Annotated in this window: 50 protein-coding genes and 3 pseudogenes (1 of these 53 running past the window's edge); 18 read left to right on the top strand and 35 right to left on the bottom strand. The window is 72.6% G+C overall.

Annotated elements, in window-relative coordinates:
• Positions 1-94: 94 nt before the first annotated feature.
• Both cpt and AB0927_RS24120 read right to left on the bottom strand, forming a co-directional pair.
• Positions 95-628: a chloramphenicol phosphotransferase CPT gene (gene cpt / locus AB0927_RS24115; protein ID WP_366669777.1), complete on the bottom strand. Its 534-nt coding sequence runs from the start codon at positions 626-628 to the stop codon at positions 95-97.
• 70 nt (positions 629-698) lie between these two features.
• Positions 699-796 (bottom strand): annotated as a pseudogene (locus AB0927_RS24120).
• A gap of 147 nt (positions 797-943) precedes the next feature.
• Between AB0927_RS24120 and AB0927_RS24125 the strand changes: the two are divergent.
• Both AB0927_RS24125 and AB0927_RS24130 read left to right on the top strand, forming a co-directional pair.
• A complete protein-coding gene (locus AB0927_RS24125) occupies positions 944-1,732 on the top strand; it encodes a hypothetical protein (RefSeq protein WP_366669778.1) in 789 nt (262 codons plus the stop codon).
• A 63-nt stretch (positions 1,733-1,795) separates the two neighbouring features.
• Entirely contained in the window at positions 1,796-2,695 is a 900-nt protein-coding gene (locus AB0927_RS24130; protein WP_366669779.1) for a fructosamine kinase family protein, read from the top strand.
• Here AB0927_RS24130 and AB0927_RS24135 read toward each other — a convergent pair.
• The 5 genes from AB0927_RS24135 to AB0927_RS24155 all read right to left on the bottom strand — a co-directional run bounded on the left by AB0927_RS24135 (position 2,688) and on the right by AB0927_RS24155 (position 7,361).
• Complete coding sequence (locus AB0927_RS24135; RefSeq protein WP_366669780.1) at positions 2,688-4,103, bottom strand: FAD-dependent oxidoreductase; 1,416 nt, start codon at positions 4,101-4,103, stop codon at positions 2,688-2,690. The genes AB0927_RS24130 and AB0927_RS24135 overlap by 8 nt on opposite strands.
• The gene (locus tag AB0927_RS24140; RefSeq protein WP_366669781.1) at positions 4,100-5,284 is read right to left on the bottom strand and encodes an MAB_1171c family putative transporter; all 1,185 of its coding nucleotides are present in this window, start codon (positions 5,282-5,284) and stop codon (positions 4,100-4,102) included. The genes AB0927_RS24135 and AB0927_RS24140 overlap by 4 nt, the downstream gene beginning before the upstream one ends.
• A 53-nt stretch (positions 5,285-5,337) precedes the next feature.
• Entirely contained in the window at positions 5,338-5,961 is a 624-nt protein-coding gene (locus AB0927_RS24145; RefSeq protein WP_366669782.1) for a toxin-antitoxin system, toxin component, read from the bottom strand.
• Positions 5,958-6,572: a hypothetical protein gene (locus AB0927_RS24150; RefSeq protein WP_366669783.1), complete on the bottom strand. Its 615-nt coding sequence runs from the start codon at positions 6,570-6,572 to the stop codon at positions 5,958-5,960. Before AB0927_RS24150 ends, AB0927_RS24145 begins: the two co-directional genes overlap by 4 nt.
• Before the next feature lie 174 nt (positions 6,573-6,746).
• The gene (locus AB0927_RS24155; protein WP_366669784.1) at positions 6,747-7,361 is read right to left on the bottom strand and encodes a TetR/AcrR family transcriptional regulator C-terminal ligand-binding domain-containing protein; all 615 of its coding nucleotides are present in this window, start codon (positions 7,359-7,361) and stop codon (positions 6,747-6,749) included.
• 123 nt (positions 7,362-7,484) lie between these two features.
• Here AB0927_RS24155 and AB0927_RS24160 point away from each other — a divergent pair, with 123 nt between their 5' ends.
• From AB0927_RS24160 to AB0927_RS24170, 3 genes are all read left to right on the top strand, one after another.
• The gene (locus AB0927_RS24160) at positions 7,485-8,219 is read left to right on the top strand and encodes an SDR family oxidoreductase (protein WP_366669785.1); all 735 of its coding nucleotides are present in this window, start codon (positions 7,485-7,487) and stop codon (positions 8,217-8,219) included.
• 134 nt (positions 8,220-8,353) lie between these two features.
• On the top strand, positions 8,354-8,704 hold the full coding sequence (locus AB0927_RS24165; RefSeq protein ID WP_366669786.1) for a GNAT family N-acetyltransferase: 351 nt from the start codon (positions 8,354-8,356) through the stop codon (positions 8,702-8,704).
• Between the two features lie 102 nt (positions 8,705-8,806).
• Positions 8,807-9,277, top strand: coding sequence for a GNAT family N-acetyltransferase (locus tag AB0927_RS24170; RefSeq protein ID WP_366669787.1), 471 nt, complete (start codon positions 8,807-8,809; stop codon positions 9,275-9,277).
• Positions 9,278-9,339: 62 nt separating this feature from the next.
• Here AB0927_RS24170 and AB0927_RS24175 read toward each other — a convergent pair whose 3' ends face one another.
• From AB0927_RS24175 to AB0927_RS24215, 9 genes and pseudogenes are all read right to left on the bottom strand, one after another.
• Positions 9,340-9,906, bottom strand: coding sequence for a DivIVA domain-containing protein (locus AB0927_RS24175; protein ID WP_366669788.1), 567 nt, complete (start codon positions 9,904-9,906; stop codon positions 9,340-9,342).
• A 10-nt stretch (positions 9,907-9,916) separates the two neighbouring features.
• A complete protein-coding gene (locus AB0927_RS24180; RefSeq protein ID WP_366669789.1) occupies positions 9,917-11,023 on the bottom strand; it encodes a globin domain-containing protein in 1,107 nt (368 codons plus the stop codon).
• Between the two features lie 91 nt (positions 11,024-11,114).
• Positions 11,115-11,357, bottom strand: coding sequence for a hypothetical protein (locus AB0927_RS24185; RefSeq protein ID WP_366669790.1), 243 nt, complete (start codon positions 11,355-11,357; stop codon positions 11,115-11,117).
• A gap of 349 nt (positions 11,358-11,706) precedes the next feature.
• Entirely contained in the window at positions 11,707-14,049 is a 2,343-nt protein-coding gene (locus tag AB0927_RS24190; protein WP_366669791.1) for a protein kinase, read from the bottom strand.
• A 129-nt stretch (positions 14,050-14,178) separates the two neighbouring features.
• On the bottom strand, positions 14,179-15,219 hold the full coding sequence (locus AB0927_RS24195; RefSeq protein WP_366669792.1) for a substrate-binding domain-containing protein: 1,041 nt from the start codon (positions 15,217-15,219) through the stop codon (positions 14,179-14,181).
• A 214-nt stretch (positions 15,220-15,433) separates the two neighbouring features.
• Positions 15,434-15,531, bottom strand: a pseudogene (locus tag AB0927_RS24200).
• Positions 15,532-15,630: 99 nt separating this feature from the next.
• Complete coding sequence (locus AB0927_RS24205) at positions 15,631-17,040, bottom strand: oxygenase MpaB family protein (protein WP_366669881.1); 1,410 nt, start codon at positions 17,038-17,040, stop codon at positions 15,631-15,633.
• Between the two features lie 92 nt (positions 17,041-17,132).
• A complete protein-coding gene (gene uppS / locus AB0927_RS24210) occupies positions 17,133-17,903 on the bottom strand; it encodes a polyprenyl diphosphate synthase (protein WP_366669793.1) in 771 nt (256 codons plus the stop codon).
• Between the two features lie 390 nt (positions 17,904-18,293).
• Positions 18,294-19,148, bottom strand: a complete 855-nt coding sequence (locus AB0927_RS24215; RefSeq protein WP_366669794.1) for an NAD(P)-binding domain-containing protein — start codon at positions 19,146-19,148, stop codon at positions 18,294-18,296.
• A gap of 164 nt (positions 19,149-19,312) precedes the next feature.
• Between AB0927_RS24215 and AB0927_RS24220 the strand changes: the two genes are divergently transcribed.
• Both AB0927_RS24220 and AB0927_RS24225 read left to right on the top strand, forming a co-directional pair.
• Positions 19,313-20,050: an NUDIX domain-containing protein gene (locus tag AB0927_RS24220; protein ID WP_366669795.1), complete on the top strand. Its 738-nt coding sequence runs from the start codon at positions 19,313-19,315 to the stop codon at positions 20,048-20,050.
• A 77-nt stretch (positions 20,051-20,127) separates the two neighbouring features.
• A pseudogene (locus AB0927_RS24225) lies at positions 20,128-20,852 on the top strand (alpha/beta hydrolase).
• Positions 20,853-21,026: 174 nt separating this feature from the next.
• Here the strand turns inward: AB0927_RS24225 and AB0927_RS24230 are convergent.
• Positions 21,027-21,548, bottom strand: a complete 522-nt coding sequence (locus tag AB0927_RS24230; protein ID WP_366669796.1) for a hypothetical protein — start codon at positions 21,546-21,548, stop codon at positions 21,027-21,029.
• A gap of 257 nt (positions 21,549-21,805) precedes the next feature.
• Here AB0927_RS24230 and AB0927_RS24235 point away from each other — a divergent pair, with 257 nt between their 5' ends.
• From AB0927_RS24235 to AB0927_RS24250, 4 genes are all read left to right on the top strand, one after another.
• Positions 21,806-22,684 carry a hypothetical protein gene (locus tag AB0927_RS24235; protein WP_366669797.1) on the top strand — a complete coding sequence of 293 codons (879 nt, stop codon included), beginning with the start codon at positions 21,806-21,808 and terminating at the stop codon, positions 22,682-22,684.
• A complete protein-coding gene (locus tag AB0927_RS24240) occupies positions 22,677-27,044 on the top strand; it encodes a caspase family protein (RefSeq protein ID WP_366669798.1) in 4,368 nt (1,455 codons plus the stop codon). Before AB0927_RS24235 ends, AB0927_RS24240 begins: the two co-directional genes overlap by 8 nt.
• A gap of 59 nt (positions 27,045-27,103) precedes the next feature.
• A complete protein-coding gene (locus tag AB0927_RS24245; protein ID WP_366669799.1) occupies positions 27,104-27,973 on the top strand; it encodes an SMI1/KNR4 family protein in 870 nt (289 codons plus the stop codon).
• A 122-nt stretch (positions 27,974-28,095) separates the two neighbouring features.
• Complete coding sequence (locus AB0927_RS24250) at positions 28,096-28,827, top strand: hypothetical protein (RefSeq protein WP_366669800.1); 732 nt, start codon at positions 28,096-28,098, stop codon at positions 28,825-28,827.
• Between the two features lie 75 nt (positions 28,828-28,902).
• On the opposite strand, the gene AB0927_RS24255 is transcribed toward AB0927_RS24250, so the two are convergent.
• From AB0927_RS24255 to AB0927_RS24290, 8 genes are all read right to left on the bottom strand, one after another.
• Positions 28,903-29,256: a hypothetical protein gene (locus AB0927_RS24255; protein WP_366669801.1), complete on the bottom strand. Its 354-nt coding sequence runs from the start codon at positions 29,254-29,256 to the stop codon at positions 28,903-28,905.
• Between the two features lie 125 nt (positions 29,257-29,381).
• The gene (locus AB0927_RS24260) at positions 29,382-29,738 is read right to left on the bottom strand and encodes a cupin domain-containing protein (RefSeq protein WP_366669802.1); all 357 of its coding nucleotides are present in this window, start codon (positions 29,736-29,738) and stop codon (positions 29,382-29,384) included.
• A 45-nt stretch (positions 29,739-29,783) separates the two neighbouring features.
• Positions 29,784-30,527 carry a respiratory nitrate reductase subunit gamma gene (gene narI / locus AB0927_RS24265; protein ID WP_366669803.1) on the bottom strand — a complete coding sequence of 248 codons (744 nt, stop codon included), beginning with the start codon at positions 30,525-30,527 and terminating at the stop codon, positions 29,784-29,786.
• A complete protein-coding gene (gene narJ / locus AB0927_RS24270; protein WP_366669804.1) occupies positions 30,524-31,186 on the bottom strand; it encodes a nitrate reductase molybdenum cofactor assembly chaperone in 663 nt (220 codons plus the stop codon). Before narJ ends, narI begins: the two co-directional genes overlap by 4 nt.
• Positions 31,183-32,838 (bottom strand): nitrate reductase subunit beta, encoded by a 1,656-nt coding sequence (narH, locus tag AB0927_RS24275; RefSeq protein WP_366669805.1) that lies wholly within the window; start codon positions 32,836-32,838, stop codon positions 31,183-31,185. Before narH ends, narJ begins: the two co-directional genes overlap by 4 nt.
• Complete coding sequence (locus AB0927_RS24280) at positions 32,838-36,485, bottom strand: nitrate reductase subunit alpha (RefSeq protein ID WP_366669882.1); 3,648 nt, start codon at positions 36,483-36,485, stop codon at positions 32,838-32,840. The genes narH and AB0927_RS24280 overlap by 1 nt, the downstream gene beginning before the upstream one ends.
• Before the next feature lie 273 nt (positions 36,486-36,758).
• A complete protein-coding gene (locus AB0927_RS24285) occupies positions 36,759-37,214 on the bottom strand; it encodes a hypothetical protein (RefSeq protein ID WP_366669806.1) in 456 nt (151 codons plus the stop codon).
• Positions 37,215-37,270: 56 nt separating this feature from the next.
• Positions 37,271-38,158 (bottom strand): hypothetical protein, encoded by an 888-nt coding sequence (locus AB0927_RS24290; protein WP_366669807.1) that lies wholly within the window; start codon positions 38,156-38,158, stop codon positions 37,271-37,273.
• A 42-nt stretch (positions 38,159-38,200) separates the two neighbouring features.
• Here AB0927_RS24290 and AB0927_RS24295 point away from each other — a divergent pair, with 42 nt between their 5' ends.
• On the top strand, positions 38,201-38,353 hold the full coding sequence (locus AB0927_RS24295) for a hypothetical protein (RefSeq protein WP_366669808.1): 153 nt from the start codon (positions 38,201-38,203) through the stop codon (positions 38,351-38,353).
• Between the two features lie 88 nt (positions 38,354-38,441).
• On the opposite strand, the gene pcaD is transcribed toward AB0927_RS24295, so the two are convergent.
• The 6 genes from pcaD to AB0927_RS24325 are packed head-to-tail and all read right to left on the bottom strand — an operon-like array spanning position 38,442 to position 44,056.
• On the bottom strand, positions 38,442-39,620 hold the full coding sequence (gene pcaD / locus AB0927_RS24300; protein WP_366669809.1) for a 3-oxoadipate enol-lactonase: 1,179 nt from the start codon (positions 39,618-39,620) through the stop codon (positions 38,442-38,444).
• Positions 39,617-41,233, bottom strand: coding sequence for a lyase family protein (locus AB0927_RS24305; protein WP_366669810.1), 1,617 nt, complete (start codon positions 41,231-41,233; stop codon positions 39,617-39,619). Before AB0927_RS24305 ends, pcaD begins: the two co-directional genes overlap by 4 nt.
• Positions 41,220-41,819: a protocatechuate 3,4-dioxygenase subunit alpha gene (pcaG, locus tag AB0927_RS24310; protein WP_366669811.1), complete on the bottom strand. Its 600-nt coding sequence runs from the start codon at positions 41,817-41,819 to the stop codon at positions 41,220-41,222. The genes AB0927_RS24305 and pcaG overlap by 14 nt, the downstream gene beginning before the upstream one ends.
• Entirely contained in the window at positions 41,816-42,592 is a 777-nt protein-coding gene (gene pcaH, locus AB0927_RS24315) for a protocatechuate 3,4-dioxygenase subunit beta (RefSeq protein ID WP_366669812.1), read from the bottom strand. The genes pcaG and pcaH overlap by 4 nt, the downstream gene beginning before the upstream one ends.
• Positions 42,585-43,298: a CoA transferase subunit B gene (locus AB0927_RS24320; protein WP_366669813.1), complete on the bottom strand. Its 714-nt coding sequence runs from the start codon at positions 43,296-43,298 to the stop codon at positions 42,585-42,587. The genes pcaH and AB0927_RS24320 overlap by 8 nt, the downstream gene beginning before the upstream one ends.
• Positions 43,298-44,056, bottom strand: a complete 759-nt coding sequence (locus AB0927_RS24325; protein ID WP_366669814.1) for a CoA transferase subunit A — start codon at positions 44,054-44,056, stop codon at positions 43,298-43,300. Before AB0927_RS24325 ends, AB0927_RS24320 begins: the two co-directional genes overlap by 1 nt.
• A 292-nt stretch (positions 44,057-44,348) precedes the next feature.
• On the opposite strand from AB0927_RS24325, the gene AB0927_RS24330 reads away from it, so the two are divergent.
• Positions 44,349-44,828 (top strand): MarR family transcriptional regulator, encoded by a 480-nt coding sequence (locus AB0927_RS24330; protein WP_366669815.1) that lies wholly within the window; start codon positions 44,349-44,351, stop codon positions 44,826-44,828.
• 74 nt (positions 44,829-44,902) lie between these two features.
• Here AB0927_RS24330 and AB0927_RS24335 read toward each other — a convergent pair whose 3' ends face one another.
• A complete protein-coding gene (locus tag AB0927_RS24335; protein ID WP_366669816.1) occupies positions 44,903-45,745 on the bottom strand; it encodes an MBL fold metallo-hydrolase in 843 nt (280 codons plus the stop codon).
• Positions 45,746-45,940: 195 nt separating this feature from the next.
• Between AB0927_RS24335 and AB0927_RS24340 the strand changes: the two genes are divergently transcribed.
• From AB0927_RS24340 to AB0927_RS24350, 3 genes are read left to right on the top strand one after another with little or no spacing between them, the layout of a single operon-like run.
• Positions 45,941-46,927: a hypothetical protein gene (locus AB0927_RS24340; RefSeq protein ID WP_366669817.1), complete on the top strand. Its 987-nt coding sequence runs from the start codon at positions 45,941-45,943 to the stop codon at positions 46,925-46,927.
• Positions 46,928-46,973: 46 nt separating this feature from the next.
• On the top strand, positions 46,974-48,821 hold the full coding sequence (locus tag AB0927_RS24345; RefSeq protein ID WP_366669818.1) for an HSP90 family protein: 1,848 nt from the start codon (positions 46,974-46,976) through the stop codon (positions 48,819-48,821).
• A gap of 2 nt (positions 48,822-48,823) precedes the next feature.
• Positions 48,824-51,754 carry a hypothetical protein gene (locus tag AB0927_RS24350; RefSeq protein ID WP_366669819.1) on the top strand — a complete coding sequence of 977 codons (2,931 nt, stop codon included), beginning with the start codon at positions 48,824-48,826 and terminating at the stop codon, positions 51,752-51,754.
• Between the two features lie 71 nt (positions 51,755-51,825).
• Here the strand turns inward: AB0927_RS24350 and AB0927_RS24355 are convergent, their stop codons facing one another.
• Positions 51,826-54,282, bottom strand: coding sequence for an FtsX-like permease family protein (locus tag AB0927_RS24355; protein ID WP_366669820.1), 2,457 nt, complete (start codon positions 54,280-54,282; stop codon positions 51,826-51,828).
• Complete coding sequence (locus AB0927_RS24360) at positions 54,276-55,013, bottom strand: ABC transporter ATP-binding protein (protein ID WP_366669821.1); 738 nt, start codon at positions 55,011-55,013, stop codon at positions 54,276-54,278. Before AB0927_RS24360 ends, AB0927_RS24355 begins: the two co-directional genes overlap by 7 nt.
• Positions 55,014-55,209: 196 nt before the next feature.
• Here AB0927_RS24360 and AB0927_RS24365 point away from each other — a divergent pair, with 196 nt between their 5' ends.
• Positions 55,210-56,481: a sensor domain-containing protein gene (locus AB0927_RS24365; protein ID WP_366669883.1), complete on the top strand. Its 1,272-nt coding sequence runs from the start codon at positions 55,210-55,212 to the stop codon at positions 56,479-56,481.
• The gene (locus tag AB0927_RS24370; RefSeq protein ID WP_366669822.1) at positions 56,481-57,113 is read left to right on the top strand and encodes a response regulator transcription factor; all 633 of its coding nucleotides are present in this window, start codon (positions 56,481-56,483) and stop codon (positions 57,111-57,113) included. Before AB0927_RS24365 ends, AB0927_RS24370 begins: the two co-directional genes overlap by 1 nt.
• Before the next feature lie 34 nt (positions 57,114-57,147).
• Here the strand turns inward: AB0927_RS24370 and AB0927_RS24375 are convergent, their stop codons facing one another.
• Positions 57,148-57,377, bottom strand: the 3' portion of a protein-coding gene (locus AB0927_RS24375) for a VOC family protein (RefSeq protein WP_366669823.1). It continues 205 nt past the right edge of the window; the window shows 230 of its 435 coding nt (coding positions 206-435); its start codon lies off the right edge, out of view; the stop codon is at positions 57,148-57,150.

Consider the following 57,377-nt stretch of genomic DNA (forward strand, 5'->3'; position numbering starts at 1 on the left):
CCTCCTCCGCCTTGCGTCTCGACGCACCAGACCCCGCTCACCTGGGTCAAAACCGTGCCGTGACTTCCCTCCACCAAGATCCGCCGGACACCCCCTAGTCGACCCGTGCGGCGATGGCCCGGGCGCACTCCATCGCCTCTGTGTGCGTGGTGTCGACCTCCAGGTCGTAGGTCACGCCGTGGTGGACCGCGTCCGCTTGCGAGGCGGCCATGCCCCTGGTGCGGTCGCCCCGCGCCAGTTCGCGGCCCGCGGCCACCGTGGCCTCGCACCTGACACCGACCCACAGCACGCGCAGCCCCTCCAGGGCTTTTCGCCATCGCTGCTGTGAGTACGGCCCGCCGAGGAAGACCTCGTCGACGACGATCCGCGCGCCCGCGCGGGCCATCGCGGCGATTCCCTCGATCCATGCCGCTTCCAGCGCCCGGAATTCCGGCCCGACGCTGACCTTTCCGTCCGCGGCGAAGCCGATCCCGCCGTCCGACGCCCGCATGGACGCCGGCATCGCCTCCACCAGCGTGTCCGTCCCGAGCGCCAGCCACGGATCCGGCAGGACCGCCTGCAGACACCGGATGATCCCGGACTTGCCCGAGCTGGAACCGCCGTTGACCACGATCACCTGAGTCATCACCGCGCCACAGTAGAGGCGTCCGGGCCGCGTCGGAAACGGGTTTCCGTCTGGCTCCCGGGCGTGCCGGGCATGGCGGAGAGGGCAGGATTCGAACCTGCGTGGGCCGTCAAGGCCCGACCATGAGGCGTGGCTCGGTGGTCCCCGATAAGCCGCTCCGGGCACCTCTCCTCGCTCCCGGCCCGGGCGGTGCCCCGAGCCGTTCACAGGAAAGAGCGTGACACCGTCCCATGACGGGCGACTGACGCGCCACTGACGGGGGCGACTCGGGTGACGTCACGTAAAGGGCAGCCGAGCCCGGCGGTAAGCTGCCCCCTCATGGCTCTCCCCTCCCACGACGCCCTCGTGACACCCGACCCGGCGCCGGGGCCCACGGAGGCGGACGACGACGCGTTGATCGAGAGACTGCGGGCCCGCGCCTGGCACCCGGGACGTCGTTTCGACAGCGCGACGGTCCCGGCCGCGTGGATGGCCGAGCGGTACGGACCGGAGCACCCGGCGAAGATCCGTGCCGGCATCGTCGGGCACGGCAGTGACGGGACGATCACGCTCAAGTCGCACACGGAGGAAGTGGCCGCCTACTACGCGGACGCTCCACGGGGACCGCTGTTCCCTGCCGCCACCCCGGCCGAGGTCGAGAGCGCGGAGCGCGTCATCGGGCGCCCCCTGCCCGAGCTGCTCCGGCGTCTGTACACCGAGGTCGCCGACGGCGGCTTCGGCCCCGACGGCGGGCTCGCCTCCCTGGTCGACGGCAGACGCGCGCCGGGCGACCTGATGGACTGGCCGGCCGCGGTGAGCGTCCACCGGCGCAACCGCGCGGCGGGGCTCCCGGCGTCGTGGTTCTACCTCACCTCCGGCGGCTGCACGATGGAATGGCACGTCTCGTTGATCGCGGTCGACAACCCCGTGCTCCTCTACGACGCCGACGGCTGGGAGCCCGGACGGGGCGAGGACGCGCACGACGGCCTTCGCCATGCCACCGGGTCACTGCGGCGGTGGCTGTGGACCTGGGCTGACGGCGGCCACGTATGGGACGAACACCTCGGCCTGCTCGGGCATACTGGCGCTCGCCGCCGTGGTCCGGATCCGGGACGGCGCGCCCGATGAGCGGGGGTGCCGTGGACTCGGCCCTGACGGCCTGATGCGTGACCCGGAGAGAGGAGCACACTCGTGACGGACGCGACGCCCTTCCTGCTCGAACGCCTGCACGCGGCCGGCCTGACCGACGTCCTCGCGGTCGAGCCGGCCGTCGGAGGCCTCGCCGCGACCGCGGGGATCGGGCGCCGTGGTGACGGCTCGTCGGTTTTCGCCAAGGCCTTCGGCGAGCCGCCGTCGGACGATGCCTTCGCCGCCGAGGCCGAGGGACTCACCGTACTGCGCGAGGCGGGCGGCGTCGCCACGCCCGAGATACTGCTCGCGGACCGCGACCTGCTCGTGCTGTCCGCGCTGCGGCCCCGGCCGGACACCGGGGCCTTCTGGGAGCGGCTCGCGCACGGGCTCGCCCACCTGCACACCACCACCCGGCACCCCCGGTTCGGCTGGCACCGGGACAACTGGCTGGGCCGTCGCAGGCAGGTCAACACCTGGAACGACGACGGGTTCGAGTTCTTCGCCCAGCACCGTCTGCTGCGCTGGCTCGGTGAGCCGCGCGTCCAGGAGGCGCTCGACGCCGCGGACCGGGCGGCGCTGGAGCGGCTGTGCGAGAGGCTGCCCGAACTGCTGCCGGCCAGGCCCGCGTGCCTGACGCACGGCGACCTGTGGGCGATGAACATCATGGCCACCCCCGACGGGCGGCCCGCGCTGATCGACCCGGCGGTGTCGTACACCTGGGCCGAGGTCGACCTGGCCCACCTGTGGACGACGGCGCCGCCACCCGAGGCGCACGTGTTCTTCGAGCTGTACGCCGAACTGACCGGCCTCGACCGCGACTGGCGCGCACGCATGCCGATCCTCCAACTGCGCCAACACCTGGCAGTGATCGCCCAGTTCGACCCCGACTGGGGCGCCGCCGACCACGTGCGCGCCACGCTCGCCCCGTTCCGGCGGCGGCCGTCGGCTCGGCTCAGCTGAGTGCCCGCGCACGCAGGCCGTCGAGCAGACCGGCCTCCTCCGCCGTGAACTGGGGTCCCTCCAACTGCGGCCGAAGCGGCCCCAGCAGAGCGGAGAGCAGCACACCGGGCCGTACCAGAGACGTCGGGGGAGCCTGCAACGTCAGGACGTCGGTCAAAGCCGTGGCCGTGCGGAAGGAACCCGTCGCGGTGCGGGAGAGCCGGCTGACGTAGCGCTGAAGCAGCCGGTCGGCGAGGCGCGGGCTCCTGCCGGTGGTCGTGGAGAAGTGGATGTCCTGCCCGACGGTCAGCGCCCACGCCGCGTCGACCGGCCGCGCGATCGCACGCTGGGCGCGCCGCGACAACCCCGGGACCAGGCCGCCGCGGGCCAGCTCGCGCAGGGCCAGGGCGCCTTGCGCGGTCACCGAAAGCCCTTGGCCGTACACGGGGTTGAAGGCCGCGACGGAGTCGCCCAGCGCCACCAGCCCCTCGGGCCAGGCCCTGAGCCGCTCGTAGTAGAAGCGGCGGTTCGCCGTGCTGTGCGTGATGCTGACGTCGGTGACCGGCTCGGCGAGTTCGAGGAGGTCGGCGATGATCGGATGCCGCAGGGTGCGCGCGAAGGGCTCGAAGGCGTCCGCGTCCCGGGTGGGCTGCCCGCCGGGGCCACCCATCAGGCTGACGTGCCAGCGACCGCCTTCGACCGGCAGGATGCCGCCGGCGGTGGCCGGCCGGGGCAGGCGCGGGTCGGCGTGCACACTGACCACGGGCCAGTCGCGGGTGGGGACGGGAGCGCGGTACATGCGGCTCGCGTAGACCAGGCCGGAGTCGACGCGGTCCTCGGCGAGACCGCTGACACCCAGTTCGGCGAGCCACTGAGGGGTACGGGAAGCCCGGCCGGAGGCGTCGATCACCAGATCGGCGCGCAGCTCGGTGTCGCCCCGGTCCGGAGTGCGGACGCGCACTCCGGTGACCTGGCGCCCGTCGCCGAGCAGCCCGACCGCTCTGGTCCGCGTATGCACGCGGACATGAGGTGCTCTGAGGACGCGTTCCCGGATGACGTGGTCCGTCAGGTCCCGGCTCGCGGTCATGAGGCGGTGGGTGGCGCGCTGCCAGCGCCGGTACCAGCCCTCGGGCGAGTAGATGACCATGTTGGTGGTCACCGGTATGCGGTGCGCCCCCGCCGCCGCCAACTCGTCGACCACACCGGGCAGAAGCTCCTCCAGCGCGTCCACGCCACCGGACTGGAGGAGATGGATGTGCACGGCCTGCGGGACACCGACGCGCGGCCCGGGTCCTTCGGGAAGCCCGTGGGCCTCGATGATCTCCACCGATCCGACCCGGTCCTGGACGGCCGCCGCGGCGAGCATGCCGGCCGTACTGCCCCCGACGACGACGGCGCGGGTGGGGCTCTGCCAGGAGGCTTCACTCATGGTCGGCTGCTTTCTGCGGGGAAACGGTGTGCACGGAGATCCTGGACCACGGGCGAGGCGAGCGCGAGGGACAGCGGGACCAGGTCCTTGGACCGCCAGGCCGAGGTGCCGGCGCCGCCCGGCACCTGGTCGGGGTCGGCGTGCTGCCGTTCCAGCGCGATGACGATCATGGCCGCGTCGGCGCTCGCCGAGGCCGACGTCTCGTCCGGGCAACGGCTCAGCGCCGTCCGATAGGCCGCGTCACGGACGGCCGGATCACAGTAGGGAGCCAGCGCGAGGATGGCGTCGTACAGCGCCGTCTTCCGGCTCATCAGGAGCATGTGCCAGGAAGTGCGCCACCACGGCAGCGCGGAACGGATCGCGCCGGGAGTGGGCACGTCCCGCAACAGCCGCCACAGCGGGTGGAGTTGGCGTAGCTGTCGTACGGCCTGGGCGGTCCGCGCCGCTCGGGGGCCCACCAGCGGCAGCGCGTATCCGACGGCACCGATGACGGCGGACAGGGCGGCGAAGCGGGGGGAGACCTGGACGATGAGGAAGTCCAGGTCGTGGCCGGTCCAGCGGGCGCCCACCCCGACCAGGCGGGCGATGTCGTAGCCCACATGGAGTAGGTAGGCGGCCACGAGCAGGTACAGGCCCGCGCGAAGCGAACCGTGGACCTCTCTGGACCAGCGCCGGCACAGGGTGACGTTGGCGATGGCCGCCACGCCGTGGGCCAGGAGGTACGTGACGATCATTTCCCGGATGAAGGGCGTGTTGGCGTAGTACGAGTCGAACAGCGTGACCTGCTCCACCGCGGGGTGCCCGGCCAGGAAGAGGACCACGACGGTGAGTACGGCCAGGCTGTACGCCGCCACACACCAGCGTGCGGCGCGCCGGGTCCGCTCGGCGGGCGCGGGGCGCCAGTGGATGATCAGCAGGAGGCTCGCCCCGGAGTACGCGGTGAGCGCCGCGTAGACGACCAGGGCCGCGCAGTTCGTGACGCCGGTGGCCCGGTTGAGCGCGACGATGGACCGCGGGGCGGCGAGCAGCATGACGCAACCGCCCGCGAAAAGCTGCGTGAAGGCCGACCACAGCAGCGGGTCGCGCCGTCGGCGGGCGAGCGGGGGCAGCTTCAGCGCGCAGACCAGCAACAGCGCGGCACCGCCGGCGTAGTAGACGGGATTGCCGGGTCCTGATGCCACTGTGCTGCTTCTCTCCCGCTCGCGCGCCGCGCACGCGTTGCGCGACGTACGGATCAGAGCTGACGGAACCGGTGGGCCATGGAGGCCCCGATCCGCCCGCTGACATGGTGGGGATCGACGGGGGACTCCTCCAGCCGCAGCGCCGCCTGGAGATCGGTGGCGAGCCGCAGTCCGAAGTGCTCGGCCTCGATCTCCTCGTCCACCTTGCGGCTGTCCGAGCGCGCGGCGTAGTGCAGAGCCGCGTCGGTGCGGTCGGTGAACGGCGGGTCGGTGAACGGCGGTTCCGCCTCGTCGGCCGTGGACACGGCGGCCACGAAGTCCGCGAGGCTCTCCGGCCGCTCGCCGCCCGACGCGCGGGCGGCATGTTCGCGCGCGTAGCCACCGCCACCACACTGACCGTGGAACATGTGCCATGCCTCGTGACCGATGATCACGAGCTGGTGCTCGGGGTCGGTGTTCTTCTCGTAGACGATCAGGTCGTGGCTCGCGCGGTCCACCCACAGCCCGCTGGCGGTCACCGGCGGGAAGGCCGCCTCGCGCAACCGCACCGGCCGGCCTCGTACCGTGGTCAGGGCCCGGCCGAGGAGCGGGATCACGTCCTCGTCCCCCGTCGGTGTCGGCAGGCTTCCGATGAGCAGGGCGCTCAGCCGGCGCATCGCTCTCGCTCCCGCGCTCACCGGTCTTCCTCTTGGTCGTCGAGCTCCAGCAGGGCCTTCAGGGTCGCGTTGAGCACGTTCCAGCGCTCCTCCGGCAGGTTTCGCGCCTGCCGCAGTGCGAAGCCGCGAACGTCGTCACGGCCCGGCGAATCCGACTGCGCGGCCGCCCGCCCCTCGGGCGAGGACCGATCCGCGAGCATGGAGAGCAGCTCTCGGTTGAGGGCCTCCGCGGCCGCCGCGGTGAAGAACGCCTCGCCCCCTTCGACCCCGAAGAAGTCGACCAGTCCGTGCAGCAGTTCCACACTGGGCACCTTGTCGCCCGCGCAGACCTGCCGGGCCCAGAACGCGGAGACCCCCAACTGCCGGGAGACGGAGCCCGCGAGGTCCGACATACGCTGGCCGGTACGGGCCAGCCGATCGTCCGCGAGCGCCTTGATCCGTGACCGGACCCGTTCGTTGACCGTCTCCGCGGGCGGCTGCCCGCCTCGCAGCAGGGTGCGTACGACGCTCTCGGGCAACGCGGTCCTGGCCGCCAGCCTCCTGGCGCTGAGGAACTCCGAGCGGTCGAGGCCCTCCTGCTGGATCAGCGCGTCAAGACGCCGGAGGGACTCGGGCAGCGGCGTTGACTCCACCGATGTGCTCCCAGAGGTAGGTCGCGGGACTGCTGCGGTGCACATGGCACCCTACGCGCAACCGGCGTGACTTCAATGATCGTTTATTGGCCAGAGGAGCGTCCGGTCTCGGCCGGTCGGCCGGCCGTTTCGTACGACGCGGGGGCAACCGCACTACAGAGCACGGGAGTTGGCTCAGCCGGCGACGCCGTGCAGGAGGTTGTCGACCAGCTGGGTCGCGAAGTCCTCGGTGAGGGGCTCGTTGGGGAGCAGCAGGCGGTGGTAGCAGGCGCCCCAGAGCTGGTCGACCAGCACCTGGGGGTCGATGCCTGCGCGCAGTTGGCCGCGCTCCTGGGCGCGCCGCATGGCGTCCACGGCGAGGCCGCGCCGGGGCCCGGAGTAGCGCTCCAGGAGGGCGGCGGACAGATCGGGGTCGGTCTGGGCCTGGCCGACGAGTTCGGCGATGACCCGCCCGGCCGGGGTCCCGGTGAGCAGCCGGACGAACGCGCGCACCTGGGTCGTCAGGTCGGCCGCGATGTCGCCGGTGTCGGGGAAGGCGAGGGTGGACTCGACGGCGTGGAAATAGCCGTCGAGCGCGAGCGTGCCGCGCGAGGGCCACCACTTGTAGAGGGTCGTCTTGCTCACCCCGGCCTCCTGCGCGACCCCTTCGATGGTGAACCCCGCCATGCCGTCCCTGAGAAGCAGCGCCCCCGCGGCGGCGAGCGCCTCGGCACGTACCTCGTCCGCGGGCCGCCGTCCTCGCCCGCGCCGCGTCGGCGTGCCCGGCGTCCGTTCCGCCTCTTCTCGCATCGTGATGTCTCCCGCAGCCGTTGTGGAACACTCACTGTGACATATGGACGCCGCGTCCACAATCTGCTTATATGAACGCGTCGTTCATTACAGCGTCCCTCTTCCTCACGAGGTGAGATCCCGATGTCCCAGGTCACACGTGTCGCGCTGGTCACCGGAGCGTCCGGCGGAATCGGCCGCGCGGTCGCCGAGCGGCTGGCCGCGGCCGGTATGGCGGTCGGCGTCCACTACGCGGGCAATGCGGCCGCCGCGCAGGAGGTCGTCGAGGCCATCGAGCGCGGCGGCGGGCGGGCCGTCGCCGTGCGGGGCGATGTTGCCGACGAAGGCGCCATGAGCGAGGCGTTCGACACCGTCGAGACGGAGTTCGGCGGGCTCGACGTCGTCGTCCACACCGCCGGGGTGATGACCCTCGGACCGGTGGCCGAGTTCGACCTCGACGCCCTGGACCGCATGCACCGCACCAACATCCGCGGCACCTTCGTCGTCGCCCAGCAGGCCGCGCGCCGGGTCCGGGCCGGCGGGGCCATCGTCACCTTCTCGACCTCGATCACCCGGCTCGCCGCCCCCGGCTACGCCGCCTACGCCGCGAGCAAGGGGGCCGTCGAGGCGATGACACTCGTGCTGGCCCGCGAGCTGCGCGGGCGCGACGTCACCGTCAACGCGGTCGCGCCCGGCCCCACGGCCACCCCGCTCTTCCTCGACGGCAAGGACGAGGCGACGGTGGAACGGCTGGCGGCGCAGGCTCCCCTGGAACGCCTTGGCACGCCCGCCGACATCGCCGACACCGTCGCCTTCCTGGCCGGGCCGGGCCGCTGGATCAACGGCCAGGTGCTCTTCGCCAACGGCGGTATCGCCTGACGCCCGCACACCCGGCCGAGCCGCACACGCGGCGTGCCGCTACCCCGTCGCGGCCGGCCGGGACCCGCACCCCACCGAAGCAAGTACCAGCCGTGAGCACGCGGGACCGCTCGACCTGGACCCCAACTGGCTTTGTGGCGCTTCCTCTTCGAGGAGCCGCCGACGCCCCCTCCGCCGGCCGCGGACATCGCGGCGCCGCCGACGGAACCCGGCGGCTGCTGGGCGGCAGTCCCAGGACCGCCGAACTCAAGCGGATGTACGTGCGCCCCGCTGGGCGGGGGACGGGGCTGGGCCGTGGTCTGCTGCTCGCCGTCGAGGAGGCCGCCAGGAGGCTCGGCGCGGTACGGATCGTGTGCGAGAGCAACACCCAACTCACCGTGGCGAGGGCCTTGTACACACGGAACGGATATGAGGAGACCCAGCCGTACGAAGGTCACGGCAGAGCGGATCACTGGTACGCCAAGGCGCTTGCACAGCGAGACTGACCGCAACGGCCCGGGGGGACCCGGCTCGAAGACCGCGAGTGGCTGGGAAGGACGCGGGAAAACAGTTCGTCTCATCCCGCCGCGGAAGCGAGACTCGCTTTCATGACAATGGATCTCGTCGTGCGTCCGGCACGGCCCGCCGATGCACGGGAACTGGCCGTGCTGCGCTGGATGTTCAAGCGGGAGGACCACGAAGCGCCACCGGCCAGTGCCCGCCCCCTGGAAGAGGCCGAGCGGTGGATCCGTGACCGGATCGGCGCGGGCCAGTGGCTGGGGTGGGTGGTGGAGAGCGAAGGCGAGATCCGCGGGCACGTCTTCCTCTGCCTGGTGGAGAGGGTGCCGGAGCCCTACGACGACAATGTCCCGATCGGCTACGTGACGAACTTCTTCGTCATGCCGTCACATCGGAACAAGGGGGCCGGCGCGGCGCTCCTCGACGCGCTGAAGCAGCACGCCGACCGTGCGGGCCTCGGCACCCTGATCGTCTGGCCGTCGGAGCGCAGCACCCCCCTCTACCGGCGCTCCGGTTTCCAGCCCTCGGAGGAACTGCTGGAACTGCCGCTCGGCACCTGACCGGATCCGCCTGCGGGCCCGGACGGAACGAAACGAGCCCGCACTGTGATCTCCACCCCGCGTCAGGCCTCGTGCGATACAGGGGGCGCGGCCGGGGAGGGGGCGACGGTGCGCTTGGTGTCGTACTGGTCCGCGGTGACGGTCAGCGACTGCGCGATCTGGCGCAGGTAGGTGATGAGCCGCTCGGTCTCTTCCTGGTCGCTCTCGGTCGCCTGGGTGGCCTGCTCCCACCGCTGTTGCAGGATCGCCTCGGCCTGCGCCCTGGCGGCCCGCACCATGTTGCGGGCCTGGTCACGGGCCGCCGAGACGGTCTGCTCGGCCGACTGCTGCGCGCGGGCCTGCTGCAGCACCGCGTCCACCGTCGGCACCCCCGTGGGGCCGCTGCCGTCGCCGATGTTGTTCGCCCGGATCCAGTCCCGGTGACGCTGCATGTCCCCCCGGAGCCGGTCGTTCTCCTCCATGAGCGCGGTCATCGCCTGGGAGCAGCGCCGCAGGGCGTCGTGCACGGCGTCTTCGCTGTAACCGCGACGGGTCAGGGGGGCGCGGGGGAAGGTCATCGACCGCAGCGCCTCGGGCGTCACCCCGGGCTCCCGCGCCGCCTGTGGCTGGTGGGCTCCTGTCTCGTTCACGTGTCTCCGATCACCGAGTGTCTTCGTAGTGCAGCAGGTCGTGGGGGATGCCCGCGTTCGCCAGATCGCGCACCGTCGCGGAGACCATGGACGACGAGCCGCAGACGTAGAAGGAGCGTCCACTCAACGGGACGGAGCGCAGGACGGGGCCGGCCATACTCCGGTTGTCGAAGGTGCCGGCATCGGCACCGACCAGCGGCGTGACGCGAAGCCACGGATGGGCGTGGGCCAGTTGCCTGAGCGCGGGCAGGTCGTACAGGCCGTTGTTGTCGCGCGCCCCGACGAACAGGTCGACCCGGCGGTGCGGGCCGTGCTGGGCGATCTCCTCGACCAGCGCGCGCAGCGGGGCCAGGCCGGTGCCCCCGGCGATCAGCACGAGATCCCTGCCCTGGGACGCCCGGAGGGTGAGCCCGTCACCGACCGGGGCGCCGAGGCGCAGTACGTCACCCTGGCGCAGCCCGTACACCAGGGCCGGGCTGACCAGGCCGCCGTCGACCGCGCGTACATGGAACTCGAGGGTCCCGTCGGGGCGCTGGGCGTTGGCCGGGGTGTAGGGCCGCCAGGTGCTCGGCAGCGTGGGGACTTCCACCATCATGGACTGCCCGGCCTGGTAGGCCATCGGCTGGTCCAGACGCAGCGTCAGCACCGCCAGGTCGAAGCCGCGAGCCTCGTGCCGTACCACCTGGGCGTTCCACCAGGACGGATTCGTCATGCTGTCGGCTTCGGCGGCCTGGATCATGGTGCGGGCCACCAGGGTGTACGCATCGGTCCAGCCGCGCTGGAGTTCCGGGGTCCACGCGTCGCCCAGGAAGTAGGCCAGCGTGGCCAGCAGCGCCTGTCCCACCGCCTCGTAGTGCTGGGTGACGACCTGGAATCTGCGGTGGTCCCGGCCCAGTTGCTGGAGGAACGGAATGAGCCGGTCCGGGTCGTCCGCCTCCGCGACGATCCGGCCCAGGGCGGCGACGAGCCGGTCGCGCTGCGCCCCCATGGCCACCGGGAACATCGGCCGGACCTCCGGCGCGATGAGGAACAGGTAGGAGTAGAAGTACCGTGGCACCTCGTCCCCCGACTTGCCGACGAGAGCGAAGGAATCTCTCAGCGCCTGGGAATCGCTCACGTCCGCCCTCCGGTGACTGGCATTTGGGGTTGACCTCCAAAGATGGGGAGCCGTTCGGCGCCTCGTCGCGGCGGGCCGAACGGTGACGGGGTCAGCTCGGGGCTGCCTCGGCGGCCGCGATCACCGTGCCGCTGATCACGTCCTGGACCGCCGTCCACGACTCCCCGGCGGCCAGTGTCCACGCGTCGCCCGCGAAGTGAGCCAGAGCCGCGAACAGCGGGCGCACGCCGGGGCGGTGGGCGGACAGGTGGTCGTGGAAGTACTCGGTCACCTGCGAGCCGTGCGGCCGAACAGCCGCGAAGCTGCTCCGGATCGGCGAGAGGTCAGCGGTCATGGCGGCCGACTGTAGCCAGCGGCACTCTATTCGAACAAGTTGGGTCCGAGATGAAACCGATCTGTGTGGACGCCGTCGACTTGCCTGGACAATCCCTCTGCGCAGGCTATGACCGCGGCCGAAATCCCGGAGGATCCGTATACGTATCGATCCGCTCCCCGATGGCGTCGGGCGGTCTCGAACTCGTGGGCCACTCTGCCGATTTCGGGCCTCGGCTGAGGCAAGGTAGGGGCCATCATGAGTGCTGTACGGGCCTATGGCAGCGGAGTTCGCGGTCGCGAATGGACTCGATCGCGACCCGGCGACCGGGGCCTCCCCGGCCAGGGGTGACCCGGACGCCCCTCGGCCCTTACCGTCGCTCCGCCACGAGCGCCCGCGCCCGCTCCGACAGTTCCGGTTGCCCGAGCCTGCCCTCACCGGCTCCCGGAACCAGTGCCTCGGCCACGGCTGCGGCGGTCGGGCGCTGGTCAGGATCGAGGTGAAGGCAGGACCGGACCACTGCCTCAAGGTCTCCCGGCAGCCCGGTGAGATCGGGCGTGCCGGCCCGGATGGCGGCGACCACGGACGACGTGTCCAGGCCCCAGGGGCTGCGCCCCAGAGCGAGGAGAGCGAGGACGGTTCCCAGGGAGAACACATCGCTTGCGGGCGCGAACGTGGGCTGCTCGCGCAGTTGTTCAGGAGAGGCGTACGCGTAGGTGCCGGCGAAGCCGCGTCGTGGTTCGGTGAGCTGTTCGATCTGGGCGATGCCGAGGTCGATGACACGCGGGCCGTCCTCGGTCAGCAGCACGTTGGCCGGCTTGAGATCGAGGTGCACGATGCCCTCCGCGTGGATGGCGCTCAGGGCCAGGGCGATGCCCGCCCCCAGGGTGCGCACCAGGCCCGCTTCCAACGGCCCGCAGCGGAGCACGAGTTCCTGCAGCGAGGGGGCTGCCACATACGGCACCGCCATCCACGGCGTCGGCCCGTCGGTGTCCGCGGCGATCAACGGCACGGTGAACCGCCCTCCGACCCGCTGGGCAGCCCGCACCTCGTGGGCGAAGCCCAGCTTGATCGAGGGAGCGGCCGCGAGGTGGGCGTGCAGCGTCTTGACCGCGACCATCAGTCCGTCGGGGTCCTGGCACAGATAGACACGGCCGAAGCCGCCCTCGCCGACGCACTCCAGCACCTCGTACGGGCCGAAGTCCGGCGCCTCGTCCGTCCCGGCAGGAGGCCGCGCCCGCTCGATCTCCCGCCAGGTCCCGATCGCCGCGGCCCGCGGGTGCAGCGGGACCCGGCCGTCCTCGGCCTCGCCGGGCACCGGTTTCCGCGTGTCCCGTCCGTCCGTCCCGGGCTGCTCGTCCGGCACCACGACGACGTGCGCCGCCGTCGGCTCGTCGCCGTCGAAAACGTATGCCATGACCTGTACGTTCTCCTCGCCGAGGCGGGACACATAGACGCCCGGGAGCCCCAACCGCCCACACACCAGGGCCTCTTCGGAAGTCGGGCGCAGGTCGTCGCGGGCGAAGCAGAGGGCCGTCGCGTCGTACCCCTGCCGGGAAAGGTCCCGCAGTACGGCCGTCCACTGCGCGATGGTCCAGCCGCGCCATGTCACGTCGTCCGCCCCGTCGTTCACGAACGTGAGGCAGGACGACTGGGACGCGCCGGCCTCGCGAGCCAGCACCGCGCAGGCCGTCTCCGCCGCGGCCTGCACGGCCTCGCCCAGCAGCGTCGCGGTCCGCTGCGCGACGCGGAGCACCGTGCGCCGGGCCATCCGGGCCAGCTCGTCGCGCTGACCGACGAGGGTGTCGTACTCCGGTGAACCCGGCCCCTGCCCCTGAAGCTCCATGCAGGCGAGAATTTTGCCGAAACATTCGGTGGCCGTGACCCAGTCCTTCGCCGTCACCGCCGAATTCGCCTGTGCCACGTACGCGGAGAGGGTGTCGGGACTGGCCGCCCCGTAGAGCTGTTCGCATCGCGCGGCTATCTGCTCGTACATCCGTCCCGCGCGCTGGAGGTCTCCCGCCGCCTCGACCGCGGCGGCGGTCGCGCGCAGGTCCCGCAGCCCGTCGTGGCCGCCCTCGTTGCCGAACGGCAGAGTGCCGGCGACCTCGGCGTAACGCTGGCGCGCGATGTTGACGAGCTGATGGCCGGGGCCGAACTCCTGCTGGGCGGTCTGCAGCATCTGGGCGAACGCCCGCAGCGCGGCCGCGTTGTCGCCGCACTTCTGCTGCCAGTAGCCCACGTCGCACAGCAGCATGAGCGCCGTCTCGGTGCGGTTCTCCTGCTCGGCGGTCCGGCGCATGGCCTCGTAGCGGCGTACGGCCTCCTCGGGCCGGCCCGACCGGCCGTGCCAGTGGGCCAGTTGGTGCCGTGCCAGTTCGGTGTCCGGATGACGCGGCCCCTGGCTCCGCTCCCGGTCGGCCGCCAACCGGGTGAACAGGCTTACCGCGGCCTCCGGTTGGCCCGACTCGCCGACCCAGTGGGCGAGTTGGTGCCGCAGCGCCAGCGTGTTGGTGTCCTGCGGCCCCAGGTCGCGTTCCGCCCGCGCGGCCAGTTCCGCGTAGCGTGCCGCCGCCCCCTGCGCATCGCCCTGACGACCGGTCAGCTCGGCCCTGCCACTGCCCTCCCGCAGCGCCGCGACCGACTTCTCACGGGGGCCGGCGGCATCCGATGTCCCCTCTTGCCGTCTGCGTAACCACCTCAACCGGGCCACCCCCATCGCCGTAGCCGGACGCCTGCCGAGGGGTCAGTATGCTCCACCCAATCGTTTGCGCCAATCGTTTGGGCAACAGTGCGTACGAGCTGCGCCGCAAGGTCCTGACGGTGGATCAGGGAGCGGAGTTCACCGCGCGTCCGGCCCGATCGGCCTGCCCGTGGAGGCCCGCACCACGAGTTCGGGCGCGAGCACCTCCGAGGCGACCGGTTCGCCCGCGATGCGGCGGAGCAGCAGCCGTACGGCGCGTCTGCCCTGCTCGGCCATGGGGGAGTGGACGCTGGTGAGCGGGACGGGCAGTTCGGCGGCGAGCGGGGTGTCGTTGAACCCGGCCAGCGCGAGGTGTTCGCCCAGGAGCAGCCCCAGGTCGCGGGCGGCGCCCATGGTGCCGATCGCCGCGAGGTCGTTGACGGCGAAGAGCGCGGTCGGCCGGTCGGGTTCCGCGAGCAGCTCGCGAGCGGCCCGGTGCCCGCCCGCCGTGTCGAAGCGGCAGTGCCGCACCCGGTGGGGGGACACGGGCAGCCCGGCCTCGCGGTAGCGGTCGGTGAAGCCGGAGGTGCGATCGGTGCCGGTACTGGCGAACGGCTCACCGGCGATGACCGCCACCCGGCGGTGCCCCAGGGCGAGGAAGTGCTCGGCCACGAGGCGCCCGCCCAGGTAGTCGTCGCAGGTGACCGCCGGGTGACCGGTGTCGGTGCGCCGGTTGACGAGCACGAACGGCGTTCCGTTTAGGGCGGGTTCGGCCAGCGCGGCCCCGTCCAGGTGCGCGTCGCCGATGATGAGGCCGTCCACCCGGCGGCCCAGGACCATGCCGATCCGCTCGCGCTGGGTGGCGGGGTCGTCGTGGGTGTTGGTGACGAAGGTGGACAGACCCCGTGTGGTCGCTTCCTCCTCCACGCCCTCGTAGATGGTGGCCACCACGATCTCCGACAGCCGGGGGAAGAGCACTCCGACCAGGTTGCTGCGCCGGGTGCGCAGGCTGGTGGCGTGCGGGTTGGGCCGGTAGCCGAGTTCGTCGGCCAGATCGCGGATCCGCCGCACCGTCTGGGCCGACGCGGCGCGGCTCTGCTCACCGGAGGGGCCGTTGAGGACCCGGGACACCGTCGAGACATGCAGTCCGAGCCGTTCCGCGATGCCGCGCAGTGTCACCGGACCGCCGTCGCCTGCCATACCCGACTCCCACCTCGCCGCTTCCGAACGGCCCCCATTCTCCTCAACGGCACGTCTCGGTGGGCCTGGTGGGCGGCCGGCAGTGGGCGCTCCCGGTACCTGGACGAGACCGTTGCCCATGAACCGGGTCTTTTCGGAAGCGGCGGCGACGGACGGCACTTCAGGTCCGCTGGGGAAGCGGCGAATGACGGCGTGCCCCGGAGACCGGGGCATGTGGCGGAGAGGGCAGGATTCGAACCTGCGTGGGCCCCTGGAGGCCCGACCTTGAGGCGTGCTCGCTGGTCCCCGATCAACCGCTCCGGGCACCTCTCCACGTTCCCGGCGGCGGGTCTGCGGCCCGTCGCCGTTCACATGGAAGAGAGTGACAGAGGGCGCTGACACGGCGCTGACTCCCGCCGCCGGGACGGGTGTTCAGGCGTCGGCGAGGAGGGGGTCGTACGGAGTGGAGTGCCGGCGGCCGGACATGAAGGACAGGAAGTCCCGCACGAAGACGCCACGGGTGTACAGGGCGCTGTCGGTGGTGGTGTCGCGGTGGAACCCGGTGCGGAACAGGGCGCGGTACTCGGCCGCGTCGATGTGCTGGTTGCCGTCCTTGTCGGCGGCGTCGAAGAGAACCTCGGCGGTCCTGATCAGTGCGGGACCGGCCAGGGACGGGGCGGCAGCGGCGTATTCCGCGGCACTGACGCGGCCGTCGCCGTCGGTGTCGAGTGCCGTCTGCAGTTCGCGCCACCAGTCGGCGAAGGCGGCGTAGAGCCTCGTCTCCGCGGGCTCGTCCAGATCCAGACGGCCGCACAACTCCCTTGCCATGGCGGCGAGATCGGGCCAGGTGAGGTAGCCGTCGCCGGTCTGGTCGAGCACGTCGCGGAAGAACTCCTCCGCGCTGCGCTGTCCGGGCTCCGGTGCCGCGGGCTCGGGTTGGAAAGGCGCGGGGGTGATGAGTCTGAGCAGGGCTCCCGCTCGCTTCATCCGCTCTTGTAGGGCCTGGACCGTCCTGGCTCGGGGGTCGTCACTGCCGGGGGAGAGGGCCAGCAGGTCGGCGATGGTCTGGGCTCGGAGCCAGCCCTCGGGCAGGAAGCGGGCCAGGCCGGCGGTCAGGTAGGCGCCTTGCATCAGGGTCCCCGCGCCGAGCAGTTCCGGCAGGCCGGCCCGGCGGCGGAAGGGCTCGGGCAGGGAGGCCACCGTGATCGCTCCGATGGCCGGGCCGACGACGGCCCGGCCGATCGCCCACAGGGTGGGCAGGCCCTGCAGCAGCGGGGGAGCGGGAAGGTGGTCGAAGAGCTTGTAGAGGATGATGCGCATCGCCTCGGTGCTCTCCAGTTCCTCCTCGACCATGCGGTCGTAGTAGGACCAGAACGCGGCGAGCGTGGGCGGCAGTTGACCCGACTCGTCCCCCAAGGCGGCGTGATACGCCCGGAATTCCACGTACAGCCTCTCCACGGCGCTCGGCGGCAGAGGGCTGCCGCTCAGCCGGCACATGGTGACTGCGCTCTCGAACAGCGTCGCGACCACCCAGGCCCGTACGCCCGGGTCCATCGCGTCGTACGGCCGGTCGCTCGCGTCCCTTCCCTTCAGCCGGGCATGCAGGCGGTTGAGGCGCGCCGCCTCCTTGGCACGTACCTGGTCGTCGGCGCCGAACATGCGCTGCAGGCTCAGGAAGGTGTTGCGTAACCGGCGCCATGGATGGGTGACGAAGGTCGAGTTGTCGATCAGCGCGCCGCCGATCTGCGGGTGCGCGGCCTCCAGGACCGTGGCCCGGACCATGGCCAATGCCCAGCGCGGGTCGTCGAACAGCTCGTGGAACTGTGAACCCGGCCCGAACAGGGGAGGTTGCCCGGCGTCGGTCCCGGGCTCCGAGGGGTGCTCCTCGTGGGCGCCGCGGCTGCCGGGACGGTCGTCGTCTGCGTTGTTCGCGGTCACGGTTCTCCGTTCTGCTTCGGCGGCACGCCGCCGAAACGACGCCGGCGCTGCTGGTAGGTGTGCAGGCATTCGAGGAAGTGCGGTGCGCGGAAGTCGGGCCACAGGACCTGCGGGAAGACCCACTCGGCGTACGCGACCTGCCAGAGCATGAAATTGGAGATGCGCTGTTCCCCGGAGGTCCGGATGACGAGGTCGACGTCCGGGGTGTCGGGGAAGGGCAGATGGGCGGCGAAGCTCCGCTCGGTCACGGCCTCGGCCGGTACCCCGGCGCGGATCAGCGACCGTGCGGCCGCGACGATGTCCCGGCGCCCGCCGTGATCGAAGGCGACGGTCAGCGTCATGCCCCGGTTCCCGGCCGTGAGCGTCGTCAGGTCGGCGAAGTCCTGGGCGAGTGCCGGAGGAATCCGCGGGTGCGTCATGCCGAGGAAACGGCAGCGGATTCCCCGTGCTTGCAGCAGCGGGGCGTGCTTGCGCACCGCGTGGCGCCCCAGTCGCATGAGGAAGTCGACTTCGTCGTCGGGCCGACGCCAGTTCTCCGTCGAGAACGCGTACAGGCTCAGCCACTTCACGCCGGCCGATCGTGCCGCTTCGATGACGTCGATCACCGTGCCCTCCGCGGCACGGTGACCAGCGGTACGCGGCAGCGACCGCTGCGCCGCCCACCGGCCGTTCCCGTCCATCACACACGCGACGTGCCGGGGAACCTGGCGCTCGCCGGACCCCTCGGGCGAGGAGGCCGAGCCGTCGACGGCCGAATGAGACGCCATCCCCTCCCCCAACCATGGCGTTGTGCGTATGAGCTGATCACCACACGTCAGGCAGATTGCCACTCCGCGACCCGGCGTGGCGCCTCGACCGCAGAGCTTCACCCTTGGCGTATTTGTTCGATATTCGACGGGGCGGTGGGGTATCAGGCGGTCGGGTGGACGACGAAGTAGCCGCCGCCTTTGGCACCGCACGTGTAGGGCTCCACGACGCCGAGCGCGGCGGCGGTGGCGACGGCGACAGCCTGCTCGTCGGTCGGCCTGGGTGCCGACGGCTACCGGCTCGCCGTCCAGGCACTCGCCCGCCCGCCCGGCCGGCGGACGGGCCGGCCTCGGTCCGCCGCGCGCCCTCACGCCCTCACGCCGCCCGGAGCCGCATCCAGCGCCGCGCCCTCAGATGACCGGGTCCAGCCGGAAGAACTCGCGGTACAGCGGAATCTGATGGCTGAGCATGTGCTCGCCGTGGTGGATCCGGAGCCCACGCTCGGCCGCGGCCCGGAGCAGGGCGGTCTCCCGCGGTTGCATGATGATGTCCGCCACGACGGCGCCCTCGGGCAGCCGCCCCGGATCGAACGGAAGCGGGTCGTCGGCGCGCATCCCGAGCGGGGTCGCGTTCACGACCAGATCGGCCGCTTCGAAACCGGGCGCCGCCGAGCAGCTGAACCGGCCCGGCCAGGCCGCCCCGAGGCGGCCGGACAGTGCCTGAAGGCGCTCCGGACGCGGGTCGCACACGGCCACGTGCTCGGCGCCCGCGGCGAGCAGCGCGGGCACCAGCGCGCCGCCCGCACCGCCCGCGCCGACCACCGACACCCGCACGCCCGCCGGATCGAAGCCGGCCGTCCGCAGCCCCGCGACGAAGCCGGCGCCGTCGAAGTTGTCGGCGTACCAGGTCCCGTCCGGCTCGCGGCGCAGCGCGTTCGCGCCGCCGGACTGCTCGGCCGCCGCGCTCACGGTGTCGGCGTACGCCCGCACCTCGGCCTTGTGCGGAACGGTGACCAGCAACCCGTCCACGTTGCCCATCCGCTGGAGTCCGCGCACTATCTCGCCCAGATGCCCGGGCTCGGCCAGCACGGGTACCAGGACGGCGTCGACGCCGAGCCGGGCGAACAGGGGGTTCAGCATGCCGGGGGCCTTGACCTGGGCGACCGGACAGCCGAGGACCGCGTAGAGCCTGGTCGTCCCGCGGATCTCGGGCCGGCCGGACACTGCCGGCGAATCCATGTCGTCGAACGCGGCCGGGACAGGCACGGCGTCTCCTCCCGTGACGATGGGACCGTCCCCCGGCTTCGGCGATACGGCCCAGGACACTCCCGTACCTACCCACCCGGGCCGTCTCTTACGGCCCACACGACACGGCGGGGTGTGCTCCCGGCCAGACGAAGAGGGTCAGTGGGGGCTGAGATCGTGGCTCCGTGAGCGAACTGGTTGAGCACGTCGATGAGCATGACAATGTGTTGGGTGTTGTCGAGCGAGACGAGGCGGTCCGCGAGAACTGGCCGCATCGTATTGCGACGACCATCTGCCGTGACCGCGAGGGGCGGATCTTGGTGGTGCGGCGGGCCGAGACGCAGCCCCGGTTCCCGGGTCACTACGACGTGATGGTCGGCGGTGCCGTGGGCGTGGGCGAGTCGTATGAGGAAGCCGCGGCCCGGGAACTGTCCGAAGAGCTGGGCGTTCGTGTGCCCGTGCGCTTCATGTTCAAGTTCCTTTGCCAGAAGGGGATCAGCCCCGTGTGGTTCGGCGTGCACGAGGCTGTCGTGACAGAGCCCCTGACCCCGGATCCGGGCGAGATCGCCTGGAAGGGCTGGCTGACTGAGGCCGAATTACGCGCGGTCGTCGATCAATGGCTCTTCGTTCCGGGAGGACGGGAAGCTCTGCGCCGGTATCTGCGGCCCGGCCCGAAAGCTGACGAGGCGTCTGTCCGGCGATTTGCCTATTCGGTGGCGGCTGCGATGCCGGCGGGTGATTCCTTGGAACCTACTGGTCATCGACATAGGTCTGCGCGCCAGTGCCCCACCAAGCAACGATCTCCCTGTCAGCGAGGGTTGACCGAACTGCGCCGCGCAGGTCTGCTGGATCTGGACGACTGCACCATGGACGGGTCGCACGGCGACAAGCCGCATCCCGGTGTGGCTGAGCGCCACAGCTGACCAGCAGTTCCGCGGCTCAGCGCCGTTCGCCCCCTCAGATAGGCTCAGTTCGAGCAGTGCGCTGATCTGGGGGAGTCATGACGGCAGCGGGTGAACCGCCCATCGTTTTCGTACATGGGACGCGGTTCAGTGCGGGGCAGTGGAGTTCTCGCAGCTCGCCGCACTCCAAGAGGACTTCCCGGTAGCCGCCGTCGACCTACCCGGCCACGGCGTCCATTCCGCGCAGCCTTGGAGCCTGGCCGCGGCGACGGAGATCATCGCATCCGCGGTGGACTCCCTCGATCGCGGGCCGGCTCTGGTCGTAGGGCACTCGCTCGGCGGATACGCCTCGCTGGAGTTCGCGCGGCGCTGCCCTGACCGGCTGCGCGGGCTGGTCCTCGCGGGGGCCAGCGCCTCTACACGTGGCTTGTGGGTAACGCCGTATCGGTGGGTCGCCGAGCTCGTTCCTCGTATACCGGGGGACCGGTTGGCCCGGTGGAACGACCGGTTGCTGCGCCGGCTCTATCCACCCGAGGCGACTATCCGCTCTGGCTATGCCTTCCATACCCTGCCAGCCGCCTGGGGCGAGGTGCTCGGCCGCTTCGACGCGGGTGCCATGCGGCATGTCGCCGCTCCCGTGCACATCTTGAATGGCGAGAAGGACACCGTTTTCCGATCCGGCGAGAGGGATTTCGCCCGCGCACATCCGCACGCCCGCATCGAATTGATCCCGCGGGCAAGACATCTCGCCAACTTCGACGCACCAGATGCCTTCACTGACGCCGTCCGCCGCTTCGCGCGGCAACTGTCTCCTCGAAGCTGAGCACGAGGAGTCGGGTTCACCGGGGCCGGCCGAGCACAGTGGGGACCGCGAACCTTCATACTGGCCCGAACGCGAGACACCGGCCTGTCGCCACGCGCTGCGACAAGCTCACCGTCCGCTACGAGGCGACCGTCCTCGTCGCTGCCGTCAGCGAGTGGCATTGAGCCTCGGCCGTCACGCGGTGGGGTCCACGTTCCACCCCGCGGGCAGATCGCCGCCGCAGAAGACGCAGACGAAGTCGCCCTCACGCACGATGTTGTGCTCCTGGCAGTCGGGGCACCGCCGGAATACGACCTCGCGGGTGAAGCCGGAAGGCCGCCGGAGCTCTACCGCGTCCAGAGCACGGGCGACCTCCGCCCAGGAGCTGACGTCCGGGCAGTACCCGGTGGACTGGTTGCTGACCTCGCTCACGGTCCAACGGTCTGCCTCGCGCATGAAGCTGATCTCGCCGGCACTCAGAACCATGTCTCCGCCGGCACAGGCCACGTGCTCGCTCCGCCGCGGCGCCAGCCGAAGCACGCCGTCCATACCGACCACGAAGGTGAACGGTTCGGCCAGCTCCGCCGCCGATTGCTCCACGATCCAGCCACCGAAGTCACCAGCCGAGCCGATGCGACGTCCGCCCTCACCAGGCCGGACCGCAGCCTTCAGCTCGACCGGTCCGACATATCGGTAACTCCGCCTCCACCCACTCACGTCAGCCAGCCTAGAGCGCTACCGACACAGGCCCTGGTCTTCTGAGTCAGGAGTTCTGTTCAGACGTGATTCGGTGTCGATCAGGCCGCCCTTCTCCGGGGAGGGCGGCGGCCCCTGCTCGACGAGGGTGCCGCTGCCCCGGCATCCGCACCCGCCGCCGAGAGGCCGCCCGTCCCCCGATGCTGACGCGGGCGTAGGCGGGGCCTGGGCCGGAAAGACCCTAGTAGCATCTCCCCCCTGACCGGACGGGGGATTCAATGGCGCGAGTGGTGGGTGTGCACGGGATCGGCCAGCAGTTGCTGGGCGAGCACCAGTTGGGTGCCGCCTGGGCTCCGGCCCTGGCGGACGGTGTGACCAGGGCGAAGGGACGTCTCGACCCCGACGACGTGGGCATGGCCTTCTACGGTGACCTCTTCCGCCCGGTGGGCCGGGCCCTGGCCGTGGGGGACCCCCGGTACACGGCGTCCGACGTCGAGGAGGGGTTCGAGCAGGACCTCCTGCGGGCCTGGTGGGAAGAGGCCGCCAGGACCGACGCGCGGATCGTGGGCCCGGACGAACGCACCCTGCTGCGCACCCCGACCGCCGTCCAGGCGGGCCTGCGCGTCCTGTCCCGGCTGCCCTACTTCGCCGATGTGGCCCTGCGGGCCATGGTGTTCGACCTCAAGCAGGTGCGGCGCTATCTCACCGAGCCGGGGCTGAGGGAGCGGGTGTGGGAGCGGATCGACGCGGCGATCGGCCCGGACACCAGGGTCCTCGTCGCGCACTCCCTGGGCTCCGTGGCCGCCTACGAGGCCCTCTGGCACCGGCCGGACTGGCCCGTGACCACCCTGGTGACCATCGGCTCCCCTCTCGCCATCCCCGGGTTGGTGTTCGAGCGGTTGCGGCCCCCGCCGGACGTACCAGACGGCACTCTGCCGGGTACGGGACGCTGGCCCGGCAACGTGCGTGCCTGGACCAACGTCAGCGACGAGGGCGACATCGTCGCCCTCGTGAAGGACCTCAAGCCGAGGTTCGGCGACCGGGTGCGGTGCCACGTCGTGCACAACGGGTCGCACGCGCACGACGCCAAGCCCTACCTGAGCAGCCAGGAAGTGGGCCGGGCGGTGGCGTCCGGACTCGGTGGGGCGGGTGACTGACCACACCGCGGGCCGCCGGTACCTGCTGACCGCGGCGGTCTGCGCCCACGCCTTCGAGCCCGACTGGAACCGCGAGGAACTCGCGGAGGACGTCCACCGTGTCGCGGAGCTGTTCACCCGTGAATTCGGCTACACCCACGTCCCGTTGATCGGAGTCGATCCCACCAAGGAGCAACTGCTGGGTGGGCTACGGGAGTTCTGCGTCAGTCCCGAGCGCACCCCCGAGGACTACGTCGTCGTCTACTTCGCCGGACACGGCGAGGTACGGGAGAACACCGGCGAACACATCCTGATCACCGCCGACACCCGGCCGGACGACCTGGCGTTCACCTCGCTGCGCACCGAGGAACTGGCCCGCGCACTGGTCGAAGAGACGCCGCTGCGACGGGTACTGCTGATGCTCGACACCTGCGAGTCGGGCAGCGGCGGCGCCCAGGTGGCGGCGAGAGCCGTGGTCACCGATCCCTCCTGGCGCGACGCCGGAGCGGAGCGGGGCTTCGTCGTCATCGCCTCCACGCAGCCCTACCAGCTTGCCCTGCCCGGAGCCTTCACCGAGGGGCTGGTCCGAGCCGTGCACAGCCTCGCGACCGTCGGCTCGCTGCCCGGCAGCCTGCCGATCGACTCCGTGGTCGCCATGATGCGGGGCCAGGACGGTCCGGCCGCCGGCACGCAGCAAGTCGTCTGGGACGCGGTACGGCTCACCGGCACCCTCCCCGCCTTCCTGCCCAATCCGCGAGCCGCCGCCACCGCCGACACCGTCGACCTGATGCTGACCCGCCGGGCCGAACAACAGGCCCTGCGCCGCGAGGAGTTCAGCCGGGAGCTGCTGCCCAAGGCGCGCGCCTCCCTCGGCGGCGGACGCTGGAACTTCTGCGGGCGCCACGAGGCGCTGCGCGCGGTCACCGACTGGCTGAACGACGACAAGGCCAAGACCACCGCGGGGCTGGTGGTCACCGGCGCCCCCGGCTCCGGCAAGTCGGCCCTTCTCGGGCTCGTCTCGGCACTCGCCCATCCCGACTGGCGCCGCACGGTCCCCCTGCACGACCTGGGCCTCACCGAGGACCAACTCCCCTGCCCCGGCCGCGTCAACGCGATCATCTACGCGCGAGGCGCAACCGAGGCCGCCGTACTCGCGGGCATCGCGGCCGCCGCCGGCAGCGGTGCCCAGAGCGTGGGGGCGCTGATCGAACACCTGCACCGCTGGCCGGAACCGGTCACCGTGGCCGTGGACGCGCTCGACGAGGCCGCCGCTCCCGAGGAACTCGTCGCCACCGTACTGCGGCCCCTGCTCGACTACGGCGGCGGCACCCGTTTCCGCCTGCTGCTGGGCACCAGGCCCGACCTCCTGCCCCTCCTCGCGCGGCACACCACCGCCGTGGACCTCGACGCCCCCGCGTTCCGCGACCCGCAGGCGGTACGCGCCCATGTGGCCGACGGTCTGCGCGCCGCCCCCGAGGACAGCCCGTTCCGGCACGCCGACGCGGACACCTCGGCGGCGATCGCCGAAGCCGTCGCCGAGGCCGCGGGCCGCTCCTTCCTGGTCGCCCGCCTCATCACCCAGTCGCTCGTCGCCTCGCCCACCCTGCCCGACCCCGCCGACGCGAAGTGGCGCGCCACCCTGCCCCGGCTCCCGGGCGACGCCATGCGCGGCGATCTCGAACACCGCTTCGCCGGGGACCTGGACCCGGCCTACGACATCCTCGCGCCGCTCGCTCACGCCGGCGGCCAGGGGCTGCCCTGGGAGAACCTGTGGGCCGCACTCGCCTCCCGGGCCGGCGGCGGCCACTACACCGACGAGGACGTGCTGCGCTTCCGGCAACGCGCGGGCTCGTACGTCATCGAGGACACCCTGGAGGGGCGCTCGGTCTACCGGCTGTACCACCAGGCCCTGGCCGAGCACGTACGCGAGGTGCGGCCCGCCTCCGAGCGGACCCACGCGGCCTTCGCCGAGGTGCTGCGCGCGTCGGCGCCCCGCCGCCCGGACGGCGGCCCCGACTGGCAGCGCGCCCACCCCTACGTGCGCCACCACTACGCCGGCCACGCGGTCCGCGGACGCGTGCTGGGAGAGTCCCTGACGGACCCGTACTTCCTGCTGGCGGCCGACCCCGAACGGCTCCGCCACGCCCTCCGCCAGGAGGACCACGGCGCCGAGGCGGCGGCGTACCACGAGTACACGTTGCTGCGGCCGGGCGACGCGCCCGGCGAACGACTGTCGTACCTGCTGCTGGCCGCCCGCCGGGCCGGTGCCGCGCGGCTCGCGCGGGCCATCGAGGCAATGGACGGCACCGGCGGCCCGGACCTGCCGTGGCGAACGCCGTGGGCCCGCTGGCGCAGCGACCAGCAGGTGCAGCGCCTGCTGTCCCACCCCTCCCCGCCGGCGTCCATGGCCGTGACGGGCGCGGACGAACTGGTGACACTCGACTCCTCGGGACTGCTGAGGAGTTGGGACCTGGCGACCGAGTCGGCCACCTCCCTGGGTTCGGCCTTCGACCCGCTCCGGTCCGCCCTGTGCGGCGCGCCGGACGGGACGGTGTTGCTGGCGACGTGGGAAGGCGATCGGGTGGTGGCCCGGGACGCGCTCTCGGGTGAGGCCGTGACGAGTCCCCTGGCGCTCTCCGACGACCCGCCGGCCGAGCCGCGCCCGCGCGGGCCGGTCGCCGCGTTGCGGACCGCGGACGGCTGCTACGTGGCCGCCGCGTACCACACCTCGGAGAGGACGCTTGGCGCCTCGAACCGGCCGTACGCCACCTACCGCGTCGGGGTGCGCTTCACCTCGCACGACGGCAAGCGGACCTGGTCAGCCACGAACGACGTCAGGGGCGTCCGTGCCCTGGCCGACCTCGCTCTGGTCGAGGACCGCCACGGCCGGATCCTGGTGGTGAGCGCCGACACCAGGGCGATACAGAACCGCCGTACCCGCGTCGACGTGCCCCGGCTGCGCGTCTGGAGTCCGCAGGGCGGAATCGTCAAGTACGAGGATCCCCGGCTGCTCTCCTCCGCACAGCCGCTGCGCTGCATGGCCACGCGGTGCGCCGCCGCGCGCGTCGGCGAGGACGTGGTGCTCGCGCTCGGCACCACCGACGGATCCGTGCTGGTCTGGAAACTCTTCGGAGAGAAGAGACCGTTGATCGGCGAGGCCCGCATCGGGAGCGCGCGGGGTGTCGCCCACGTCTCGGCCGTCGCGTTCGGCAGTCTCCACGGGGAGCCGGTCGTGGTGTTCGGCCAGGACAGCGGCAGCGTCACCGAGATGTCCCTGGCACCGGCGCCCTCCTCCGCCGTCCGCCCCCTCGTCACGGGGCTCCGTCGGGTCACCGCGGTCACCGTGGTGGGGGGCGCGCAGGTGGCCGTGGCCACCGAGGAGGGCAAGGTCATCGTGTACGAGCGCCACACCGAGCCTGCGTCGGACGAGGAACGGACGCGCACGCTCGCCGACGGTGGTCCCGGGCCCGCGGTGTACGCGGCGGACGCGGCGGGCGGGCTCCACGCGTACCACGCGGCGACCGGCGCACTCCTGGCCTCCGCCCAGCCGGGCAGCCCCATCCGTTCCATGGTCCCGCTGGGCGCCTCCGGCGGCGTGGCCCACCACCCCACGCCGGCGCGGGGGCCGTCGATCTGGCACTGGGAGCGGCCCGGCCCCCGCTCCGGCGGCGCTACGGGAGCGGGAGTACGACACCACGGCGGGCCCGGGCCCGACCTCGCCGCCCTGGACGAGCGCACCGTGCTCACGTTCACCGAGGGCTGCTACGTCCGCACGGCGCCGGTCGCGGTGTGGCGGGTGGCGGACGACGACCCCGGACTCCTTGGCCCCGCCGACCTGCCGGAGGCCGGCGGGGCCGGGATCCTCCCGGGATTCCCCCGAAACCCGATGATCTTCGCCTCGGCGGTCGCGACGGTGGGCGGGGCAGCGGTGATCGTCATGGCCATGGAGAGCATGCTGAGGTCGCGCCTGCACGCCTGGCGCAGGACCGCGGCCACCACCGTCAAGCTGGGATCCTTCCCCTTCCCGGGCAGCCGGCCGCCCACCGTCATGGCGGTGGGCGCGTTTCAGGGCACCACGGCCGTCGTCACCGCCGACCGCTCCGGAGCCCTGCGGCTCTACGACATCCTGCGGGGCAAGCCGATGCCGAGGGAACTCCCCGGCCACGAAGGGAGTTTGGTGAGCGCGGTGGCCTTCCGCGAGGAGCTGGGCCGGTCGGTCGTCGCCTCCGCTTCCGTCCACGGCCACGTGATCCTCACCGACCTTGCGTCCGGGAGAACCGTCACCGTCGATCTGGGGGAGCCGGTCGCGTCACTGGCGGTCTGCACTGGGCTGACGACCGTCGCGGCCACCGCGTCCGGCCTTACGGCCCTGACGTTCTAGCCGGGTTCACCGCTGCCGTGTTGATCACCACTGTCGGTGGGGCGTGCTTGACTCGCGGGATGGACGATGAACAGCTTCTGACCGCCGTGGCCGAGGTCCTGTGGCCGGATCTCCGTGACCTGGTCTGCCGTGAGGACGGGCACGCGCCAGGTCATGTCTGTCTTCCCGTCTCCGGCGATGCCGACCTGGGCAGCCTCCTGGAGACGCTTTCCGGGCGGTACGGCGAGCCGTTCGTGGGCGCCGGCCGACTGCCGCCGCTGCCCCTGTCCGAGCGGGTCGACTGGAGGTACGCCTGGCCGTTCAGCAACCGGTGGGTCGCCTTCGGCCGGGCCGGTCACGGCGAGGATGCCGGACCCGCCCTGATGATCGCCCCGCGTGCCACGCCGGTCGCGGACCAGTTGCCCGCGGAGGCCTCCTGGCTGGAAAGGCTCGTCGCCGTGACCGGCTGGGTGCCGAGGAGCGTGGACCGGATCGACTGGGCGGCGGTCGAGTCCCGCCTGGGAACGCCGCTGCCGAGCGACTACAAGGCACTGGTCGAGACGTTCGGCGACGGCATGTTCGACGGCTTCCACTACGTGTTCATGCCGGACGAGCTGATCAAGACCGCCGAGTTGACGGCGCGGCTGGGCCAGGCGCCGTGGGAGCCCTATCCGCCGTTCCCGGCCTCGGCCGGGCGGGTGCCCTGGATGGGCAACGAGCACGAGCAGACGTTCCACTGGATCACCGAGGGCCCCGACCCCGACCGGTGGCCCGTCTACGTCACCGAAGCCGGACCGGAGGCGGGGCAGCGGTTCGACTGCACGGCCACGGAGTACCTGTTCCGTCACCTCACCGACCCGCGGCACCCGATCCCCATGCCGGTGGATTTCCGCGCGCACTGGTTCATGGACTGCTCCGGGAACGTGGAGTTGGACGCGGCGATGGAATGACGCGCACCGGGAAGTCACGACCACCCTCGGACCGGGAAAGGCGACGGCCGTTGAATTCGGGCGACAGCTTTCGCGCCACCCCGTAGATTCGCCCGTCGGGCCGGAAGCGTGAAGGGGAGGACATGGCCAGTCGTGTGTTTCTGATCGGTGGGGGCTGGGATCTCGCGGAGGTCTACGAGCCGTTTCTGCGGGCGGTGGCCGGGGAGCGGCGGATCGGGTGCCTGATCGTCGACGAGGGTGACGGCGAGGCGCAGTTCGAGCGGTACGCGCAGGCGCTGCGGAAGGCGGCCGGGCCGGCGTGTGTGCCGGTGCCGTTGCTGATACCGCTCGGTGGGCGGTTCGAGCCGGAGTCCGCGCTGGCCGGAATCGACGGGTTGTTGGTGTGCGGTGGGCTCACGCCCGCGTATCAGGAGGCTCTCGCGGGTTGCCTGGAGCGGCTGCCCGCGCTGCTGGCCGAGCACGGGATCCCGTACGCCGGTTTCTCCGCCGGCGCGGCCGTCGCGGCGCGGCGGGCCGTGCTCGGTGGCTGGCTGGTGGAGGGCGTCCCCGTGTGCCCGGAGGAGACCGGGGAGGACCTGGCGGAGGTCGAGGTGCGGGCCGGGCTCGGGCTGGTGCCGTTCGCGGTGGACGTCCACGCCGCCCAGTGGGGGACGCTGCCCCGGCTGGTCGCCGCGGTCGGGCGCGGGGCGGTGCCGTACGGCGTCGCCGTGGACGAGAACACGTTGCTCTCGGTGGCCGACGGGGAGGCCCGGGTGGCGGGGGCCGGGCGCGTGCACGTCGTACGGCCGGACAAGAAGGGTGAGGGGAGTGTGGTCGTACGGGCGTACGGCGCCGGGGAGAGGTTCGAGGTGTAGCAGCGCCCGGACGGCACCTGGACCCGGTACAGCCCCTGCCGGGGCCGGACCGGGTCGGGGCGGAAGGACCGAGGGTCAGGAGAAGACGACGGACCGCATGAGGAGGCGGTCGCCTGCTCCCGCGCCGGGAGGCAGGGAGTAGTAGATGTCGCCTTCGCAGTCGGCGTCGAGGAAGACGGTGGCGGTGGCGTCCGTGCGGTTCTTGGGGGCCCGGCTGACCGACCCCGGCTCGGAGGCGGGTCCTTGCAGGTTGATGCACCGGCCGCTGGCGGGGTTGTTGAGGAAGCCGACGGCCTCGTAGCCCTCCGCGGTGGTGTACGAGTAGCGGAACTGGCCGGTTGCCGCCGAGGCCGCGCCGGGCGCGGCCAGCAGAAGGGCGAAGGCACCGCAGGCAGCGCCGAGGGCCGCCGTGATGGAGCGAGTGGACACGGTGTTTCTTTCTGTCGGGTGTCGGAGCGGTCAGTGCCAGCGATGCCCCGGAGAACAGCGGGATAGGCGCTATGTCCCCCGAACGGGTTCACTCGCCGCGAGCACGCCAAAACCCCGTCCAGCCTTCAGGACGGCGAGGGCGTGTGCGGGTTGCCCTTGTTGACGGAGCTCAGCAGCGCGGCGGAGTCTTCGAGGGCCTCCAGGCTGTGGCGGGCGGGTGGTACGAGCAGCAGGTCTCCGGCCATGCCCTCCCATGCCTCGTCGCCGCTGCGCAGCCGTACCCGGCCGCGCAGCACGAACACGGTGGCCTCGCCGGGGTTCTCGTGTTCGGCGAGGGTGGTGCCGGCGCGCAGGGCGATGACGGTCTGGCGCAGGGTGTGTTCGTGGCCGCCGTAGAGGGTCTCGGCACTGCGGCCCGCGGAGGAGTCCGCGGCCCGCTCCAGGTGCTCGCGGGCCTTGGCGTCGAGGGAGAGCTTCTGCATGGCTCGGTTGCCGTTTCTGTGTCGGAGGGCTCGCGTCGGCCCGGATCAGTAGCGGACGCCGATGCGGCGCCAGCGGCGTCCGCTGGTGCCCGGCTCGGCGGGGTGGGCGGGAACCCGGCTGCGGTACAGGACGAAGGGCCGCCACAGGTACCACAGCGGGATGCTCCAGGCGTGCACCAGCCGGGTGAAGGGCCACACGGCGAGGATCGCCCAGGCGGCGGTGGCGTGGATCCGGTAGATCAGCGGTGCGTGGGCGATCACGCCGACGTCCGGGTCGCCGGCGAACAGGCCGCGGAACCACAGCGCCACACTCTGCCGGTAGTCGTAGCCGCTGCCGAAGAGATTGATGCCCATGGTCGGGATGATGCCGAGCACGATGACGATCGCCAGCAGGACCAGGGCCACCCAGTCGACGGGGCTCGTGGTGGCCCGTACCCGGGGCACGGTGGTGCGGCGGAAGGCCAGGATCGCCACGCCGAAGACGACGGCGAGCGCGGCGACGGTGCCGCCGATGGAGGACAGCCAGCGGTAGGCGTTCTCCGGGATGCCGAGCCACCGGGTGAACGACTCGGGGATCAGGATGCCCATCACGTGTCCGGCGATCGCGGCGAACGTGCCGTAATGGAAGAGCGGCCCGCCCCATTTCAGCAGACGGCGCTCCTGGAGCTGGGTGGAGCGGCTGGTCCAGCCGAACTGGTCGTAGCGCCAGCGCCAGACGTGGCCGACGACGAAGGTGACAAGGGCGAGGTAGGGCAGGATCACCCACCACCACAGATCCCAGGAACTCACGGACCCTCCTTCGCACTCGCTCCCCGCGGCTCCAGCCCGGTCTGCTCCGGTGGGCCGAAGGGCTCCAGGCCGACCTCCTCGCCCGGCGGTCCCTCGGCGGCCAGCCGCCGCCACGCGTCGCGCTCGGCCCGGCCCGGCGCAGGCAGCCGGCCGCAGAGCGCGTCCAGGACGCCGGCGTACGGGCTGGAGTGCTCGTGCAGCGCCAGCCGCAGGAGCTCCAGTCCGGCCCGGCACTGCGACAGGACGCGATGTCCGGGTCCGGGGGAGAGCGCGGCGAACTCCAGGACCAGCGGCAGGAAGTCGGGCAGTTCGCCGGCCGGCGGTTCGTGGCCGGCCTGACGGTAGGCGTGCTTGAGGGCGAGCAGGGCCATGCCGCGGGCGCGGGTGTCACCGTGCCGGTAGTAGGTCAGGTGCATGCTGCGGCGGCGGGTGTGGTCGAACGTCTCCACGTACCGCTGCGCGGCCTCGGTCGGGGGCAGGCCCGAGAGGTGGTCGCACACGGCGGCGAGCCGGGCGCGGTCGGCCCGGTCGGCGACGGCGGGGAGCGCGGCGGTCACGTCGTCGAGGCGGCCGAGCACCGTCTCGTCCGGGTAGCGCAGGAGGACCGAGGCGATGCGGTGCACCAGCGGTGTGTCGGCCGCCGCCCGGCGGCGGATCACCGGCCGTCCCCGTCGGCGAAGAGACCGGGGGCGGGGCCGGTGCCGTTCCAGCCGAGGAGGTTGAAACGCACCGTGCCGTCGCTGTCGCGGAACTGGCTGCCGCCGCCCGGTGATGCCAGGCCCGGCAGCGACGGCGGGGCGGCGGCCCCCTGGTCCTGGTCGTGGGCGGCGAGGTCGGCGACCCCGCCGGGGTAGTCGAGGGAGCAGTGCTGGGCCAGCAGGGCGCCGGACCCCTCGGCGTGCACCCGGGGGACGACATAGCGGTCGTCGTACTTGGCGATGGCCAGCAGCCGGTACAGGTCCTCGATGTCCTCGGCGCTCGCACCGACCTGGCCGAGCAGGTCCTGGTCGGGCGGGTCGCCGAGTTGCAGGGCGCGCATGTGGGCGCGCAGCGCGGTCAGTTTGCGCAGCACGCCCTCCACCACGGCGGTGTCACCGGCGGTGAAGAGGTTGGCCAGGTACTCCACGGGGATGCGCAGGGCGTCGATGGCGGCGAAGACACGGTCGGGGTCGTCGTCGTGGTAGCCGGTGGCGTGCACCGCGTCCGTGACCGGGGACAGTGGCGGGACGTACCAGACCATGGGCATGGTGCGGTACTCCGGGTGCAGCGGCAGCGCCACCCGGTGCTTCTTGATCAGCGCGTACACCGGGGAACGCCGGGCGGCCTCGATCCAGTCGTGGGCGATGCCGTCACGCTCCGCCGCCGCGCGCACCCCGGGGTCCTCGGGGTCGAGGAAGACCGACAACTGCGCCTCGTACAGGTCCTTCTCGTCCTTCACCGAAGCGGCCTCCAGCACGGCGTCGGCGTCGTAGAGCATCACGCCCAGGTGGCGCAGCCGGCCCACACAGGTCTCGGAGCAGACGGTGGGCTGCCCGGCCTCGATGCGCGGGTAGCAGAAGGTGCACTTCTCGGCTTTGCCGGTGCGGTGGTTGAAATAGACCTTCTTGTACGGGCAGCCCGACACGCAGAACCGCCAGCCGCGGCAGCGGTCCTGGTCGACCAGGACGATGCCGTCCTCCTCCCGCTTGTACATGGCGCCCGAGGGACAGGAGGCGACGCAGGAGGGGTTGAGGCAGTGCTCGCAGATCCGCGGCAGGTAGAACATGAACGCGTGCTCGAACTCCATCCGCACCCGCTCCGACAGCCCCTTCAGGTTCGGGTCGGCGGTGGCGTAATCGGCGGCCCCGGCGAGGTCGTCGTCCCAGTTCGGGCCGTGCACGGGCCGCATGTCCCGGCCGGTGAGCTGGGACTTGGGGCGGGCGCTGGTGAAGCTGTCGGACAGCGGCGCGGTGGTCAGGCTCTGGTAGTCGTACGTCCACGGCTCGTAGAAGTCGTCGAGCGAGGGCAGCTCCGGGTTGTAGAAGAGGCTGAGGAGCTTGCGCACCCGGCCGCCGGCCCGCAGCGTCAGTTCGCCCCGGCGGTTCAGGGTCCAGCCGCCCTTCCACTTCTCCTGGTCCTCGTAGCGGCGCGGGTATCCGGCGCCCGGCTTGGTCTCGACGTTGTTGAACCAGACGTACTCGGAGCCGGGCCGGTTGGTCCAGGTCTGCTTGCAGGTGACCGAGCAGGTGTGGCATCCGATGCACTTGTCGAGGTTCATCACCATCGCGACCTGCGCCATGCAGCGCCCGACGGTGCCCGTGGCCCGGGTCATCAGAAGTCCACCTCCTGCGCGCGGCGGCGGATGACGGTGATCTCGTCGCGCTGGTTGCCGGTGGGGCCGATGTAGTTGAAGCCGTAGGTGAACTGGGCGTAGCCGCCGATGAGATGGGTGGGCTTGATCAGCAGACGGGTGAGGGAGTTGTCGCCGCCGCCGTGCAGGCCGGAGGTCTCCGTCTTCGGCACGTTCAGGTGCCGGTCCATCGTGTGGTACATGTACACGGTTCCCTCGGGCATGCGGTGGGTGACCACCGCGCGGCAGGCGACCACGCCGTTGCGGTTGTACGCCTCGATCCAGTCGTTGTCCGCGACCCCGATCCGCTCCGCGTCCTTCGGGCTCATCCAGATCACCGGGCCGCCCCGGAACAGGGTGAGCATGTGCAGGTTCTCCTGGTACTCGGAGTGGATCGACCACTTCGAGTGCGGGGTCAGGTAGCGCACCACGAGCTGCGGGCGGCCGTCCGCCGGGCGGGTCGGGTCGCCGAAATGGGCCATCATGTTCAACGGCGGCCGGTAGACGGGCAGTTGTTCGCCGAACTCGGCCATCCAGTCGTGGTCGAGGAAGAAGTGCTGGCGGCCGGTGAGGGTGTGCCAGGGTTTGAGGCGTTCGACGTTGACGGTGAACGGCGAGTAGCGGCGGCCGCCGGACTCGGTGCCGGACCACTCCGCCGAGGTGATCACCGCGCGGGGCTGGGTGCGGGTGTCCTCGAAGGTGATGCGGTCGCCGGAGCGTTCCCCGGCCAGATCGGCCAGCTCCACGCCGGTGCGCTCCTCCAGGGCGCGCAGCGACCGGACGGCCAGGCGGCCGTTCGTGGTGCCGGACAGGGCCAGGATCGCCTCGCAGAACTGGTCGTCGCGGGCGATCGAGGGACAGCCGTCGGCGATGCCGCCGCGCACGGTGCCGTTGCGCCGGCGCAGGTAGTCGATCTCCTGCCCGGGCATCCACGTCAGGCCCTTGGTGCTGGTGCCGAGGCGGTCCAGCAGCGGGCCCACGGCGGCCATCTTCTCGGCCACCGCCGCGTAGTCGCGCTCCACCACGATCAGTTTCGGCATCGTCCGGCCCGGTACCGGCTCGCACTCGCCGGCCTTCCAGTCGCGCACCCGCCCGTGCGGCTGCGCCATCTCGTCCGGCGTGTCGTGGGCGAGCGGGGCGGCGATCACGTCCCGCCGCACCCCCAGGTGGACGGCCGCGAGCCGGGAGAACTCGGCGGCGAGGGTGTGGAAGACGTCGAAGTCGGTGCGGGTCTCCCAGGGGGGTGCGATGGCCGGGTTGAAGGCGTGGATGAACGGGTGCATGTCGGTGGAGGACAGGTCGTACTTCTCGTACCAGGTCGCCGCGGGCAGCACCACGTCGGAGAACAGGCAGGTGCTGGTCATGCGGAAGTCGACCGTCACCGACAGGTCGAGCTTGCCGACCGGGGCCTGCTCGCGCCAGGTGACGTCCTTGGGGCGCAGGTCGGGCGGGGTCTCCGTGGCGGTGACGGCGTCGTCGGTGCCGAGCAGGTGCCGCAGCATGTACTCGTGGCCCTTCATCGACGACGCGAACAGGTTCGCCCGCCAGATGAGCAGGACCCGCGGGAAGTTCGCCGGGTCGTCGGGGTCCTCGGCGGCGAACCGCAGCCGCCCCTCCTTCAACTCCTCGACGACGTACCGCGGTACGTCCTTGCCCGCCCGCTCGGCCTCGTCGCACAGGTCGAGCGGGTTGCGGTCGAACGCCGGGTGGGAGGGCATCCAGCCCAGCCGGGCGGCCAGCGCGTTGCAGTCCGGCAGCGTACGTCCCGCCAGCCGGCCCCGGCCGAGCGGGCCGGCCAGCGTGTCGGCGGGAAACGCCTCGTAGCGCCACTGATCGGTGGCCAGCCAGAACAGCGGCGTGCCCACCATGTGCCGGGTGGGACGCTGCCAGTCCAGGCCGAACGCGAGATGGAACCAGCCCGTCAGTGGGCGCACCTTCTCCTGCCCGACGTAGTGCGCCCACCCGCCGCCGTTGACACCCTGGCTGCCGGTCAGCATCACCAGCGACAGGAACGCGCGGTAGATCTGGTCGGAGTGGAACCAGTGGTTGGTACCCGCGCCCATCGCGATCATCGAACGGCCGCCGGTGCGTTCGGCGTTGCGCGCGAACTCCCGCGCCACCCGCGCGGCCGCCTTCGCCGGCACCGACGTGATCGCCTCCTGCCAGGCCGGCGTGTATGGTGCGGCCGCGTCCTCGTAACCGGTGGGCCACTGGCCCGGCAGGCCCTCGCGGGCCACCCCGTACTGGGCCATCACCAGGTCGAAGACGGTGGTCACCAGGTGGCCGCCGACCCGCACCGCCGGCACCCCGCGCCGCAGCACCCGGCCGGACTCGCCGGGCCCCGTGTCGAACCTCGGCAGGTCCACCGCCACCGCCTCGGCGCCCGGCCGGCCGTGCAGGGTCAGCAGCGGCTCCGCCCCGTCCAGCCGCAGGTTCCAGCGCCCCCGGCCCGACTCGGACCAGCGGAAGCCCAGCGAGCCGTTCGGCACCACCGGCTCGCCGGTGCGCCCGTCCAGCAGCACCGTCTTGAACTCGGCCGCCTCCGCGGCGGGTCCGGGCAGGTCGGCGGCGGTGAGGAACTTGTCCGGCACGAACCCGCCGCCGTCGCGCTCGCGCAGCCGCACCAGGAACGGCAGGTCGGTGTAGGTCCTGGCGTACTCGGTGAAGTACGGCACCTGCCGGTCGCGGTAGAACTCGCTGAGGACGACGTGGCCCATGGCCAGCGCGAGCGCGCCGTCCGTGCCGGGGACGGCCGCCAGCCAGTCGTCGGCGAACTTGGTGTGGTCCCCGTAGTCCGGGGAGACCACCACGACCTTCTGCCCCTTGTAGCGGGCCTCGGTCATGAAGTGGGCGTCCGGGGTCCGGGTGATGGGCAGGTTGGTGCCCCACACGATGAGGTAACCGGCGTTCCACCAGTCGCCGGACTCCGGCACGTCGGTCTGGTCGCCGAACACCTGCGGCGACGCCATCGGCAGGTCCGCGTACCAGTCGTAGAACGAGGAGATCGTCCCGCCGATCATGGACAGGTACCGGGTCCCGGCCGCGTAGGAGGCCATGGACATCGCCGGGATCGGCGAGAACCCCACGATCCGGTCCGGGCCGTACCGCTTGACGGTGTGCACCTGCGCGGCCGCCATCAGCTCCGTGACCTCGCGCCAGTCGCAGCGCACGAACCCGCCCTTGCCGCGGGCCCGCTTGTAGGCGGCGCTCCGTGCCGGATCCGAGGTCAGCCACTCCCATGCCTCGACCGGGTCGGCGTGCCGCGCCTTCGCCTGCCGCCACAGCGTGAGCAGCGGACCGCGGACGTACGGGTAGCGGATGCGCGTGGGCGAGTAGGTGTACCAGGAGAACGCCGCGCCGCGAGGACAGCCCCGCGGCTCGTACTCCGGGGAGTCCGGCCCCACCGACGGGTAGTCGGTCGCCTGCGTCTCCCAGGTGATCAGGCCGTCCTTGACGAACACCCGCCACGAGCACGACCCCGTGCAGTTCACCCCGTGGGTGGAGCGCACCTCCCGGTCGTGGCGCCACCGCTCCCGGTAGAACTCCTCCGCCGCCCGGCCGCCCTCGCGGTACAGCATCCGCCGGTCGGGTGACTGGCTGCCGGGGAAGAAGTACTGCGCCGTGCGCATCAGCCGTTCGGCCGCGGCGTCTGCCCGGTCGGTGCTCACACCGTTCGCCTCCTCGGATGCCGCGGCTGCCCGCTCGTGCCCTGCGACCCCGGTGCCTCGCCGGCCGGCCGCGGGGCGGGGCGGTGACCACCATGCACCGCCGACGGCCGCCCCGAGCGGCTACGACACTCCGCCGGCCCGGGTACGGGCGGACCCGGTACTCGAAGGGCCGAAGCCCGGCGGCTGATGCCGGTGCCGGGCGACGCGGGTCGGGACGGCGCGCGGTTCCTTCCGCTACGAGCCGGAACCCGCACTCCGGGAGCGGTCCGGGGCAGCGTCCTCCCCAGGTACCGGGAGCGGCTGCCGGCACGGCGTCGACGTGTCCAGCCCCGGTGCGGCCCTGACGAGCCTCAGGGCCATGGCCCTGGCCTTCGCCGGGGTCGGCGCGGAGACGGAGAGGAGACGGAAGGGCGCGGGCGGCCGCAGCTCGACGCACACCACGGGTTCGCCGGACCGCACGACCACGAAGTCCACCCCCGCCTGGTGGCGGCGCGTGCCGACGCACCGGACGCCCGGCACCGCGACGCCCCGCCGGGGGACTCCGCGCAGGGCACGCCACCAGTCGGCCTCGACCGTCACCCGGCGCACCGCCGTCAGCGGCACCCGCACGTCGCGGTGGCGTGCGGCCGCCCGCTCCCGGAGCGCCAGGCGCACGACCACGTCGTCACCGTCGACCAGCATCCGCGCCATGACATGACTCCCGCGTCCCATCCTCCTCCGGAAGGCGGCCGGACGCCCCGTGGGGATCAGTCCCGGATGTCCTGGAGCAGCCACTCCCGTGGGATCTCGTGGCCCAGGCCGCGCTCCCGGGCCCGCTTGTAGACGAGCGCGGCGATGGCGTGGAACTGGGCTCCCTGGATGTTGCCGCGCTCCGAGAACGTCACCTCCGTGTCGTCGTCCCGTGCGCGGGCGTGTCCCGCCAGCACGGCGTCGAGGCGGACCACGCGCGCGCCACGGGGCGGCCGGCGCGCTCCTCTGCCGTGCTGGTGCCGGTCCCAGACGGCGGCCTCCGGGCGGGCCCGGTAGGTCACGTACTCGTCGTCGGTCGCCCACTGCGGTGCCGAGGAGGGCACGCTGGCGCTGCCGAGCCGTAGCCACACGTCGAAGCGCTGGAGTGCCTCGGCGTCCGGGCGTCCCCCGATGCACGTGACGTGGGTGCCCGGCCGCAGCCGGCGGCCCAGGACGACGTCACCGACCGCGTCGGTGCAGTCGGCCACGAGGTCGGCACCGCGATGGGCCGCCTCGGGATCGTCCACCGCGACCACGTCCAGGCCGTGCAGCTCCCGCGTCTGCGCCGCGAAGCGTTCACGGTGGGACCGGGTCGGGCTGTAGACCTGGATCCGCTCCAGCGGGCGGACCGCGAGGAAGGCCTCGACATGGCTGCGTGCCATGCCGCCCGAGCCGAGCAGGCCCAGCACGCGGGCGTCCTCGCGCGCGCCGAACCGTGCCCCGATGGCCGAGTCGGCGCCCACCCGGAGGTGTTGCAGCAGGCCGTCGTTGAGCAGGGCGACGGGCTCGCCGGTGCGCGCGTCGAGCAGGAGGACCAGTCCGCAGAAGAGTCCCGGCCGCACGCAGTGCTTCTCGTGCGTACGGTGGCCGGGAGCACCGGTCTCGGTGAGCACGTCCGACTTCATGCGCAGCGCGACGTAGCCGGTGCGGGCCGAGCCGCCTTCCTGTTGGGCAAGGACTACTGGTCCTACGGCGTCGAGGGCAACCGCGAGGTGCTGGAGACGTTCCTGCGCTACCACCACGAGCAGGGGCTGTCCGCCCGGCTGTGGCGGCCCGAGGAACTGTTCGCTCCGGAGTCCCTCGAATCCGCCGTCATCTGACGGGCGCCGTGCGACCGCAAGAGGCGCGAGCCACGCGGCCTCGCGCCTCTTGCGCTCCCTCGGAGTTCGCCCCGCCGGCGGCGGGCGGTCAGGCGCCGGACGGGCGTGGGTCCAGTGTGTCGAAGACCCGCTGAGCGACGGCGAAGGCCGAGTTGGCGGCCGGGACGCCGCAGTAGACGGCGCTCTGCAGCAGCACCGCGCCGATCTCCTCCTGGCTCAGCCCGTTGGTGAGCGCCGCGCGCACGTGCAGGGCGAGTTCGTCGTGGTGGCCGCGCGCCACCAGCGCGGTGAGGGTGATACAGCTCCGGGTGCGCCGGTCCAGGCAGTCGTCCGTCCAGATCTCGCCCCACGCGTAGCGGGTGATGAAGTCCTGGAACCGGGCCGTGAACGGGGTCGTGCGGGCGTCCGCGCGGTCCACGTGGGCGTCGCCGAGGACCGCCCGGCGGACGGCGGTCCCGGCGGAGCGGCGGGCCGCGTCGTCGGCAGGCCGCGCCTCGGGAGACGTCGCCGCGAGGTGGGCCAGCAAGGCGGAGGTGACCGGCCCGGGGCGCTCGACGCCGGCGAGATGGGCCGCGTCGGCGACTTCGAGCAGGCTCGCGCCGGGCACCCCGTCGGCGATCTCACGGGCGTGCGCGGGCGGGGTCGCGGGGTCGTCCCGGCCTGCGACGACCAGAGTCGGCACGGTGATTTTCGGCAGCTCGGCCCGCAGGTCGTAGGAGGCGAGCGCGTCGCAGCAGGCCGCGTAGCCGGCGGGGTCGGCGGCCCGCAGATCGTCCAGCAGCGCCAGGGCGCTCGGGTGGCCGGCGAGGCCGCGCGTGAACCAGCGGTCGGTGGCCGTGGCGGCGACCGGGCCCGTGCCCTCGGCCCGCACCAGCGCGGCCCGCTCGTGCCAGACGGAGCTCTCCCCGAAGCGGGCCGAGGAACAGACGACCGCGAGGGAGGTGAGCCGCTCCGGGTGGTGCGCGCCCAGGTACAGGCCCACCGCGCCGCCGAGCGAGATGCCGGCGTAGCCGAACCGCTCCCAGCCCTGGTCGTCGGCGAGCCGCAGCACGAGCGCGGCGAGGTCCGCCACGGTGGCCGATCCGTCCGTGGGCAGCATGCCGGTGCCGGAGGCGCCGTGTCCGGGCAGATCCCAGCGCAGCACCCGATGGCCGCGCGCGAGCGCGGCGAGCTGGGGATCCCAGACCGCGAGCGAGGTGCCGAGGGAAGGACCGAGGACGAGCGGCGGGGCACCGGCCGGACCGGTGAGGGTGTGATGGAGCGTCATGAAAAGCCCTTCGGGGTCGTACGAGGGGTGCGGCGCAGGGCGCGATCGACGAGTGCGGCAGCGGAGCCGACGTACCGTGCGGGGTCGGCGAGTTCCCGCAGCCGCTCCTTGGCGAGCAGCCCGGCCGGCAGGCCCTGCTCCTGTGCGGTCTCCTCCAGGGCCACGTACAGCGCGATGCCCTCGTCCACGGCACGGCGGGAGGCCGCGGTGAGCAGACGCTTGGCCCGGTCGCGCCCGACGACCGGGCCGAGTGCGGCGGCGAACCGCTCGCTGACGATCAACCCGTCGGTGAGATCAAGGTGTTCGCGCATGCGGTACGGGAAGACGCGCAGCCCTTCGGCGAGTTCGGCGGCGGCCTCGGCGGCGCCGCCGACGAGCCGCAGCGCCGCACGCAGCGGCTGCCACTCCGCGTGCCAGGCACCGGCCGGCCGCTCGTCCTCCGCTGTCAGGGACCCCAGCAGTACGGCCGCGAGCGCGGGCACCTGACGGGCGGCGGAGGCGATGAGCGTGGCCCGCACGGGATTGCTCTTGTGCGGCATGGCGGACGAGCCGCCGCCGCTGCCCTCGGCGACCTCGCCGATCTCGGTACGGGAGAGCACCAGCACATCGGCGGCGACCTTCCCGAGCGCGCCGGCGGCGAAGGCGAGCGCGGCGCCGAGGTCGGCGACCGGGGTACGCAGCGTGTGCCACGGCAGTCCGGGCTCGGCCAGCCCGACCTCCCGCGCGTACGCGGCCGACAGCCGCAGCCCGATGTCGCCTCGCGAACGGCCACCGGCCGCCGGGCCTGCGTCGTCCGGACCGGCGTCGTCCGGACCCGTATCGTCCAGGCCCGCGTCCCCCGGACTTGCGTCATCCCGGCCCGCCTCCGTGCCGGCGGGCCCGACCGGCGGCGGACCGGCCTCGTCGCGCGACGCCGCTTCGGTTCCGGCCCGGCCGGCCGCGGGCTCCGGGTCCGCGCCGTTCGCCGCGTACTCGGCGAAAGCGGCCAAGGTGCCCGCCGCGCCGCCCAGTTGGGCGGGCAGGCCGCCGTGCGCGAGAGCCGTCAGGCGGTCGTGGGCGTCGAGCACCAGCGAGCGCCAGCCGGCCGCCTTCAGCCCGAACACGGTGGGCACGGCGTGCTGGGTGAGCGTGCGTCCGGGCATCGGGGTGCCGCGGTGCTCCGCCGCGAGCCGGGCCAGGGCCGCGGCCGTCCGTTCGAGGTCGGCCAGGACCGGCCGCAGACCGCGCGCGGCGACCAGCATCAGCGCCGTGTCCAGGATGTCCTGGCTGGTCGCGCCGCGGTGGACGTAGACCGCGGCCTCCGGGTCCGCACGGGCCACGGCCGCGGTCAGGTCGCCGACCAGCGGGATGACCGGGTTGCCGCCCGCGCGGGCCCGCAGCGCCAGCTCGCGCACCTCGAACTCCTCGGCGCGCGCCGCCCGTTCAATCGCCTCGGCCGCCGAGCGCGGCGCCAGGCCCAGGTCCGCCTGGGCCCGGGCGAGCGCCGCCTCGGCGTCCAGCAGCGCCTGGAGCACCGCGTGGTCGCCCGTCGCGGCCTCCACCGCGGTGCCCACCCGCACGGGCGACAGCAGGCCGGCGTCCCCGGGGTCTCCGGCAGCGTCAGACGAAGTCAAGGAAGACCGTCTCCCTCTCGCCCTGCAGGCGGATGTCGAAGCGGTACGTGCCGTGCGGCTCGGCCGTCGCCACCATGGTCGCCCGGCGCTCCTCGTCCAGCGAGGCGAGCAGCGGGTCGGCGGCGTTGGCCTCGGCCTGGTCAGGGAAGTACAGCCGGGTGAACAGGTGGTGCAGCAGCCCGCGGGCGAAGACGCAGACGCTGATGTACGGCGCGTGGCCGGGCCGGGCGCCGGGCCGCAGGGTGCGGGCGGCCCAGCGGCCCTCCCTGTCGGTGGGGATCCGGCCGAAGCCGGTGAAGTCCACGCCGTTGCGGCCGAGGAAGCCGCCGGTGACGGGGTCGCGCCGCATCGACCCGGTGGCACCGTCCAGCGCGCCGTCCGGGCCGGCCTGCCACAGCTCGATCAGCGCGTCCGGGACGGGGTCGCCCGCACCGTCGTAGACGTGGCCGTGGACGCTGACGGTGTCCGGGTGCCCGGCCGGGGCCGGCTCGGGGCCGCCGGGGAAGGGCAGGGCGTAGCCGTAGAACGGTCCCACGGTGTGGGACGGGGTGGGGGCGAGCGGGGTCCTTGGGCTGGTGGCGGTCATCGGCGGCCTCCCTCGATCCAGGTGGCGGACGGGCCGTCGAGCACGATGTCCCACCGGTAGCCGAGGGAGAACTCGGGCACGGACAGGCCGTGGTCGTAGGCGGCGACGAGCCGTGACCGGGCGTCGTCGTCGGTGACGGACTGGAGAATGGGGTCGTACGCGAACAGCGGATCGTTCGGGAAGTACATCTGGGTGACCAGACGCTGGGCGAACGCCGTGCCGAACAGCGAGAAGTGGATGTGGGCCGGGCGCCAGGCGTTGGTGTGGTTCCGCCACGGGTAGGCGCCGGGTTTGATGGTGGTGAAGGTGTACCGGCCCTCGTCGTCGGTGAGGGTGCGGCCGACGCCGGTGAAATGGGGGTCGAGCGGCGCCGGGTGCTGGTCGCGCCGGTGTGCGTAGCGGCCGGAGGTGTTGGCCTGCCAGATCTCGATCAGCTGGCCCCGGACCGGCCGGCCGGTGCGGTCCAGCAGCCGGCCGCTGACGGTGATCCGCTCGCCGAGCGGCTCGCCGGTGTGCTGCCGCGTGAGGTCGTTGTCGGTCTCCGTGACGTCGTTGACGCCGAAGACTGGGGTGTGCAGCTCGACGGTCTCCGGGTCGCCGCCGTTCACCGGCACCGGCCGCCGCCACGGATGGCGCAGGGCGCTGCTGCGGTAGGGGGCGTAGTCGCGCCGCGGGTGGTGCTCGACGGGGGCGCCGTCGGCCCGGCGGGAGAGGTACGCGTCGCGTTTTTCCGCGGTTTCCTTGTCGATGGCGTTCTGGGATATCTCACTCATCGATGTTCCTGGGCTCGGGAGCGCTGGTGACAGCGCTCGGGGATGAGCTACCGCCGCGGGGGTCGGCGGCGCCGTCCGCCGTACGGATCGGCGCCGCCGTCTTCTCCCGGATTTCCTCCGCCGTGACACCGGGGGCGGTCTCCACCAGCACGAGGCCGTCGTCGGTGACATCGAGGACCCCGAGGTCGGTGATGATCCGGTGCACGCACCGCTTGCCGGTCAGCGGCAGCGAACACTCCCGCATGATCTTGGGGCTGCCGTCCTTGGCGGTGTGCGTCATCAGCACGATCACCCGGCGTGCCCCGTGCACCAGGTCCATCGCCCCGCCGATGCCCTTGATCATCTTGCCCGGGATCGCCCAGTTGGCCAGGTCGCCCCGGGCGGAGACCTGCATGGCCCCCAGCACGGCCGCGTCAATGTGCCCGCCGCGGATCATCCCGAACGACAGCGCCGAGTCGAAGAACGACGCACCGGGCACCACCGTGACGGTCTCCTTCCCGGCGTTGATCAGATCCGGGTCCACCTCGTCCTCGGCCGGATACGGGCCGACGCCCAGGATCCCGTTCTCCGACTCCAGCACCACCTCCACCCCGGCGGGCAGGTGGTTGGGGATCAGCGTCGGCAGTCCGATGCCGAGGTTGACGTAACTGCCGTCCGTCAGCTCCCGCGCGGCGCGGGCGGCCATCTCGTCCCGGCTCCAGGCCATTACGCGCGCACCGTCCTCTTCTCGATCCGCTTCCGTGCCGCCTGCCGCGGGGTCAGCGGGACGACCCGCTGGACGAAGATCCCCGGCAGGTGCACGGCGTCCGGATCGATCTCTCCCGGCTCCACCAGCTCCTCCACCTCGGCGATCGTGATGCGCCCCGCCATCGCGGCCAGCGGATTGAAGTTCCGCGCGGACTTGGCGAAGACGAGGTTGCCCTCGCGGTCTCCCCTGGCCGCCCGGACGAGGGCGAAGTCGGTGGTGATGGCCCGCTCCAGCACGTACTCGCGCCCGTCGAAGGCCCGGACCTCCTTCGGCGGTGAGGCCAGTGCCACCGCGCCGGTCCCGTCGTACCGCCAGGGCAGCCCGCCCTCGGCCACCTGCGTGCCCACTCCCGCCGGGGTGTAGAACGCCGGAATGCCGCAGCCGCCGGCGCGCAGCCGCTCCGCCAGCGTGCCCTGCGGAATCAGCTCCACCTCCAGTTCGCCGGCCAGGTACTGCCGGGCGAACTCCTTGTTCTCCCCGACGTACGACCCCGTCACCCGGGCGATGCGGCCCGCCGACAGCAGCACCGCCAGTCCGGACTCCAGCGCCCCGCAGTTGTTGGACACCACCCCCAGCCGTCCGGCCCCGGCCTCGTACACGGCCTGGATCAGAGTGTCCGGGACGCCGCTGAGTCCGAATCCACCCACCGCGAGCGTCGCACCGTCACCGACGTCCGCCACCGCGTCCGCCGCCGAGGCGACGACCTTGTTGCCCATCCGTCCGTCCGTTTCCCCTGCGAGCACCTGAGGGGTGCTCGGCCACGGGCTCAGTTATCACGTCAGGGGCAAACTGCTCAGTGCACTGAGCAATTTGAATGCGCCGGTCAACTTGCCATTCGGCGCCGTCGGCGTCAAGATCCTGGGCGGATCAAGGGACGACTCGGCAGATGCCGTGGAGGCCGGCGAGTATCGTTCCGTGCAGTGAGGGAAAGCGCGCGGGCTTTCGCGGTCCAGGAGACGCGGCCCGGGGTCTCCGGTCGGCGCAGGACAGGCACGTGAGGAAGAGGGCATGGACGCCGTCGATCTGGGCACCCACCCCGGGCATCTGGCCCGGCGGCTTCAGCAGGCCCACACCCTGCTGTGGAACGCGATGGTCTCCGAGGAGACCACGTCGCCGCAGTACGCCGTGCTGAACGCCCTGGTGGAGAAGCCCGGCATCGACCAGCGCACGCTCGGTGAGCAGGTGTGTCTCGACCGCTCCACCATCACCGAACTGGTGACCCGGTTGGCCCGGCGCGGGCTCATGGAGCGGGTGCGCGACCCGCTGGACGGGCGGCGCAACGTGCTGAAGCTGACCGAGGAAGGCATACGGCTGCACCGCAGGCTGACCACCAGGGCGGCCCGGATGAACCACGTCTTCCTCGCTCCGCTCTCGGCGCAGGAGCAGATCGTCTTCCTGGATCTGGTGCACCGGGTGGTGAACGCCGCCGAGGACCTCCGCGACCCCGGGCAACTCACCCGCGCCCCCCGCGACACAGGGATCGCCTGACGGACGCTGGGGCCGGTAGCGCGCTGTCGCGGCCGTCGCCGCGCGGCTCGGCCGCGGCATCGCAGGTCCGGAGGTCAGCGCACCGTGGGCCGGGCTTCGTGGGCCGCCACCCGTGTGTGCCGGCCGCGCGGGCAGTGGACCAGCCGTTCCCACAGGCCGAGTGCGCGAGCCTCGGTCAGGAAGTCATCGAGCGGGGAGTGGAAGACGGTGTAGTCGTCGTAGTGCACGGGCAGGACGCGCTGGTAGCCGAGGCGGCGGACCAGCTCGGCGCCTTGGGCGCCGTCCATGGTGACCACGAAGCCGCCCGGCAGGGTGGTGCCGCCCAGGTGCAGCACAGCGAGGTCCGCGTCGGGGAAGCGCCGGGCGATCTCCGCCAGGCCGTCGAAGAGGAGCGTGTCGCCCGAGACGTACAGGCGCAGCCGTACCGTGCCGTTGCGGGGGCCGAACTCCAGCATGCTGCCCATCACCGGCGGCAGCAGGTTCCGCAGCACGGGCCGCAGGGAGTGCCGGCCGGGCAGTGACGTCACCCGGACCTGCGCGTCGCCCTGCCTGAAGGTGCAGCTTTCCCAGGTGCGCAGGCCCCCGGCCTGCCGGAATCCCTGCCAGGAGCGCAGCCGGCGGGCCGCGTGCGGTGTGGTGGCGATCGGCACCGACCGGTCCAGGCACTGCCGGGCCCTGCGGTCCCAGTGGTCGCCGTGCAGGTGGGAGAGGACCACGGCGTCCAGGCGCGGTAGCTCCTGCGGCGCCAGGGCCGGTTCGGTGAGACGGCGGCTCGTCAGCCCGTACCCGAGGTGCGCGCGCTCGCCACGGTGCAGGAAGTTGGGATCGGTCAGCAGGGTGAGGTCGCCGTACCGCAGCAGGACGGTCGCGTTGCCGATGAAGTGCAGGTCGACGGCGGAGTCGTCGAAGTCAGCCATGGTGGTCCTTGCCCGACGGGAGGGCCCCGTCTGTGGTCGTGCGGCGGCTGGACTGTGCGGTCCCGGCCCTCCCGGAGTACCCGGGCCGCGCGGTACGGAACTCGTGAAGCAGTGGTGGAAGCCCTGTGGAAGCGGTGTCGGCGGGGCCACTTATGCTGCACCAGACGATCACGCGGAACCTGGGGAGGGCGCGGCATGTTCGACAAGCTGTTCGGTAGGGATGGGGGGAGACCGGCGGCGGATCCGCACGCCCTGCCCGCCCCACGCTGGCAGAAGAACGGGATGTACACCCTGCGCGCGCTCGGCGACGCGCGGGTGCTCACGCTGGTGGAGGCGGCGACCGCGGGCGACTGGGCGGGCGTCAAGGCGGCCCTGGCCCCCTTCGACCTCGGCCGTGACGATCGGGTCCTCAGTGAGCTGGCCGACCTGGCCGGGGTGCAGGACTGGATCGGCCGGGCCGTCGAGGAGGACAAGGAGCACCGGGCGACGGCCCTGCTGATCTCCGGAGCGCGCCACGTCAGATGGGGCTGGGAGGCGCGCACCAGTGCGCGTGCCGCCGACGTCACACGGGAGCAGTGGCAGGTTTTCCACGAGCGGCTCCACATCGCCGAGGAACAGCTCCTGGAAGCCGCCGAGTCGCGGCCGGAATGGGTCACGCCGTGGCGCCGCCTCCTCACCTCCGGCCGGGGCATGTCGCTGGGCCCCGCCGTCAACGAGACCCGGCTCGACGCCGCCCTGCGCCGCGATCCGCTGCACCTGGAGGCCCACGTCGAGTGGGTGTCGCAGTTGCAGCCCCGTTGGGGCGGCGAGCCCGGCGAGGCCCTGGCGTTCGCCCGTGAGGCGTTCGCCGACGCGCCCGACGGCCATCGCCTCGGCTGTCTGATCGCCATCGCTCACATCGAGGACTGGGTCGAGTCCAACCGTATGAACTCCCTCATCACCCCCGCGATCCAGGACGAGTTGCTGGAAACGGCCGAGCGCAGCATCCTCCACCCCGCCTATGTGCGGCGCCCCGGCTGGCAGTACGACTTCAACGTGTTCGCCATGGCCTTGTCCCTGGCCTCCGAGAGGATCGCGTTGCCGCAGGTCTTCCGCGAGCTGAAAGGTGCCTACACCACGTGGCCCTGGAGCTACATGGACCAGCCGGAAAAGAAGTACGCCCGCGCTCGGCGCAACGCCTGAACGCCCCCGTCCGCCGCTCGTCGCTCACCTCACCCCGGACTGCCCGATGACTCTGTCCCACACCCCTTCGAGCCCGGCCGACGCCGACCGCACCTTCCAGGTGGATCTGCGCGGCCTCGTCGACCTCCTCTCCCACCACCTCTACTCCAGCCCCCGCGTCTACCTGCGCGAACTCCTGCAGAACGCGGTGGACGCGCTGACCGCGCGGCACAGCCTCGAACCGGCCGCCGCGGCGGACGCGTTCGGCATCCGCGTGTACGCCGACGGCTCCGTGGTGCGGGTGGAGGACGACGGAGTCGGTCTCTCGGAGGCCGACGTGCACACCTTCCTCGCCACGATCGGCCGCAGCAGCAAGCGCGCCGAGGCGGTGGCCGAGCAACGTGCCGACTTCATCGGCCAGTTCGGCATCGGCCTGCTCTCCTGCTTCCTGGTCGCGGACGAGATCCACGTCCTGAGCCGTTCCGCCCGCACTCCCGACGCCCCCGCCGTGGAGTGGCGGGGGCGCGGCGACGGCAGCTACTCCGTCCGCACCCTGCCCGCCTCCGCCCGCCCCCGGCCCGGCACCACCGTCACCCTGACACCCCGCGCCGACGCGGGCGAGTGGACCCGGCCCGCTCAAGTAAACGCGCTGGCACGGCACTTCGGATCCCTGCTGCGCCACCCCGTGACCTTCGACGACGGCACGGGCGGCCCGCGCGCTGCCGTCAACCCCGAGCCCGCGCCCTGGGCACGTACGTACCCCACACCGGGAGCCCGCTCCCGCGCGCTGGCCGCGTACGGCGAGGACGTCTTCGGGTTCACGCCGCTGGACACCATCGAGCTGGATCTGCCGGCCGTGGGTCTGAAGGGCATCGCGTGCGTGCTCCCCGAGGCGGTGCCGGCCGGGCGCCGCCACGGCCACCGCGTGCACGTCAAGGGCATGCTGCTGTCCGAGCAGGCCGAGGAGATCCTGCCCGACTGGGCGTTCTTCGTCCGCTGCGTCGTCGACGCCGAGAGCCTGCGTCCGACGGCGTCCCGCGAGTCCCTGTACGAGGACGACACCCTCGCCGCGGTCCGTGACGCCCTTGCCGAACGGCTGCGCGCGTGGATCGCCCGGACCGCCGCCAGCGACCCGGAACTCCTGGGCCGCTTCCTCCAGGCGCACCACCTGGCCGTGAAGTCGCTGGCGGTGCACGACGACGAGATCCTGCGGATGCTGCTGCCGTGGCTGCCGTTCGAGACCACCGACGGACACGCCACCCTGGACGAGTTCGCGCGTACCCACCGCACGGTGCTCGTGACATCGAGCGTGGAGGAGTTCCGGCAGGTCGCGGCGATCGCCTCGGCGGCCGGGCTCGGCGTCGTCAACGGCGGCTACACCTACGACCGTGAACTGGTCCACCGGCTGCCGGAGATCAGGCCGGAGGTGAGCGTCGCCGACCTCGACCCGGCAACGCTCACCGCGCATCTCGACCCCGTGGACCGGGAGACGGAACTGGCTGCCGCGGCCTACCTGGCCCTGGCCCGCCACGCCCTCGCCGTCTTCGACTGCGACGTCGCGCTGCGCACCTTCCAGCCCGCGTCCGCCCCCGCCCTCCTCCTGGACAGCCGCGAGGCCCGGCACGAGCGCACCCGCTCCCAGCTCGCCCGCGAGCAGCAGGGCGGCGTGTGGGGCGACATCCTGGGCCATCTGCGGCAGGAGGCGCCGCGGGCCCAGCTGATCCTCAACCAGCTCAACCCGCTGGTCCGTACGGCCGTCGCCATCGACGAACCCGAACTCGCCCGCACCAGCGCCGAGGCCCTCTACGGGCAGGCCGCGATGCTGTCCCGGCGCCCGCTGAGGCCCGCCGAATCGAGCCTCATCAACCGCTCCTTCCTCGACCTCCTCGCCCACGCCCTCCGCAAGGACAGCTGACGATGCCGACCGCACCCCAGACCACCGACGAGCTGTACCGGGCGCTCCAGGAGAACGACCGGCGCCCCTACGGCCGGACCCGCACCGTCACCGCCGAGGAACTGGTCGAGGCCGCTGAGCAGTTCGCCGAGCCCGTCCCGCTCATCCACGCGCTCCTCGAACTCCAGGAGGCGTACAACTACGGCTCCGAACCCCGGAAGTCGCCCGTCGTCTTCGCCCGCCTGCTGACCCTCTTCGACGAGCAGCCCGACCTCTTCGACGAGCGCCTGCGCCACACGCTGTTCTGGCGGTTCAAGTGGGCGGCCCACGCCCTGCTCGCGCTGCCCGAGATGCCACTGGCCGGCCTTCGCCAGTGGCTGACGGAGATGCGCGACCGGTACGAGAAGGCCGGCCTCGGCCTCCAGCCCTACTACGGACAGGCGTACCAACTCGCCGCCCACACAGGCGAGGACACCGACCTCGCCTATGAGCTGTGGGCCGGCCGCGCCCGTACCGAGTTCAGCGACTGCGAGGCGTGCGAGATCTGCGGGCGCGCCCTGTACCACCTCGCGGCGGGCGACGACGAGCGGGCGCTGAGCATCTGGGAGCCCGTCCTCACCGGGAAGGAGTCCTGCCAGGAGGAGCCCGCCCGCTCCATCTCCCACGCGCTGCTACCGCTGCTGCGCACCGACCGCGCCGACCGGGCCCGCGAGCTGCACCTCACCGGCTACCGCGCCTGCCGCCGCAACCCCTCGATGTCCGCGGAGGTCGGCGGGCACCTGGAGTTCTGCGCGCTGACCGGCAACGAGGCACGCGGCCTGGAACTGCTCGCCGAGAACCGGAACCTGTTCGACGACGTCGACTCGCCGCTGGACCTGCTCGGCTTCCTCACCGGAGTGGAGGTCCTCCTCCAGCGCGTCGAACTCCTCGGCCACGGCGAACTGCCCGCCGCCGGATACGCGGGCCGCACCTGGACGGTGGCCGGCCTGCGCGCCGAGGTGGCCGGCCGCGCCGACGATCTCGCCGCCCGCTTCGATGCCCGCAACGGGACGACGGCCCACACCGACCGGCGCAGGGCCCGACTCGACCGCGCGCCCCTCCTGGACGCACTGGAACTGACCCTGCGCACCCGCGGCCTCGACGACGTGGCCCCGGCCCCGGCCGCCGCGCCCGCCGCCCGCGCGACCGCCGCCGTCCCCGAGACGCTGCCCGAACTCATCGTCCGGGCAAGGGAGTCGGACGAGCAGGGTCATCCGGACGCGGTGGCCTGCTGGGCGCGGCTGCGCACGCTCGCCGCCGCCCCCGACTACTCCCACCCCGACGACCCGGCCGTGGGACCGCTCGCACAGCTGCGCGCGGACCTGCTGGCCGACGAGGCGGGCCAGGCGGGCGAGAAGGACGAGTTCGACGCGGCCGTCGCCCTGTACGAGGCGGCCGCGAGCCTGTACGACGAGGCCGGAGCGCCGGGTCACGCGGGGCTCGCACGCGCCTGCGCGCTGCTTCCCGCGGGCCAGATCCCCACGGAGCGAGCCGACGGAGCAGAGGCGAGGGCCGCCGCGCTGACCGCCGCCCACGCCGCGCTCGTCCGGCTGCACGAGGAGGCGCCCGGCCTCGCCCCGTACCAGGAGGCCCGCATCCTACGGCTGCGGGCGACCGCGCTCGGCCTGCGGCTCCAGACGTCGCGGCGCGAGGAGCACATCGCGCCGGTCTTCGCCGAGGTGGACCTGCTGCTCGCCTTCGCCACCCGGCACGACATCGCCGGACAGGTCTCCGGCGCCCTCATGCTGCGGGCCAGCACGTACGCCCTCTCCGGCGATCTGCCCGCCGCGGTCGCGGAACTCGACGCCCTCCTTGACCGGCTGAAGGCACACGGCCCCGCCTGGCACCTGCCCCGCACGCTCGGCCTGCGCGGCCGCGTACAGCTCGGCCTCAAGGACGCGCGGGCCGCGCACGCGGACCTGACCGAGAGCCTGCGACTGGCCGCCGACTGGCCGGCCGACACCATCGACACCGCCCGCCTCCACGGTGAGCTGGCCGAGGTCTGCATGCGCCTGGGCAGCCCCGACGAGGCACTGCGGCACCTGACGCGCTCCGCGGAGCTGGAACTGCGCCACGGCAGCCGCACGGACGCGTTCTGCGCCTATGGCAACGCGGCCCGGCTCAGCCTCGACCTGGGCCGCGTCGAGGACTGCATCGCCCTGCTCGACTCCCTCCTGGCCGAACCGGACGTCACCGCCGGTGCCCTGGACGACCGGCTCGTCGCCCAACTGCGCCTGACCCGCGCCCGCGCACTGCACGCCGGGGAGGATCTCAAGGTCGCCACGGCGGAGTTCGCCGCGCTCGCGGCCGAGTCGGCCGGCTGGGACGACGACCCCGGGAGCCACGCGATGATCGCCGCCGAGACCGCCGTACTCCTCGCCGAGACCGGCGAGTTCGGCCGGGCGCGCGAGGCCGCGAACCAGGCCCTCGCCGCTCACGCCCGCGCCCCGCGCTACGAGCAGCTCAGCAACTGCCTGCGCGAACTCGCCCGCCTCCAGGCCGAGCAGCAGGGTTCCGAGGGTCTGGCCGACGCCCTCGCCTTCCTCGCCGACGCGGGCAGGATCGCCGACGAAGCCCGCGCGGCGGAGTACAAGGCCCGCGGCCGTGCCCTGGACAGCGCCCTCGCCTACGAACACGGACGGGTCAACGCCTACGCCGGTGAGTACGAGACCTCCCTGGCGGCTCTGGACAGGGCCCTCACCCTGCTCGGCGAACCGGGCCCCGACGAGGACCAGGCCGGCGAGTGGGCCGAGTGCGTCCGTCTCGCCGCCGCCGTGGAGGGCATCTACCTGAAACGCCCCGCCCCCGCACTCACCCGTCTCGGCGGGGCGGTCTCCCGTCTCACCGCCCTGGGCCACACCGAGGAGACCAAGCCGCTGACCTCCCTGGCGGCCCGGCTGCGAGACGAGGACTGACGCGGCGGGTTGTGCTGCCGGGGCGACGGCCCGCCCCGGCAGCAGGGCGCCGCCATCCCCGTCCATGTGCGTCACTCACGTATGCCCGCCGGCTCCACCGCCCCGCGGCGCAGGGAGAGGGCGGCCGGAGCGACCGCCGAGACCACGGCCAGCACCGCGCAGGCGCCCAGGGCCGCCGCGAGCGCCGCCCACGGCATCTCGACGGACGTGCGCACCGAGAGCAGACCCAGCGCGCCCCACATGCCGAGCAGATTGAACCCGGCGACCAGCGTGCCCAGCAGTCCGCCGACCATGACCACCACCAGCGCCTCGGCGCCCACCAGCCGCAGCACCTGCCACCTCGTGGCGCCGACCAGCCGCAGCACGGCCAGCTCGCGGACGCGGCCGGAGGTGGCCATGACCATCGTGTTGACCAGTGAGATGCCGGTGTAGAGAAGTGCGATCCCGAGGACGAGGAAGAAGCCCGTCCGGGTCGTCCGCCCGGTCTCGGGATACGCCGCCCGCACCCAGGCGTCCCTGGTGAGGACCTCCCCGCCCGACACCCCCACCGCCCGGCGCAGACCGGCGGCCACGGTGGCCGCGTCGGCCCCGTCCGTCAGGCGTACGTCGACCCGGTCGACGGGCGCCGCGGGGGCGTTGCGCGGGGTGACATAGACGCCGTTGTCACCGGTGCCGATGGGCATGACCGCGGCGATCTTCAGGGACTTCCTCGTGCCGTCGCCGAGCCACACGTCGACCCGCTCGCCCACGGTGTGCTTCTCCCACTCCTCGTTGACGATGACAGAGTCGTCGTCGAGGTCGCTCACCTTCCCCGCGGCGAGCGGGAGACGCGCCGTGGCCGCGAGCGGCCCCGGCTCGGCGGCCCTGGCGTCGGACCTGACGAGCGCCACGCCGTCCTCAAGGACGTACACGGCGCTCGACGCGCTCGCGGAGACCTCGGCGCCGGACACGGCCCGAAGACGCTTCAGCGTCGCCGTGTCGAAGCCGGCGTCGCCCGCGGCGGTGACCACGAAGTCGGCGGCCGTCCGCGCGCGCACCTCGGTGGCCTCGGCCCCGCCGAGGGTGGCGGTGGCGCCCAGCAGCGAGCCCGCCAGCGCGACCGTGACCAGCACGGGCGCCGCGACGGCGGCGGTACGGCGCACCCCGGCCGCCGCGTTCTCCCGCACCAGCATCCCGCCCGCGCCCGGCAGTCGGGCCGGCAGCCAGGCGATCAGCCGGACCGGCGGCCGCACCAGCACCGGGGTGAGCAGCGCGACCGCGCTGATGAGCAGCATCGGCCGGCTCACATAGTTCTTGCGATGCAGCAGGTCCAACGGGTTCGCCACGAGGGCCAGGACCAGCGTCATCACGGCGGCGAGCAGCAGGACCGCGCCGAACAGCAGGCGGCCCGGGGTCAGCGCCCGGGTGTCCGCCGACGCCTCGCGCAACGCCTCGGCCGGACCGGTGCGCCCCGCCCGCCAGGACGCGGCCAGCACACCGCACAGGGCCACGAACAGACCCGTCCAGAACGCCAGATGGTAGGGCCAGATGTAGTCTCCGATGACGAACCAGCGGGGCGCGAGGCCCTCGTCGACCGCCCACCGGGCGAGCACCGGAGCCCCGTGGGAACCGAGCACACAGCCGGCGGCCGAGGCGAGCACACCGACCACCAGCGCCTCGCAGACGACCATGCGGCGGATCTGCCCCGGCGTCGCCCCGGCGGTGCGCAGCAGCCCGAACTCCCGGCGCCGCTGGGCCACCGTGAACGCGAAGGTCGAGGCCACCACGAACACCGACACGAACCCGGTGACGCCGTCGGCCGTGCCGAACATGGCGTTCATCGCGGTCAGGGCCTCGCTGCCCCGGTCGGGGTCGGCGTCGGCGTACCGGCGCGCGTCACCGGTGAGGACCCGGACGCCCGCACTGCCGCGCACCGCCTCGCGCACGGCCGCCGCGTCGGCGTCGACCACGAGCTGGAGGCTGCGCGGCGACAGTCCGGCGGCGCGGGCGTCGGTGTAGAACACGGCGTCCTCGAAGCCGAGTCCGGCCACGGTGCCCACCACGCGCAGCATGCCGCCGTCGGTCCGCACCCGGGTGCCCGGACGGGCCCAGTCACCGCTGACCACGACCTCGTCCGCGGCCTCGGGCGCGCGCCCGGCGGCGAGTTCGTACGGCGCGAACGCCGCGGTGGACCACGGGTGGCCCACGAGACCGGCGGGCCCGCCCTCGGCCCGCACCGGGAACGACCGGTCCTCGACGACGGTCCCGAGGTCCCGCAGCCTCGCGACCACGGCGCCGGGCACGGCACGCGGCTGCGCGAGCTTCTGGACGCGGTCGCCGATCGAGGTGGACACCTCAAGAGTGTCCTGACCCTTGACGACGACCGGCGCGGCGGCGAACCGCTCCGGCCCCCGCTCGGGCGCGTCCCGCGAGGACGCCAGGGCCAGCCCCATGACGGCGATCAGCGCCACGCCCAGGCACAGCGCGACGAAACTGCCGGCGAAAGCGGCCCGGCGGAGGCGCAGGGTACACAGCGCGATGCTCAGCACGGCGCCGCCTCGAACCTGGTCATGCGCGCCGCGATGTCCTCGGCGGAGGCACCGGGCAGCTCGCCGTCGACCCGCCCGTCGACGAGGAAGACGACGCGATCCGCGCAGGAGGCGGCGACGGGGTCGTGGGTGACCATGACGATCGTCTGACCGTCCCTGTCGACCATGCCACGCAGCAGGGCCAGCACCTCGCGGCCGGTCCGCGAGTCGAGCGCGCCGGTCGGCTCGTCGCCGAACAGCACGTCAGGGCGGGTGACCAGGGCGCGGGCCAGGGCGACCCGCTGCTGCTGGCCACCGGACAGCTCCGCCGGCCGGTGCCGCGCCCGGTCGCCGAGCCCGACCCGCCGGAGCACCTCGCGCACCTGTGCCTTCTTCGGACGGCGGCCGGCCAGCCGCAGCGGCAGGGCCACGTTCTGCTCGGCGGTCAGCGAGGGCAGCAGGTTGAACGCCTGGAACACGAAGCCGACGCGCTCGCGGCGCAGCAGGGTCAGCTTGGTCTCGCTCAGCGTCGTCAGCTCCGTGTCGCCCACGGTGACCGAGCCCGACGTGGGCCGGTCCAGGCCCGCGGTGCACTGCAACAAGGTCGACTTCCCGGACCCGGACGGGCCCATCACGGCGGTGAACGTCCCCCTCGGGAAGGCGAGCGAGACCCGGTCGAGGGCGGTGACGGACGTGCCGCCCGAGCCGTACCGCCGGGTTACGGACCGCAATCGGATCGCGTCGTCGCTCATGTGTCCCCTCACCAGCACCCGCTCCTTCTCGTCGTGCCTCCACGAAACAGCGAAAGCCCCTCGCAACGCAGTACGGCCAGGGCGAGACTTGAGGTAGGGCCAGCCATACCTCCGATAGGGGCACCGGACCGATGGCACCCACCGGCGCGGTCCGCCTACGGTCATGCACATGCACCCTCGGAATGTGTGGCAGGCCATGTCCCGGCCCGGTTTCCTGCTGTCGGCCTGGCCCTGGCGCTCCGCCGGATACCTGCTCACCGGCGCGGTGACCGGCGCCGTCGCCCTGGTGGGGATCGTGACCGTGGCAGCGGTCTGCGGTGCGCTCACCCTCGTCCTGGTGGGGCTGCCGCTGCTCGTCCTGCTCGCCCTCGGCGGGATCCCGGTGGCCTGGCTGGAGCGGCACAGGCTGCGCCTGATCGACCGCGACCCGGTGTCCGGCCGGCACCGGATGCCGACCGCGCCGGGACTGCGGGCCTGGCTGACCACCCGGCTGCGCGAACGGGCGACCTGGCGCGAACTCGGGTACACCCTGCTGTTCGCCGGACTGCTGTGGCCGGTGGACGCCCTGGCGGTCACGGTCGCCCTGCTCTTCCCGCTGTCCATGGTCGCCACCCCGGTGCTGATGGCCACGGTCGGCGGGGGCCACGAGGCGAAGGTGCTCAAGCAGTGGACGGTCACCACCTGGCCGACCGCCTTCGGCGCCGCCGTACTGGGCCTGCTCCTGACGGGCCTCGGCGCTTACGCGCTCGGCGCCACGGCGGGCGCCCGCGCCGAGCTGGCCCGGCTGCTGATCGCTTCCCGTGAGGGCGAGTTGGATGCCAAGGTGGTCGAACTGGCCCGCTCCCGCGCCCGGTTGGTCGATGCCTTCGAGGCCGAACGGCGCCGTATCGAGCGCGATCTGCACGACGGTGCCCAACAGCGCCTGGTGGCCCTGACGATGACCCTCGGACTGGCCCGGCTCGACGCCCCGCCCGGCGTGCTCGCCGACCAGCTCACCAAGGCCCACGAGGAGGCGGGCCGGGTGCTCGCGGAACTGCGCGAGCTCATCCAGGGCATCCACCCCAAGGTCCTCACGGACTACGGCCTGCAAGCCGCGGTCGCCGACGCCGCCGACCGCAGCGCGGTACCCGTCGACGTCGATCTCCGGCTGCCGGGCCGGCCGGCCCAGGCGGTCGAGTCCGCGGCGTACTTCGTGGTCTGCGAGGCGCTCGCCAACGTCGCCCGGCACAGCGGGGCCGACCGCGCGCGGGTCAGCGGCGGCCACCGCGACGGACGCCTGTTCCTGGAGGTGCGCGACGACGGCCGCGGCGGCGCGGACCCCTCGGCGGGCAGCGGCCTCATCGGTCTCGCGGACCGGGTGTCGGTCCTGGATGGCAGACTTGCCCTGACCAGTCCGCCGGGTGGACCGACTCTGTTGCGTGTGGAGTTTCCTTGCGAGTTGACCAAGGCCGCCGACCGCTTCGCGTAGTGCTCGCCGAAGACAGCGTGCTGCTGCGGGAGGGACTCATCGGCCTGCTCAGCCGCTGCGGCCACGAGGTGGTGTCGGCCGTCGGGGACGCGCACGCGCTGATCGCCGCCGTCGAGGAGCAGACCCCCGACATCGTGGTGACCGACGTACGCATGCCCCCCGGTTTCCAGGACGAGGGCCTGCACGCGGCGGTACGGCTGCGCGAGCGGCACCCCGCTCTCCCGGTCCTGGTCCTCAGTCAGTACGTACAACGGGCGTACGCCGCCGAACTCCTGGACTCCGGCGACGGATCGGGCGTCGGCTATCTGCTCAAGGACCGGGTCGGCCAGGTCGAGGAGTTCGTCGAAGCGCTGCACGAGGTGGCGGACGGCGGCACGGTGGTCGACCCCGAGGTGGTGCGCCAGTTGCTGCGCCGCCGCCGCGATCCGCTGGAGCGGCTCACCCCGCGCGAACGCGAGGTGCTGGCACTGATCGCCGAGGGCAGGTCCAACGGCGCGATCGCCGAGGAACTGGTGGTTTCCGAGGCCGCAGTTGGCAAACACATCGGCAGCATCCTCACCAAGCTGGACCTGCCGCCCACGGACAAGACCCACCGCAGGGTCCTGGCCGTCCTCACCTACCTGCGCGCCTGACCCCCGCTCGCGAAGGCGCCACGGGCGCGGCCACTCAGTCGAGACAGAACTCGTTGCCCTCGACGTCCTGCATCAGGAGGCACGACTCGTTGTAGCCGTCGGCGCGCAGCAGCCGCACGCGTACGGCGCCGAGCGCGACCAGCCGCGCGCATTCGGCCTCCAGCGCGGCCACGCGCTCTTCCCCCACGAGTCCGGTGCCGACCCGCACATCGAGGTGCACCCGGTTCTTGACGACCTTGCCTTCGGGCACGCGCTGGAAGAACA

Origin of the sequence: Streptomyces sp. NPDC048106, assembly GCF_040706415.1 — a bacterium.
GTDB lineage: Bacteria > Actinomycetota > Actinomycetes > Streptomycetales > Streptomycetaceae > Streptomyces.

What these genes read in the sequence shown, in the direction of transcription:
- AB0927_RS24125 (WP_366669778.1), top strand. Translation starts at nt 944, where the DNA reads ATGGCTCTCCCCTCCCACGACGCCCTCGTGACACCCGACCCGGCGCCG.
- AB0927_RS24135 (WP_366669780.1), bottom strand. Translation starts at nt 4,103, where the DNA reads ATGAGTGAAGCCTCCTGGCAGAGCCCCACCCGCGCCGTCGTCGTCGGG.
- AB0927_RS24155 (WP_366669784.1), bottom strand. Translation starts at nt 7,361, where the DNA reads ATGCGAGAAGAGGCGGAACGGACGCCGGGCACGCCGACGCGGCGCGGG.
- AB0927_RS24160 (WP_366669785.1), top strand. Translation starts at nt 7,485, where the DNA reads ATGTCCCAGGTCACACGTGTCGCGCTGGTCACCGGAGCGTCCGGCGGA.
- AB0927_RS24170 (WP_366669787.1), top strand. Translation starts at nt 8,807, where the DNA reads ATGACAATGGATCTCGTCGTGCGTCCGGCACGGCCCGCCGATGCACGG.
- AB0927_RS24185 (WP_366669790.1), bottom strand. Translation starts at nt 11,357, where the DNA reads ATGACCGCTGACCTCTCGCCGATCCGGAGCAGCTTCGCGGCTGTTCGG.
- AB0927_RS24195 (WP_366669792.1), bottom strand. Translation starts at nt 15,219, where the DNA reads ATGGCAGGCGACGGCGGTCCGGTGACACTGCGCGGCATCGCGGAACGG.
- uppS (WP_366669793.1), bottom strand. Translation starts at nt 17,903, where the DNA reads ATGGCGTCTCATTCGGCCGTCGACGGCTCGGCCTCCTCGCCCGAGGGG.
- AB0927_RS24235 (WP_366669797.1), top strand. Translation starts at nt 21,806, where the DNA reads ATGGCGCGAGTGGTGGGTGTGCACGGGATCGGCCAGCAGTTGCTGGGC.
- AB0927_RS24245 (WP_366669799.1), top strand. Translation starts at nt 27,104, where the DNA reads ATGGACGATGAACAGCTTCTGACCGCCGTGGCCGAGGTCCTGTGGCCG.
- AB0927_RS24250 (WP_366669800.1), top strand. Translation starts at nt 28,096, where the DNA reads ATGGCCAGTCGTGTGTTTCTGATCGGTGGGGGCTGGGATCTCGCGGAG.
- AB0927_RS24260 (WP_366669802.1), bottom strand. Translation starts at nt 29,738, where the DNA reads ATGCAGAAGCTCTCCCTCGACGCCAAGGCCCGCGAGCACCTGGAGCGG.
- narH (WP_366669805.1), bottom strand. Translation starts at nt 32,838, where the DNA reads ATGACCCGGGCCACGGGCACCGTCGGGCGCTGCATGGCGCAGGTCGCG.
- AB0927_RS24280 (WP_366669882.1), bottom strand. Translation starts at nt 36,485, where the DNA reads ATGCGCACGGCGCAGTACTTCTTCCCCGGCAGCCAGTCACCCGACCGG.
- AB0927_RS24285 (WP_366669806.1), bottom strand. Translation starts at nt 37,214, where the DNA reads ATGGCGCGGATGCTGGTCGACGGTGACGACGTGGTCGTGCGCCTGGCG.
- AB0927_RS24290 (WP_366669807.1), bottom strand. Translation starts at nt 38,158, where the DNA reads ATGAAGTCGGACGTGCTCACCGAGACCGGTGCTCCCGGCCACCGTACG.
- pcaD (WP_366669809.1), bottom strand. Translation starts at nt 39,620, where the DNA reads ATGACGCTCCATCACACCCTCACCGGTCCGGCCGGTGCCCCGCCGCTC.
- pcaG (WP_366669811.1), bottom strand. Translation starts at nt 41,819, where the DNA reads ATGACCGCCACCAGCCCAAGGACCCCGCTCGCCCCCACCCCGTCCCAC.
- pcaH (WP_366669812.1), bottom strand. Translation starts at nt 42,592, where the DNA reads ATGAGTGAGATATCCCAGAACGCCATCGACAAGGAAACCGCGGAAAAA.
- AB0927_RS24320 (WP_366669813.1), bottom strand. Translation starts at nt 43,298, where the DNA reads ATGGCCTGGAGCCGGGACGAGATGGCCGCCCGCGCCGCGCGGGAGCTG.
- AB0927_RS24325 (WP_366669814.1), bottom strand. Translation starts at nt 44,056, where the DNA reads ATGGGCAACAAGGTCGTCGCCTCGGCGGCGGACGCGGTGGCGGACGTC.
- AB0927_RS24330 (WP_366669815.1), top strand. Translation starts at nt 44,349, where the DNA reads ATGGACGCCGTCGATCTGGGCACCCACCCCGGGCATCTGGCCCGGCGG.
- AB0927_RS24335 (WP_366669816.1), bottom strand. Translation starts at nt 45,745, where the DNA reads ATGGCTGACTTCGACGACTCCGCCGTCGACCTGCACTTCATCGGCAAC.
- AB0927_RS24340 (WP_366669817.1), top strand. Translation starts at nt 45,941, where the DNA reads ATGTTCGACAAGCTGTTCGGTAGGGATGGGGGGAGACCGGCGGCGGAT.
- AB0927_RS24345 (WP_366669818.1), top strand. Translation starts at nt 46,974, where the DNA reads ATGACTCTGTCCCACACCCCTTCGAGCCCGGCCGACGCCGACCGCACC.
- AB0927_RS24350 (WP_366669819.1), top strand. Translation starts at nt 48,824, where the DNA reads ATGCCGACCGCACCCCAGACCACCGACGAGCTGTACCGGGCGCTCCAG.
- AB0927_RS24360 (WP_366669821.1), bottom strand. Translation starts at nt 55,013, where the DNA reads ATGAGCGACGACGCGATCCGATTGCGGTCCGTAACCCGGCGGTACGGC.
- AB0927_RS24365 (WP_366669883.1), top strand. Translation starts at nt 55,210, where the DNA reads ATGTCCCGGCCCGGTTTCCTGCTGTCGGCCTGGCCCTGGCGCTCCGCC.